General features: G+C 63.5%; 48 protein-coding genes (1 of these 48 cut by a window edge). 29 read left to right on the forward strand and 19 right to left on the reverse strand.

All coding sequences use genetic code 11. The annotated features are described in order from the left end of the window. Positions 1-184 precede the first annotated feature (184 nt). The 3 genes from ACTIIH_RS04180 to ACTIIH_RS04190 form a co-directional block, all read right to left on the reverse strand. Positions 185-760, reverse strand: coding sequence for a hypothetical protein (locus ACTIIH_RS04180; protein WP_441450660.1), 576 nt, complete (start codon positions 758-760; stop codon positions 185-187). Next, a complete protein-coding gene (locus ACTIIH_RS04185; protein WP_441450662.1) occupies positions 757-969 on the reverse strand; it encodes a helix-turn-helix transcriptional regulator in 213 nt (70 codons plus the stop codon). The genes ACTIIH_RS04180 and ACTIIH_RS04185 overlap by 4 nt, the downstream gene beginning before the upstream one ends. 574 nt (positions 970-1,543) lie before the next feature. Next, positions 1,544-2,785 (reverse strand): MFS transporter, encoded by a 1,242-nt coding sequence (locus ACTIIH_RS04190; RefSeq protein WP_441450664.1) that lies wholly within the window; start codon positions 2,783-2,785, stop codon positions 1,544-1,546. 322 nt (positions 2,786-3,107) lie between these two features. Here ACTIIH_RS04190 and ACTIIH_RS04195 point away from each other — a divergent pair, with 322 nt between their 5' ends. Next, positions 3,108-4,151 (forward strand): LCP family protein, encoded by a 1,044-nt coding sequence (locus ACTIIH_RS04195; RefSeq protein WP_101596650.1) that lies wholly within the window; start codon positions 3,108-3,110, stop codon positions 4,149-4,151. A gap of 175 nt (positions 4,152-4,326) precedes the next feature. Here ACTIIH_RS04195 and ACTIIH_RS04200 read toward each other — a convergent pair whose 3' ends face one another. The 4 genes from ACTIIH_RS04200 to ACTIIH_RS04215 form a co-directional block, all read right to left on the reverse strand. Continuing rightward, positions 4,327-4,797, reverse strand: coding sequence for a hypothetical protein (locus ACTIIH_RS04200; protein WP_101596648.1), 471 nt, complete (start codon positions 4,795-4,797; stop codon positions 4,327-4,329). A 616-nt stretch (positions 4,798-5,413) separates the two neighbouring features. Beyond that, the gene (pgm, locus tag ACTIIH_RS04205) at positions 5,414-7,054 is read right to left on the reverse strand and encodes a phosphoglucomutase (alpha-D-glucose-1,6-bisphosphate-dependent) (protein WP_441450667.1); all 1,641 of its coding nucleotides are present in this window, start codon (positions 7,052-7,054) and stop codon (positions 5,414-5,416) included. A gap of 119 nt (positions 7,055-7,173) precedes the next feature. Next, complete coding sequence (locus ACTIIH_RS04210) at positions 7,174-7,470, reverse strand: hypothetical protein (RefSeq protein WP_441450669.1); 297 nt, start codon at positions 7,468-7,470, stop codon at positions 7,174-7,176. 233 nt (positions 7,471-7,703) lie between these two features. Further along, positions 7,704-8,033, reverse strand: coding sequence for a rhodanese-like domain-containing protein (locus ACTIIH_RS04215; RefSeq protein ID WP_441450671.1), 330 nt, complete (start codon positions 8,031-8,033; stop codon positions 7,704-7,706). A 305-nt stretch (positions 8,034-8,338) separates the two neighbouring features. Here ACTIIH_RS04215 and ACTIIH_RS04220 point away from each other — a divergent pair, with 305 nt between their 5' ends. From ACTIIH_RS04220 to ACTIIH_RS04245, 6 genes are all read left to right on the forward strand, one after another. Next, complete coding sequence (locus ACTIIH_RS04220) at positions 8,339-9,310, forward strand: pyridoxamine 5'-phosphate oxidase family protein (RefSeq protein ID WP_441450672.1); 972 nt, start codon at positions 8,339-8,341, stop codon at positions 9,308-9,310. 280 nt (positions 9,311-9,590) lie between these two features. Further along, positions 9,591-10,376 (forward strand): acetoin reductase, encoded by a 786-nt coding sequence (locus ACTIIH_RS04225; RefSeq protein ID WP_101555668.1) that lies wholly within the window; start codon positions 9,591-9,593, stop codon positions 10,374-10,376. A 210-nt stretch (positions 10,377-10,586) separates the two neighbouring features. After that, positions 10,587-11,891 carry an FAD-dependent oxidoreductase gene (locus ACTIIH_RS04230; protein WP_441450674.1) on the forward strand — a complete coding sequence of 435 codons (1,305 nt, stop codon included), beginning with the start codon at positions 10,587-10,589 and terminating at the stop codon, positions 11,889-11,891. 71 nt (positions 11,892-11,962) lie between these two features. Next, positions 11,963-12,820, forward strand: a complete 858-nt coding sequence (locus tag ACTIIH_RS04235; protein WP_101555667.1) for an ABC transporter permease — start codon at positions 11,963-11,965, stop codon at positions 12,818-12,820. Further along, on the forward strand, positions 12,813-13,628 hold the full coding sequence (locus ACTIIH_RS04240) for an ABC transporter ATP-binding protein (RefSeq protein ID WP_101555666.1): 816 nt from the start codon (positions 12,813-12,815) through the stop codon (positions 13,626-13,628). Before ACTIIH_RS04235 ends, ACTIIH_RS04240 begins: the two co-directional genes overlap by 8 nt. Before the next feature lie 50 nt (positions 13,629-13,678). After that, a complete protein-coding gene (locus ACTIIH_RS04245; protein ID WP_101555665.1) occupies positions 13,679-14,023 on the forward strand; it encodes a hypothetical protein in 345 nt (114 codons plus the stop codon). A gap of 81 nt (positions 14,024-14,104) precedes the next feature. On the opposite strand, the gene ACTIIH_RS04250 is transcribed toward ACTIIH_RS04245, so the two are convergent. From ACTIIH_RS04250 to ACTIIH_RS04260, 3 genes are all read right to left on the reverse strand, one after another. Further along, positions 14,105-16,633: an excinuclease ABC subunit UvrA gene (locus ACTIIH_RS04250; protein WP_441450677.1), complete on the reverse strand. Its 2,529-nt coding sequence runs from the start codon at positions 16,631-16,633 to the stop codon at positions 14,105-14,107. 142 nt (positions 16,634-16,775) lie between these two features. Next, positions 16,776-18,518, reverse strand: coding sequence for an RNA-binding domain-containing protein (locus ACTIIH_RS04255; protein WP_101555663.1), 1,743 nt, complete (start codon positions 18,516-18,518; stop codon positions 16,776-16,778). A gap of 88 nt (positions 18,519-18,606) precedes the next feature. Next, positions 18,607-18,732, reverse strand: coding sequence for a hypothetical protein (locus ACTIIH_RS04260; protein ID WP_257904174.1), 126 nt, complete (start codon positions 18,730-18,732; stop codon positions 18,607-18,609). Positions 18,733-18,987: 255 nt separating this feature from the next. On the opposite strand from ACTIIH_RS04260, the gene ACTIIH_RS04265 reads away from it, so the two are divergent. Next, complete coding sequence (locus ACTIIH_RS04265) at positions 18,988-20,259, forward strand: MFS transporter (RefSeq protein ID WP_441450680.1); 1,272 nt, start codon at positions 18,988-18,990, stop codon at positions 20,257-20,259. A 75-nt stretch (positions 20,260-20,334) separates the two neighbouring features. Here ACTIIH_RS04265 and ACTIIH_RS04270 read toward each other — a convergent pair whose 3' ends face one another. Next, positions 20,335-21,243 carry a sulfite exporter TauE/SafE family protein gene (locus tag ACTIIH_RS04270; protein ID WP_101596820.1) on the reverse strand — a complete coding sequence of 303 codons (909 nt, stop codon included), beginning with the start codon at positions 21,241-21,243 and terminating at the stop codon, positions 20,335-20,337. A gap of 395 nt (positions 21,244-21,638) precedes the next feature. On the opposite strand from ACTIIH_RS04270, the gene ACTIIH_RS04275 reads away from it, so the two are divergent. From ACTIIH_RS04275 to ACTIIH_RS04315, 9 genes are all read left to right on the forward strand, one after another. Continuing rightward, positions 21,639-22,514 carry a sirohydrochlorin chelatase gene (locus ACTIIH_RS04275; RefSeq protein ID WP_441450682.1) on the forward strand — a complete coding sequence of 292 codons (876 nt, stop codon included), beginning with the start codon at positions 21,639-21,641 and terminating at the stop codon, positions 22,512-22,514. Positions 22,515-22,642: 128 nt separating this feature from the next. Then, on the forward strand, positions 22,643-24,370 hold the full coding sequence (locus ACTIIH_RS04280) for a nitrite/sulfite reductase (RefSeq protein ID WP_441450684.1): 1,728 nt from the start codon (positions 22,643-22,645) through the stop codon (positions 24,368-24,370). Continuing rightward, positions 24,367-25,167 carry a phosphoadenylyl-sulfate reductase gene (locus ACTIIH_RS04285; protein WP_441450686.1) on the forward strand — a complete coding sequence of 267 codons (801 nt, stop codon included), beginning with the start codon at positions 24,367-24,369 and terminating at the stop codon, positions 25,165-25,167. Before ACTIIH_RS04280 ends, ACTIIH_RS04285 begins: the two co-directional genes overlap by 4 nt. Further along, the gene (cysD, locus tag ACTIIH_RS04290) at positions 25,164-26,129 is read left to right on the forward strand and encodes a sulfate adenylyltransferase subunit CysD (protein ID WP_101596827.1); all 966 of its coding nucleotides are present in this window, start codon (positions 25,164-25,166) and stop codon (positions 26,127-26,129) included. Before ACTIIH_RS04285 ends, cysD begins: the two co-directional genes overlap by 4 nt. Then, positions 26,129-27,508 carry a sulfate adenylyltransferase subunit 1 gene (locus ACTIIH_RS04295; RefSeq protein ID WP_441450687.1) on the forward strand — a complete coding sequence of 460 codons (1,380 nt, stop codon included), beginning with the start codon at positions 26,129-26,131 and terminating at the stop codon, positions 27,506-27,508. Before cysD ends, ACTIIH_RS04295 begins: the two co-directional genes overlap by 1 nt. Beyond that, a complete protein-coding gene (gene cobA / locus ACTIIH_RS04300) occupies positions 27,505-28,317 on the forward strand; it encodes a uroporphyrinogen-III C-methyltransferase (protein ID WP_441450689.1) in 813 nt (270 codons plus the stop codon). The genes ACTIIH_RS04295 and cobA overlap by 4 nt, the downstream gene beginning before the upstream one ends. Further along, positions 28,314-28,640, forward strand: coding sequence for a ferredoxin (fdxA, locus tag ACTIIH_RS04305; RefSeq protein ID WP_025776713.1), 327 nt, complete (start codon positions 28,314-28,316; stop codon positions 28,638-28,640). The genes cobA and fdxA overlap by 4 nt, the downstream gene beginning before the upstream one ends. A 12-nt stretch (positions 28,641-28,652) precedes the next feature. Next, positions 28,653-30,062: an FAD-dependent oxidoreductase gene (locus ACTIIH_RS04310; RefSeq protein ID WP_441450690.1), complete on the forward strand. Its 1,410-nt coding sequence runs from the start codon at positions 28,653-28,655 to the stop codon at positions 30,060-30,062. 433 nt (positions 30,063-30,495) lie between these two features. Then, a complete protein-coding gene (locus tag ACTIIH_RS04315) occupies positions 30,496-31,233 on the forward strand; it encodes an OBAP family protein (RefSeq protein ID WP_441450692.1) in 738 nt (245 codons plus the stop codon). Positions 31,234-31,252: 19 nt separating this feature from the next. Here the strand turns inward: ACTIIH_RS04315 and ACTIIH_RS04320 are convergent, their stop codons facing one another. From ACTIIH_RS04320 to ACTIIH_RS04345, 6 genes are all read right to left on the reverse strand, one after another. Beyond that, on the reverse strand, positions 31,253-32,437 hold the full coding sequence (locus ACTIIH_RS04320; protein WP_441450694.1) for a M20 metallopeptidase family protein: 1,185 nt from the start codon (positions 32,435-32,437) through the stop codon (positions 31,253-31,255). 95 nt (positions 32,438-32,532) lie between these two features. Beyond that, positions 32,533-33,957, reverse strand: a complete 1,425-nt coding sequence (locus ACTIIH_RS04325) for a YfcC family protein (protein ID WP_441450695.1) — start codon at positions 33,955-33,957, stop codon at positions 32,533-32,535. Positions 33,958-34,163: 206 nt separating this feature from the next. After that, on the reverse strand, positions 34,164-36,152 hold the full coding sequence (locus ACTIIH_RS04330; protein ID WP_441450697.1) for an acetoacetate--CoA ligase: 1,989 nt from the start codon (positions 36,150-36,152) through the stop codon (positions 34,164-34,166). A gap of 445 nt (positions 36,153-36,597) precedes the next feature. After that, complete coding sequence (locus ACTIIH_RS04335) at positions 36,598-37,089, reverse strand: hypothetical protein (RefSeq protein WP_441450698.1); 492 nt, start codon at positions 37,087-37,089, stop codon at positions 36,598-36,600. Beyond that, positions 37,086-37,655: a helix-turn-helix domain-containing protein gene (locus ACTIIH_RS04340; protein ID WP_164514360.1), complete on the reverse strand. Its 570-nt coding sequence runs from the start codon at positions 37,653-37,655 to the stop codon at positions 37,086-37,088. The genes ACTIIH_RS04335 and ACTIIH_RS04340 overlap by 4 nt, the downstream gene beginning before the upstream one ends. Continuing rightward, positions 37,606-38,178 (reverse strand): hypothetical protein, encoded by a 573-nt coding sequence (locus tag ACTIIH_RS04345; RefSeq protein WP_441450701.1) that lies wholly within the window; start codon positions 38,176-38,178, stop codon positions 37,606-37,608. Before ACTIIH_RS04345 ends, ACTIIH_RS04340 begins: the two co-directional genes overlap by 50 nt. A 524-nt stretch (positions 38,179-38,702) precedes the next feature. On the opposite strand from ACTIIH_RS04345, the gene ACTIIH_RS04350 reads away from it, so the two are divergent. Then, positions 38,703-39,212, forward strand: coding sequence for an excisionase (locus ACTIIH_RS04350; RefSeq protein ID WP_125187689.1), 510 nt, complete (start codon positions 38,703-38,705; stop codon positions 39,210-39,212). Between the two features lie 311 nt (positions 39,213-39,523). On the opposite strand, the gene wecC is transcribed toward ACTIIH_RS04350, so the two are convergent. Continuing rightward, a complete protein-coding gene (gene wecC, locus ACTIIH_RS04355) occupies positions 39,524-40,783 on the reverse strand; it encodes a UDP-N-acetyl-D-mannosamine dehydrogenase (protein ID WP_441450703.1) in 1,260 nt (419 codons plus the stop codon). 160 nt (positions 40,784-40,943) lie between these two features. On the opposite strand from wecC, the gene wecB reads away from it, so the two are divergent. The 3 genes from wecB (at position 40,944) to ACTIIH_RS04370 (ending at position 45,656) form a co-directional block, all read left to right on the forward strand. Continuing rightward, positions 40,944-42,095, forward strand: a complete 1,152-nt coding sequence (gene wecB, locus ACTIIH_RS04360) for a non-hydrolyzing UDP-N-acetylglucosamine 2-epimerase (RefSeq protein ID WP_441450705.1) — start codon at positions 40,944-40,946, stop codon at positions 42,093-42,095. 112 nt (positions 42,096-42,207) lie between these two features. After that, positions 42,208-44,433, forward strand: a complete 2,226-nt coding sequence (locus tag ACTIIH_RS04365) for a glycosyltransferase family protein (RefSeq protein ID WP_441450707.1) — start codon at positions 42,208-42,210, stop codon at positions 44,431-44,433. Beyond that, entirely contained in the window at positions 44,433-45,656 is a 1,224-nt protein-coding gene (locus tag ACTIIH_RS04370; RefSeq protein WP_441450709.1) for a glycosyltransferase, read from the forward strand. The genes ACTIIH_RS04365 and ACTIIH_RS04370 overlap by 1 nt, the downstream gene beginning before the upstream one ends. Before the next feature lie 27 nt (positions 45,657-45,683). Here the strand turns inward: ACTIIH_RS04370 and ACTIIH_RS04375 are convergent, their stop codons facing one another. Further along, positions 45,684-47,576 (reverse strand): glycosyltransferase family protein, encoded by a 1,893-nt coding sequence (locus ACTIIH_RS04375; RefSeq protein WP_441450711.1) that lies wholly within the window; start codon positions 47,574-47,576, stop codon positions 45,684-45,686. Positions 47,577-47,932: 356 nt separating this feature from the next. On the opposite strand from ACTIIH_RS04375, the gene ACTIIH_RS04380 reads away from it, so the two are divergent. From ACTIIH_RS04380 to ACTIIH_RS04415, 8 genes are all read left to right on the forward strand, one after another. Next, on the forward strand, positions 47,933-49,768 hold the full coding sequence (locus tag ACTIIH_RS04380; protein WP_441450712.1) for a polysaccharide biosynthesis protein: 1,836 nt from the start codon (positions 47,933-47,935) through the stop codon (positions 49,766-49,768). Beyond that, positions 49,768-50,805 (forward strand): MraY family glycosyltransferase, encoded by a 1,038-nt coding sequence (locus tag ACTIIH_RS04385; RefSeq protein WP_441450714.1) that lies wholly within the window; start codon positions 49,768-49,770, stop codon positions 50,803-50,805. Before ACTIIH_RS04380 ends, ACTIIH_RS04385 begins: the two co-directional genes overlap by 1 nt. Beyond that, positions 50,802-52,127 (forward strand): glycosyltransferase family 4 protein, encoded by a 1,326-nt coding sequence (locus ACTIIH_RS04390; protein ID WP_441450716.1) that lies wholly within the window; start codon positions 50,802-50,804, stop codon positions 52,125-52,127. Before ACTIIH_RS04385 ends, ACTIIH_RS04390 begins: the two co-directional genes overlap by 4 nt. After that, complete coding sequence (locus ACTIIH_RS04395) at positions 52,124-53,860, forward strand: glycosyltransferase family 4 protein (protein WP_441450718.1); 1,737 nt, start codon at positions 52,124-52,126, stop codon at positions 53,858-53,860. Before ACTIIH_RS04390 ends, ACTIIH_RS04395 begins: the two co-directional genes overlap by 4 nt. Next, a complete protein-coding gene (locus tag ACTIIH_RS04400; protein WP_441450720.1) occupies positions 53,857-54,753 on the forward strand; it encodes an ABC transporter permease in 897 nt (298 codons plus the stop codon). The genes ACTIIH_RS04395 and ACTIIH_RS04400 overlap by 4 nt, the downstream gene beginning before the upstream one ends. Positions 54,754-54,862: 109 nt before the next feature. Then, a complete protein-coding gene (locus ACTIIH_RS04405) occupies positions 54,863-56,050 on the forward strand; it encodes an ATP-binding cassette domain-containing protein (protein WP_441450722.1) in 1,188 nt (395 codons plus the stop codon). Further along, positions 56,047-56,928, forward strand: a complete 882-nt coding sequence (locus ACTIIH_RS04410) for a DUF6270 domain-containing protein (RefSeq protein ID WP_441450724.1) — start codon at positions 56,047-56,049, stop codon at positions 56,926-56,928. The genes ACTIIH_RS04405 and ACTIIH_RS04410 overlap by 4 nt, the downstream gene beginning before the upstream one ends. Beyond that, a protein-coding gene (locus ACTIIH_RS04415; RefSeq protein WP_441450725.1) for a bifunctional glycosyltransferase/CDP-glycerol:glycerophosphate glycerophosphotransferase crosses the window boundary here: on the forward strand, positions 56,925-57,671 show its 5' end (the start). 2,763 nt of this gene lie beyond the right edge of the window; 747 of the gene's 3,510 nt are visible here — the first part of the coding sequence; the start codon lies at positions 56,925-56,927; the stop codon falls past the right edge of the window. The genes ACTIIH_RS04410 and ACTIIH_RS04415 overlap by 4 nt, the downstream gene beginning before the upstream one ends.

The following is a 57,671-nucleotide window of genomic DNA, read 5'->3' on the forward strand; positions in this document are numbered from 1 at the left end:
CGCACAACGTCTTCAACGCCGGTGTCGGCGAGACGTCTGCGAAGAAGGACTGGGCTTAGATATCTCGGATCCCATCATCTTGGTGGACACTCAGCACTGGGACTGCAATAGCCCCGGTCATGTGGTCGATTTTTCAGACCAAGGATCATTCCGGGGCTTTCGCTCTCCAGTTTAGTGCAATGACTCAGTCCTCGTCCTCAATGTAGGCCGCGGCGGCCGCCTCGGCGCGGGCCTGCTTGATCTTGCGCACCCGGGAGATCGTCATGAGGGTCAGCGCGATGATGAAGCCGAACGCTGCGCCGATCGCGATGGAATAGGTGCTGGGGGGAGCACCTGGCATCGTTTGATTGCCCATTCCGACATCGATGAGCGGATAGCCCTCACTCATGTGGAAGACGATCGCACCGACCCACACGATCGCGAACACCGCTCCGACGATGTTGCCGACGATCAGCCGCCTCGGCGAAACACGGGCCATAGCCATGGAGAAGTCCACATTCTCGCGCTTGCAATACCCCGAGATGACACCGCTGGTCACGATGGATCCGAGGACGATCAACACACTCCACATTCCCGCGCCGAGTACGGCGAAGACGAGCGCAAGCGCGAAGAACACGTAGGTGGAGACCACGGCACCGAACGTATAGGCCCGCAGGATGATGTCCCGTTCGCGTTCATCGCCCATCGAGGGGTCGTCGAAACCGGCGATTCGATCGGCAAAGGCGTTGGGTCGATTCTTTCTGTCACTGACGTTGTTCATGGGGATTCCTCCTGGAGCGAGAAGATCTCTTCGACTGTCGTGTTCAAGGCCCGGGCGATGCGCAGCGCCAGATAGACGCTGGGGGCGTAGTCGCCGCGCTCGGTCGCGATGATCGTCTGCCGCGACACCCCCGTGAGCTGGGCTAACTGTGCCTGCGTGAGCCCGGAAGCCTTGCGAACCTGCTTGAGGTCCGAGGTCTGAACTTCCATACCGTTCCTTGATGTCAACTTCTCTTTACATCTAAAAGTAAAGCATGTTTGACATGCGGGTGTCAATGATCTTTGACATTCCCGAGGTGGCTCGCAGTTTCGTTCGCAGGCGGGACCGATCGCGGGGTGGTGGAGCAGTGCAGTGAGCGAGCTTCGAGGCGGGATGGGTGCCGAGCTTTCTCGCCCCTCGACGCAAACATCAAAACACCCTGTTGCAACGGGATGTTTTCGCGCCAAAGGTGGGGGATGTGCAAGTGACCGTGCGGTATAGGAATAGCGGGAGGGCGTAGCGCTAACGGTGAGGGACGGTGAGGGACGCTGAGGCGGCGGGTGATCTCGACGCTGCCCGGAGCTGGTCTCGGTGCGGCCCGAATTCTGAGGGAGGTTTCTGTAGAAATCCTCGTCGGAAATCTACGTTTATCTACCGGGGAATTCTGCGCGGTAGGGTGCGTGCCGGCGACCAAGCCCACACCACCCGTCGCCCTCACTGCAACCGTCGCGTCGGCCCGCCGCAACAACCACGCCGCCCTCGCCGCAACAACCGCGTCGCCCCACCGCGACAACCGCCGCCGTCTTACGCCTCCACAACCTTCTCGCGCCGGCGGTCCTTCTCCAGCCGCGCCTCGTGGCTCGACCGCGACGGGTTCAAAAGCTTCAGCAGCGACAGCGCGATGATCGCCCCCAGCACGGCGCAGCCGGCGGGCAGGAGCATCGCGGTCTTCGCATCGAAGGCGTCGATGATGTTGCCGGCCACCGCCGATCCGAAGGCGACGCCGAAGCCCAGCGAGGTACCCAGCCAGGCGAACGCCTCGGTGAGCCTGCGCGGGGGAGCGAGCTGCTCGATGACGGAGTTCGCGCCGATGAGGCTCGGTGCGATCGCGGATCCAACGACGATGAGGATGATGCCGTAGGTGACCATCGAATCGGCCAGCAGCATCATGCTTGCCCCTACCGCCAGGCAGGACACGGCGACGCCGAAGCGGTGGTGCACCGGCGAATTCCAGTTCCTCGCCCCATACAGTGCGCCGGAGATGAGCGATCCCAGTGCCAGGCATGACAACAGGACACCGGCCGAGGACTTCACACCGAGCTCGTCGGCGAAGGCGACGGCGATGACGTCGATGGCGCCGAAGTTCACGCCGAGGAAGATGTTGACGACGATGATCGCGAAGATGCCCGGGTTCGAGAACACGTGGCCCTTCGCGTCGGTGGTCCGCTCCACCGGCGGGGGTTCGGTCGACTTCTGGATGTAGAGCAGCAGTGATCCGACGCCGACGGTGATCATCGAGAGGATGATTCCGGCCGGCGGCCATACGGCGGTCGCGAGCACCGTGGCCAGCACCGGCCCGGAGACGAACATCAGCTCATCGGCGACCGATTCCCACGAAAACGCGGTCTGCAGCTTCTTCGGGGTGTCGACGATATGCGACCAGCGCGAACGCACCAGCGAACCGACGGAGCCGACGGTGGCGCCGCCGATGCCGGCGAAGACGAAGACGAATCCCGTCCACCATTCCTCGTACGCGGAGACGATGAGCAGGGCCAACGCGATGAGGTGGGTGATGACGATGGGCACCATGACCTTCGCCTGGCCGAGGCGGTCGACGAGGCGAGCGATCCCGGGGCCGGCAAGTGCCTGGACGATCATGTACACGGCGGAGACGATGCCCGCCATGCCGTATGACCCGGTCACGCCCTGGATGAAGAGGACGATGCCCAGCCCCAGCACCGCGATGGGCATCCGGGCGACGAGACCGGCCAAGGAGAACTTGAGAGCACCGGGAAGCGACAGAATCTCCCGATAGTTATTGAACACCAGGAAAGTCTATCCAGCCCTGACCCGGCCGACCATGCCGAGCCCGCGCAATTGCTGGTGAGTCGCCTCACCTCGGCGCCGGGATCATCCGTGGGTCACGAACGGATATCGGTCCCGGTCATCCCGGTCGGAACCGAATATCACAACGTCTGACAAGGCAGAACACCTCGCCGAGGCGGCCCTGCCCTGCCGTTCGCCCGCGCGCTTACGCGCGGGGTGCGCCGCGCGGCTGAGAATTGGGTCACCTCGGTCGCTATACAATGGGCGGGATTGCCCAGTGACCCCGGCGCCCGGCGCCGACAGCTCAAACCCCGGAGTGCCGATGACGGATAACACCACTTTCGACGATCTCTTCGACCACCAGAATGAGGAACAGCAGCGCCCACGCAAGAAGAAGCGCGTGTGGCGCAAGGTCCTCGTCGCCCTGCTGATCATCGTCATCCTCGGCGTGCTCGGCATCGGACTCTACGTCTGGAGCGTCGGCCGGTCGTTCGACGAGAACGCGAACCAGCTCAGCGATGAGCAGGTCTTCGGCAAGGACAGCGCCGGCGGCAAGGAAGGCGACGGCACGAACATCCTGCTGTTGGGCTCGGATGAGCCGATGGGCAATGTCGACGTCAACGATTCTCGCGGGCTGCGCTCGGACACGATCATGGTCATGCATCTGCCCGAGTCCGGCGGCAACGTCCAGATCATGTCGATCCCGCGGGACACCTACGTCGACATCGAGGGCCACGGCAAGGCGAAGATCAACGCGGCCCTGTCCTACGGCGGTCTGCCGCTGGCCGTGTCGACGGTCTCGGACTTCATCGGCAGCGACCTCGATCACGTGGCGATCATCGATTTCGAGGGATTCAAGGCTCTGACCGACAGCCTCGGCGGGGTGACCGTGAATTCCGAGCAGGCGTTCGAGAAGAACGGCTACACGTTCACCAAGGGCGAGAACGTCCTCAACGGCGATGAGGCGCTGACCTTCGTGCGCGAGCGCAAGCAGTTCCAGGACGGCGACTTCCAGCGTGCGCGCAATCAGCAGGCGTTCATCCGCGGGCTGACGAACGAGATGATCTCGGCCGACACCCTGTCGAACCCGAAGAAGATCCAGGACATGGTCAAGAACTTCGCGCCGTACATGTACGTCGACTCGGGCCTGGACGCGAAGTACATCTCCTCGACCGCGTTCAACATGCGTGATGTCCGCCCCGGTGACATCGAGTTCTTCACCGCACCCGTGGCCGGCGTCGGCACCTCCCCGGACGGTCAGTCGATCGTCAACGTCGACGAGGAGGAGCTGAAGAAGGTCCAGGACGCGTTCAAGAACGACACCGTGGCCGACTACGTGCAGAACGCCCCGGAAGCCCACCTCTAGAACCTCGCCGAGGCGGCCCATCCCCGGCCATCCCTCGCCGAGGTGGCCCACCGCAGCCGCAGACGCCGACGCCCAGCGTCGCTGGGTCACGCACCGAGCCCCGCACCAGGAAATTCCTGGTGCGGGGCTCGATGCATCTGCGGTTCCATGTATCTGCGGCTCGAGGGCCGGAGCTTCAGCCTTCGAAGTTGACCTTGTGCACCGCGTTGGGAGTGCCCCACTCGTCGTCAGGATCGACGACGGCTTCGGTGGGCATCCCAAGCCACATCTTCTCGCCGGTGACGGTGTTCTCGTAGTCGACGTAGGTAGTGCCGGCGGCCCCCTCTGCGCCGACGCGGGTCCAGTGGGTGGCTTCGTCGTCGCTGTGGGCCTTGAGCTTCGCGGCGACCTGGGATGAAGCGAAGGCCTCCACTCGGTCAGTATCGCCTTGTCCCCAGGCTCGGACGAGCTCGTCGGCGTAGGTGACCGGATCGGTCGGATAGTACACGGACTGCGTGCCGACATCGGAGTCAGTGGACTGGCTGGACGAGTCGGCCAGAGACGCGTCGGCGGCCATGGCCGGTCCTGTGGCGAGCCCGAGGCCGACGAGTCCGGCGACGGTGGCGATTCCGATGGCTGCTGTGCGGTTGCGAATGGTGGACGTCATTGTGTCGATCCCTTCTGCTGTTCTGCCGCCTCTGCGAGGTCATTTCGGGGCGGTATGTCATCTGACGCAGAACAGTATTGCGACCGAATATGAGGCCGCGGCAACAGAGACTGAAAGCCGACTTGGAGCCGATTACGGCCGGAACACAGGAACGTTGCAGCTGTGCGGCGGTCGTTGTTACATGAGGAGTGCTCGACCGGTGAAGACAAGAAGTCTTGCAGATTAACCTTGTGGTCAGCGCTCTGTGCGGACGCTGCGGCCGGCGCAGCTCGCAGGCCCGGCGCGGTGGTGGCCGGCGCGGCCATCCGGCTGGTGGCGCGCGTTTGTGCAACAGTTCTGCTTGAGCAGCGATACGCGATCGTGACCCGCGCACTTGCCCGCACACGGAATCCCGCGCGCACGAATCTGCTCTCCCGCATCCGTGCTCGCTCCCGCGCACTTGCCCACACACGGAATCCCGCGCGCACGAATCTGCTCTCCCGCATCCGCGTGTTCGAAGTGTGGGCGCAGCGAATCAGATCCCTACGCCCACACTTCGAGCCCGCGGAAGCAGGTGTTGAGAGGCGACGCTGCGGGACTCGCCGCCTGAGCGGACTTCCGCAGCAACGCGCGGTCCTTACTCCAGCACCCCGTCGACGAGAGTTCGGGCGTCGTGCTGGACCTGGCGCAGGTGGTCCTCGTCGCGCAGGGACTCGGCGTAGATCTTGTAGACATCTTCCGTGCCCGACGGCCGGACGGCGAACCATGCGTTGTCCGTGGTGACCTTGAGTCCGCCGATCGGGGCGTTGTTGCCCGGCGCCGAGGTGAGCACCGCCTTCACGGGTTCACCGCCGACGGTCTTCGTGCCCACCTGAGAGGCATCGAGTGACCCCAGTCGTTCCTTCTGTGTGCGTGTCGCCGGGGCATCCTGGCGGGCGTAGGAGCTGGTGCCGTGGTTCGCGGCCAGTCCTGCGTAGCGCTGTGAGGGAGTCTGCCCGGTCTTCGCAGTCATCTCGGCCGCAAGGAGGGCGAGGATGATGCCGTCCTTGTCCGTCGACCACACCTTGCCGTCCCGACGCAGGAACGATGCGCCGGCCGATTCTTCACCTCCGAAGGCCAGGGTCGAGTCGAGCAGGCCGGGGACGAACCATTTGAAGCCGACGGGCACTTCGAACAGCGTGCGGTCGTGGGAGGCGACGATGCGGTCGACGATCGACGAGGTGACCAGCGTCTTGCCGATCGCGGCCCCACGCGGCCAGTCGGTGCGGGAGTCGAGCAGGTAGTCGATGGCCGCGGCCAGATAGTGGTTGGGGTTCATCAGGCCGGCGTCGGGGGTGACGATGCCGTGACGGTCGGCGTCGGCATCATTGCCCGTGGCGATGTCGTAGTCGGCGCGGGAGGCGATGAGACCGGCCATCGCATAGGGGGAGGAGCAGTCCATGCGGATGTTCTCGTCCCAGTCCAGGGTCATGAATGACCAAGTGGGGTCGACGTCCGGGTGGACGACGGTGAGATTGAGATCGTAGTCCTCGGCGATCGCGGCCCAGAAGTCGACGCTCGCACCGCCGAGCGGGTCCGCGCCGATGTTCAGCCCCGACGAGCGGATGACGTCGAGGTCGATGACCGACTCGAGGTCGTCGACATAGTTCGAGACGTAGTCGAAGTTCTCGGTGTTCTCCAGGTGGAAGGCCCGCTGGAAGGGGGTGCGCGGGATCTTCTCCCACCCCTCGGCGAGGTAGGCGTTCGCGCGTTCGGCGATCCAGGTCGTCGTCTCGGTGCCGGCGGGTCCGCCGTGCGGTGGATTGTATTTGATGCCGCCGTCGGCAGGGGGGTTGTGGCTGGGAGTGACGATGATGCCGTCGGCCTGCGCGTCCTCGCGGGACTTGCCGGCGTTGAAGCCGAGGATCGCGTGGGAGACGGCAGGGGTCGGGGTGAAGCCGTCACGTTCGTCGATGAGCGCAGGAACCTCGGCGGCGGCGAGCACCTCGAGGACGGTGAGGAATGCGGGCTCACTCAGTGCGTGAGTGTCACGGCCGAGGAAGATCGGTCCGCGAATTCCTTTGTCTCGGCGGAAGTCGACGATGGCCGCGGTGATGGCCGCGATGTGCGCCTCGTTGAAGGAACGGTTGAAGCTCGAACCGCGGTGGCCTGAGGTCCCGAAGCTCACTGCTTGCGAAGGCACCGAAGGGTCCGGAACCAAGTCGTGATACGAATCGAGAAGGGCAGGGACGTCGACGAGATCCTTGTCCTGGGCCAACTGGCCGGCGCGTGTTGTCATTCTTCTACCTTGCCAAATCCGGGCCACCTGTCACAGTTGTGTCCACGGAGTTCTTGCATCGTGGACTCTGCAGGCATGACGGATCGGAATTCCATGACCGAGCCCGCGCTGCCGCAGACTCAGTCCGGCGGCTCCACGGAGTCGTCGTCCTCTTCCTTCGTGTCTCCACCGCTGATATCCCGGTCCTTGTCGGGGGAGGAGGCCCCTTCGGCTTTGGCCTGGGCTTCCTCAGGGTCCCGATCGATCGGAACATCGTGCTCGGCGGCGATGCGCTCGAGCCTGTCTTCAGGAGTCTGGGAACTGCCTTCGGCATCCGTATCGGGGCCGACTCCGACGGTTGAGCTCTCGATCTCCTGCTCGTCTTCGGTCTGCTCTTCTGCTGCGTTCTCCGGCAGGTTCTTCTTCTCGTCACTCATGACTTCTGCTCCCTTCGGAGTTGAACACGCTCACGCCGTTCGACGGAGGGTTGAGGATCACAAGAGGTGCGGGAGTGATCCGTGGTCTCGACGGTAGACCTATCGTGGAAACGGGGCAAGGGGACTCGGTCTTGCGGCTCCTCCGGTCGACCTCGCGACGATGGGAGCGACTCTCGCGGATGGTGGGATCAATCCGCTGACTGCTGGCTGGCCGACTGCAGGTGGCTTTCTGCTCACTTCACCCAGGGCTCTTCGCCGGTCTCGGAGACGATCGGCTTGCCGTTGTCGAGGTTCCATGACCCCATGCCGCCGTCGACATTGAAGGCATCGAAGCCATTCTGGTTGAGCCAGGCGACCGCGCGGTTCGAGCGTCCGCCCGTGCGGCAGACGACGTACATGTCGTCGTCGAGAGGAAGGTCGTCGAGGCGGCCCGGCAGTTCACCCAGCGGCACGTGGATCGCGCCTTCGATGTGCCCAGCTTCCCACTCGTCGTCCTCGCGGACGTCGATGATGGCGGCCCCTTCGGGGATGTCGTTGACAGTGACGGTCGCTTCTTCATCCATGACTTCAGTGTAGGCACGCAGACCCAGTGCTCGCACCTGCCCGAGAGGTCCGCAGCCGCACGCGACGCCGCACCTGCCCGAGGCCTCCGAAGCCGCGCCGCCTCGCGACCACGCTCGCGCCTGTGCCCGACCCCATGCACACTGGCCGAACGGTTCCGGACCCCATGTCTCGGACCCGATTCCAAGGGGGCTGTTGCCGATCGGAGAGCCGTGTAAGAATGACCGTGCAGTCGCTGTCGCGCTCGCCGAATCCGGTCCGCGAGGGCCTCTGCAGCGCCAGGAACCGTCTGCGAAGGGAAACGGTCATGAACAACAGAGACAAGAGTGACGAGTCGCCGGCCGAGGAGAAGGCCCGTGACGTCGCAGCAAAACTGGACGAGACCGCAGAACCGCTGGCCGGGACTTCGGACATGGAATCTCACGCCGAAGTCGGATACACCGAGCAGAACGTTGAGGAACGCGCCCAAAAGGCCGCGGACGAAGAAGGTGTGACACTGCATCGCAATCCCGACGGCTCGCACACGGCGATCGACGAATCGAAGGCCGCCGAGGTGACTCCGAGCTCAGGAACCGAGAACTCCGGAGCCACTGACGCTTCCCTCGCCCCGGGCATGGGCGCCTCGGTCGGCACCACGTCCGAGCCGGGCGATATCTACAGTGCGCCAGGGATGGGCAACGCGGTCGGCAGCACGACGGAAGGCGGCGTCGCGAGCACGGAAACAGCAGTCTCCGCCACTGACGACACGGAAGCCGGCCAAGTCTCGGACGCCGGCGACGGGCAGAAGCCCGCAGGCGAGGCGGCGACGGATGAGCTCGATCAGGCCGATGTCGTCAAGATCCTGCGCGGGGGTGATTCCGTCATGCTCTCGACCACGCTCGCCGACGGCAAGATCCTCGCCCACCCGATGGCACCTCAGGAGGTCACCGACGACGCCGACGTCTGGTTCTTCCTCGCCCTCGACGGCGACCAGGCGAAGGCGCTGAGAGCGAACCCCGAAGTCAATATCAACCTCGCCGAGGCGGGCAACTGGCTGTCGGTGGCCGGACGCGTCGAGTTCGTCGACGACGAGGCCAAGGTCGATGATCTGTGGTCGGATTCTGCCACGGCGTGGTTCGATGACCGCCGGGACCCGAATCTCGGGCTCGTCAAGGTCATCACGCACTCCGCCCAGCACTGGGGTCTGCCCGGCGGAAAGGCATCGGGCCTGTTCCGCATGGTCAAGTCGAAGATCGCCGGCGACCGTCCCGCCGGCGGCACTAAGACCACGGAACTCTGAGCCTGAGGCCGCCCAGGACGACGAGGCGCCCGGGGAGATCCCGTTTCTCCCCGGGCGCCATGTCGTCGGCCCGGGCGTCCCATCCGCCTGCATCTTCGCCTGAAACCACGGCTCGGCCACGCCCGGGCTCGGCCTCGTCGTCCGCCTGTTTGCAGCGATGCACCTCTGCTGTGCAGACCCGCTCCTGTGCTGTCTCGCATCTCACTTGCCGACACGGGTTCAACCGCGTGAAACGGCGTTACTATTGAGCTGTCAACGATTAGGGAGGAAGTGACAGACCATGGCTGACAACAAAGCAGCCCTCGTCACAGGAGCCGGCCAGGGAATCGGTCGTGCCATTGCGCTCAAACTGGCAGCAGATGGATTCGACGTCGCAGTTGCCGACCTCGGGTTCCAAGAGGAGAAGGCTCGCGCGGTGGTCAAGGAGATCGAGGATCTCGGTCGCAGAGCAATCTGGGTCGCGGCCGATGTCTCCAAGCGCGATGAAGTGTTCGCCGCAGTCGACGCCACGGCCGAACAGCTCGGCAGCTTCGACGTCATCGCCAACAACGCCGGCATCGTGCAGGTTGAGCCGGTCGACAAGATCACGACAGAGAACCTCGAGAAGATCTTCAGCATCAACGTCTACTCCGTGATCTACGGCATCCAGGCCGCCTCGGCGAAGTTCGAGGAGCTGGGCAAGGACAAGGGCAAGATCATCTCCGCTGGTTCGATCGCCGGCATCAAGGGCTTCCCGATTCTCGGCGCCTACTCGGCGACAAAGTTCGCCGTGCGCGGCATCACCCAGGTGGCCGCCCAGGAACTGGCTCCACGCAACATCACCGTCAACTCCTGGGCACCCGGCATCGTCGGCACCGGCATGTGGGACACCATCGACGAGGAGATGGGCAAGCTCAACGGCAAAGCCAAGGGCGAGAACCTCAAGGACAATGTCGAAGGCATAGCCCTGGGGCGTATCGAGACCCCGGAAGACGTTGCCGGAGTCGTGTCCTTCTTCGCCTCCGACAACGCCGACTACGTCACCGGTCAGACCCTGCTGGTCGACGGCGGCATGCTCTACAACTGACCGCTCGCGCGGGCCAACTGGTTGCGCTCGCCACACGGTGACCGTGCCGACCATCGGCAATGGGAGCGACGCGGTGAGGTGCCCGGGGAGATCACAATTCTCCCCGGGCACCACCCAACCGTCCGCGACCGCGCGCCCCGTCACCATCCTCCGATCGCCCAACCATCCCTCGGTCAGCGAATGCCCGACCCGAGCACTAGCATGGGAGACATGAGCAAGCGGATCGTCATCATCGGTGCGGGTCTGGCCGGCACCACAGCGGCCAGGGAGCTGAACGAGCGCGGTCAGGCGGTCACCGTCATCGACCCGCAGGCAGGGGACACCTGCGAACGGCCGCCGCTGTCGAAGCACCTCTTCGACAATTCCCGCCACCACCTGCCCTACCACCTCGAGTCGACCGAGCACATCACCTTCGTCCGCGACTGGGCGGAGGAGATCACCCTCGCCGAGGCGGCCGCCGAGTCCCGCTACACCGCAGAGACCCAGCTCCACCCCCAACGGCTGACCGACGACCACGCGACCGTGGGCACCGTCCACCTGGCCTCGGGGGAGTCGATCGACTTCACCCACTGCATCCTCGCCACGGGAATGGAAGCCAACCGGCCGCGGATCCCGGAATACCCGGATGCGCTGCCGGTCTACGACTTCGGCGACGCCGAATGGATCCTCGCTCGGGTCGAAGAGGCCACACAGCCGCTCAACGTCGGAGTCCTCGGCTCCGGCTATCTCGGAATGGAGGTCGCCACCTCGGCGGTCGCGGCCGGGCACCGGGCCACGGTCTATCTGCGCGGAGGCGAACCGCTGCGCAAACAGCTGTCCGCGCCGGTCAGGCAGGCGCTGTTCGAAGCGCACAAGGCCGCAGGCGTCGAATTCGTCACCCACACGTCGAGCCCGGACGACATCGACGCAAATATTCACGATCTGTTCATCACCAGTGTCGGAGCCCGGCCCCGCCTCATTCCCATCGACGGCGATCGCCCCGCCGAGGCATGGGAGGTGAATGAGAGCTTGGCAACATCCCATCCCGGCATCTTCGCCGCCGGAGACTGCGCGATCGTCACCGCCGGACCCTACGCTCTCGACCATCCGTGGGCCTGCGAACCGGTGGCCGAAAGCCATGGGAAGTTCCTCGCCGAATACCTCACCACCATCGCCGACGAACCCTCAGGCACCAGCGAGGACGCTCCCGCCGACAACCCGGCTGACGCGGCGGCGAAGATCTGGTCGGAGGTGCCCTGGCACTGGAGTTTCCAGGGCCCTCATAAGGTGTTCACGGCGGGCCTGACCAGCCCCGATGCCACCGACACGATCATCAGACACGACCCGAGCGGAGCCAAATTCCAGGTCTTCCACTTCGACGGCACCGCACCGGAGTCGAAGCTCATCGGCGTCGAGACATTCAACTGGCCGCCCATGCAGGCCGCCGCCCGGCGAGTACTCGGCGGTAACCACATCCCCACTCGGGCCCAGCTGGAGGACCCGGAATTCGACTTCAAGGCTCACAGCCGACTGTGAGTCTGCGCTAGTCTCATCCCGTAGACTCTTTCTGTTCTATCCCCAGTCGCCGACGAGAGAATTTTCTGTTCATGGATATGGCCAGGCTTGCTGCCGAGCACGGGCTCGAGAGAGTGGGTGGGCGGCCGTCTCTGCCCCAGTACGTCAAACAGCTTCTCAGCCGAAGCGACTTCACGTACACGCTTGCGAAGTATCGGATGCAGTCCGAGAACGAGCGCAACCGCCTCGGCATGGCCTGGGTGTTGCTGCGTCCGTCGTTCTCGGCGCTGATCTACGGCACGGTCTTCGGCTTCATCATGCGGGGCGCCACCGCCCGGCCCGACGATTTCGCCCCCTTCGTCATCATCGGCGTCTTCGTCCTCGAGTTCTTCAACAGCTCGATGAATGGCGGTGCGAAGTCGATCATCTCGAACGCGTCGCTCGTGCAATCTCTGCCGTTCCCGCGCATAGTTCTGCCGATTGCCAAGGTGTTCCAGAACCTGCTCGACTTCATTCCCACGCTCATCTTCATGGCGCTCATCGTCATCATCTTCGGTGCCAGGCCTGATTGGGACTGGTTCCTCTTCATCCCGCTGGTGTTCCTGTTCTGGGTCTTCAACCAGGGTGTGGCGTTCATCTTCGCCCGCGCAACGGTCCACTTCCGGGACCTGTCGCAGGTCACCCCGTTCATCTCCCGCATGATCTTCTACACCTCAGGTGTCTTCTTCGACCTCAAGGTCATGGTCGAGAAGATCAACCCGGCCCTGCAGCCCTTCGCCGATTGGCAGCCGATCAACAACGTGCTCTCGATCGCCCGCGGCATCCTCATGAAGGACGGCGTCGTCCCCTACGACTACTTCTGGCACCTGGCCATCTGGGCCTTCGGCATTTTCATCTTCGGCTTCATCTTCTTCTGGCAGGCCGAGGAAAGGTACGGTCGCGATGAGTGAGAACACCGAGCACGATTCCGGAAACGTCGCCGAGGCCACTCAGTCCAACGACCCCGTCGTCATCTGCGACAACGTTCACGTCCGCTACAAGACCTTGGCCACCGGCAAGAAGCTCAAGCTCGGCGGCGGCGGAGGCATGCTCAAACGTCAGCGCGGCCTCCGGGAGGTCCACGCGCTGAAGGGCGTGAGCTTCGTGGCCCACCGCAACGAGTCCATCGGCATCATCGGCAGCAACGGTTCCGGTAAGTCGACGCTCATGCGCTCGATCACCGGGCTGACCCCGACCTCCGAGGGAGCGATCTTTGCGAAGTCACGGCCGAACCTCCTCGGCGTCGGTGCCGCTCTGATCCCGGACCTCTCCGGTGCCCGCAACATCATTCTCGGGTCCCTGGCCCTGGGGCTCACCCGTCCCGAGATCGACGAGAAGTTCGATGACATCGTCGCGTTCACCGGTCTCGAGGATTTCATCGACCTGCCGATGCGCACGTACTCCTCGGGCATGTCCCAGCGGCTGAAGTTCGCCATTGCGACCTCGGTCCAGCACGAGATCCTCATCGTCGACGAGGCCCTCAACGTCGGCGACAAGAAGTTCCGGGACCGTTCCGAAGGCCGCATCCGCTCCATCCGCGAGAACGCCGGCACCGTCTTCCTCGTTTCGCATTCGATGCGCTCGATCAAGGACACCTGCAATCGTGCCCTGTGGATCGAGAAGGGCGAACTGCGTGCCGACGGCCCGGCCCTCGAGGTCATCAGGGAATATCAGGCCTTCAACAAGGTGGCGAAGGAAGCGGAGCAGGAGCCGAGCTGAGGCACCGCACCCCCTAGCCGCGCCCCGTCTCGCTCGGTACATTCGGGGACATGGACAACAGTTCACGCGAACCGATCGAGTCGCGGCGCATCAGTGATCAGCCTTCGCTGCGCAGTTCGTCGGGCACCATCTGGATCGTGGCCGGTGGGATCTTCCTCGTCGTCATCGTCGGCGTTCTCGCAGTGATCATCTTCTCCGGCGGTCCGGCGGTACCCACAGCGATCACCACGCTCGTCATCGCCGTGGTGTTCTACCTCGTCCTGCTCATCGCCCGGTTCACCGTTCGGCCGGGCAGAGCGCGTCTGTGGGTCATGGCCGCAGCGATGATCGGCATGGCGGTTGCCTCGCTCGTCGGGCTCGTCCTGTGCGTGGGCGCTGCCGCCGGCGGAGCCTGACCGGGATTCTCCCCGCGACGTGGACGCGGGGCCGAACCCGACGTCGGAGGGTTCCCTCAGCGGTGGCCTGGTGGCGATGCTCTATTCGGCGGAGTCAGGTTGCAGGTGGGCTCTGAGGTACTCACCGGTCACGCTGTGTGCGGCGTCCGCGACCTGCCCCGGGGTTCCGGTCGCCACGATCCGACCGCCGTCGTGACCGCCGCCGGGGCCGAGGTCGATGATCCAGTCGGCGTTGGCGATCATGTCGAGGTCGTGTTCGATGACGAGGACCGTTCCACCCTGATTGAGCAGCTGCTGGAAGACGCGCACGAGCACACGCACATCCTCGGGGTGCAGGCCCACCGTCGGTTCGTCGAAGACGAAGAGGGTGTGCTGCTGCGACTTCCCGAGTTCGGTGGCGAGCTTGAGCCGCTGCGCCTCACCGCCGGACAGTGCCGGGGTCGCCTCGTGGAGGGTGAGGTATCCGAGCCCCACATCCTGCAGCGCCCGCAGCCGGGCGTGGACCTTGCGCATCTCGGCAAGGTGGGGCAGCGCCTCGGCGACGGTCATCGCCAACAGATCCGGCAGCGACAGCGGCTGACCATCGGCATCCGAGGCACGGCAGTACTCGTCTGCGTCCGGACTGTACCGACGGCCTTCGCAGTCGGGGCAGGGGATGTCGACGTCGGGAAGGAACTGCACGTCGAGGGTGATCTCGCCGGTGCCTTCGCATTTCGGGCAACGCAGCGATCCCGTGTTGTATGAAAAGTCCCCGGCCTTGAGTCCGGCAGCCTTGGCTGAATCGAGGCGGGCGTACGCGCGACGGAGGTCGTCGAGGACTCCGGAATAGGTAGCTACGGTGGAGCGGACGTTGATGCCGATCGGGGTGGCGTCGACGACGTTGACGCGGTCGATCCCGTCGGCGTCGATCTCACGCACATGCCCGGGCCGCGAACGCTCATCGGCGACTTTGAGCGCGGGGACGAGGCTGTCGAGGACGAGGGTGGTCTTGCCCGATCCGGACACTCCCGTGACGACGGTCAGCCGCTGCCGTGGGATCTCCGCGTCGAGGGCATGGACCGTGTGGATCGGTGCGGTGCGCAATCGGATCCGCCCGTGATCGAAGGTCGCCGAGGCGGCCGCGGACTCGCGTACGAGCGTTTCGGCACAGCCGGTGAGGTAGGGGCCGATGCGGGAATCGGGATGATTGTCCAGGTCGGCGACGGTGCCGGTGGCCACGACCGTGCCGCCGTCGCGTCCGGACCCGGGGCCGATCTCGATGAGGTGGTCGGCGGCGCGGAGGACCAGCGGGTCGTGGTCGACCATGACGACGGAGTTGCCCTCGTCGAGGAGGTCGGTGATGACGCCCTGAAGGCCGGTGATGTTCGAGGGGTGGAGACCGATCGAGGGTTCGTCGAGGACGTAGAGGACTCCAGTCGTCTCATTGCGCACTGCGCGGGCAAGCTGCACGCGTTGGCGTTCACCGGTCGACAGGGACGAACCGGGCCGGTCGAGGGCGAGGTAGCCGAGTCCGAGATCGAGCAATCGGCGGGCCATGCCGAGCAGAGTGTCCACCAACGAGCTGGCCATGGATTGCATCGATGAGGGAAGGCCGGCAGGTACGTCCGCGGCCCAGTCGACGAGTTCGTCGAGGGTCTTGGCGGTCGCCTCGGCGAAGCCGATGTCACCGATGCGCGGTGCACGGGCGGCGGGGGAGAGGCGGGTGCCCTCGCAGTCGGGGCAGATCTGCTCGGAGAGGAACCGGCTGACCCTGGCGAAGCGCTTCTCGTTGTCCGCACGTTTGAGTTCTTCGGTCACCGTCAGGCGGGCGTTGCGGAAGGTGAAGTCGAGGTCGTGCAGTCCCTTCTTCGAGGTGACCGTAATGTGCTTCTTCTCTTCGGGGCCCGCAAGGACGATGTCGCGTTCCCAGCTCTCGAGGTCGCGCCAGGCCACGTCGGTGCGGACGCCGAATTCGCGGGCGATCTGCGGTTGGACGTTGAAGCCGAACATCTGCCAGGGGATGACGGTGCCGTCGTCGATCGACCGGTCGGGGTCGCGGATGAGGGAGGCATCGTCGACTTCTCTGATGGTGCCGATGCCCTCGCAGCGGGGGCAGGCTCCACCGGAATTGAAGGCAAGCTCCTCGGCGCCGGGGGCCTGGACCGTCTCACCGCATTCGGGGCAGTCGAAGGGCTCCTCGGCGGCGACGTTGAGGGTCGGCTTCTGTCGGTGTCCGTTGGGACAGAGGTGGGAGGCCAGTCGGGAGAACATCAGGCGGATGACGTTGAGCAGCTCGGTCGACGTGCCGAAGGTCGAGCGCACGCCGGGGACTCCGGGGCGTTGCCGCAGGGCGAGGGCGGCGGGGATATGGCGGACGGTGTCGACATCGGCACGGGCGGCTTGAGCCATGCGCCGGCGGGTGTACGTCGACAGTGCTTCGATGTAGCGCCGCGACCCTTCGGCATAGAGCACTCCCATGGCCAGTGAAGACTTGCCCGACCCGGAGACGCCGGCGATGGCGACGAGGGTGTTCAGAGGCACGTCGATGTCGATGCCCTGCAGGTTGTGCACGCGGGCACCGCGGACCTCGACCGCCGTGGCTGGGGCTGAGTTCCGGGCTTCGGTCGACATATCGTGATCGTAACAACCGGGGATGACACGGAGAATGTCAGAGCCAGGGTTCCGGCGCGGCTGTAATTACCGTCGGTACATGGTGAAGACCCGTCCGGCGGGAGAAGGCGTATGAAGTCGGACAGCGAAGAAGGCTGATTCGTCAGCTTGCACGATAGTTCGTTGTGCGGTGGCCTTGACCGCCTTCCATCAGAATCAGCGAATGCGCAAGCAGATCCTTGATCGCGTACCGAGTCTGCCGCGTCGTCAGACCAGTACTTTCGGCAATCGCGGCAACAGTGGACGAACCAGACGAGATTGCGTCGAACACAGCGGGAGCATTCTTTGTCAGTCTTGAATCCGAGTCAGATTCCGACGCGACAGGGCTGGTCTGCGAATTCGAGTCAGGTTGGCGGACACGTTGTTCTTCGCGCGGCCCCAATTGACGGGCGTCACTGTCGAATTCAGTTTCCAACAGATGCCAGCGAACCAGCTGACTCAGCTGCTCTCTGGCCTCTTCAGAAGTCAACGGGGAGAACTCGCTTCGAAGCGCCTCAATATCCCGCGGTTGTTCATCTCGGGCTTTCAGCATTACTTGCTTCTGCAGATGCGTAAGCTCTCGGCCGTCGGCAGCGTCCTTCAGCCACGCAGTATCCTCATTGGAGAACGCGGAACCGCGCCAAAGCTTGGCGACGAACTGAACGCCGTTGTCGGAAAGGCGCGGGCGGCGAAGGTCAGACTCCATTGTGGACCGTAGGATCTCCTTCACTCCTCCGCCTTCTCCCTCAATGATGTTCTCGCCGTCCGATGTTCGAAGGTCCTTCGCAATTCGGTAGAGACGCTGATTCACAGCAACCTGAGCAGGGGAGCTGCTGGTGATCTGTGACAGAGTGAGACCGCGTAGGCCTCCCGGGCTGATGATGGTTAGGGCTTTTTCACTGATGCGGATTTGAACGGATTTTCCGTATCCGACGGTATCCGGGCCCAGATCGCGGTGCACAAGCGCGTTTGCAATGGCCTCCCGAATAGCTCTTGACGGCATTTCCAGCACATTGCGAAGGTGACCGTTCGCCATGTACTCCTGCCTTGAAGTTAGGTTGGCAACGGTCCACTCCATCAGTTCTTCCAGCAGAATCGGCAACGGGCCATCGAAATGCCGGAGGTTCTGTGTCCGAGCGTTTCCGCCGTCGCGAGGAAGTTGGACCGCAGCGGTTACTTGCAGAGCGGGCAACCGACCCTGTGGGTAGATGCCTAGGGCATAGAGACCTGCAACAGTCAATTCATTTGAATGTGTCACGATTGCCAGTTGTTTGAGGACCGAAAGATCATCCTGGTCGCGCAACCGCTTGGTGTTCCGTGCTCGGTTGAGAAACGCAGTGGTCAAATCATCGTCAAGATCGTCTGGTGAAGTTCCTGGAACCGACTCAGCATCGTATTGAATTCGTTCGACATCATTCAGCCGGGTGACCTCCAACATGTGGATGTCGGTTGGGCTCATCACGTAATCGCCGTCGGCCTGACGGAGATAAGCTTCTCCTTTGTATCTTGCAGGTTTGTCTTGTGCGGGAAGGCTGGCGACTCGAACCATGACAACCGCGATGCCGTCATAGTGGATGGTTTCGGTCGTCAGTTGTGGAGGAGGACTGACAGTTGAGCGTGTCACACTGACAATTCCTGCTTCAATTGTTGCTGGATCTGAAACGCCGCTTATGGAGAAGTCGCTTGCTTCATCGACGCCGAGTATGAGCAATCCGCCGGAGGGCATATTGGCAAAAGCCGAAATCGTGGCCCCAATGTCGCGAGGAAGTTCTTTCGCAGAGCGTTTGACCTCGATGTCGGTTGTATCTCCACGCTGGACACGCAGATCATCGAGAACTGCGTTGAGGTAGTTCTTCGTCAGCTCCATGAACGAAACTTACACTCAATATTTGTCATTTTGCAAGTGTGAAGTGTCACTGTTGTCAGTGTCGTCACTTTGGCTGTAGGTATCGCTGTCAGTCATGAGTCTCCACCAGGGTATTCAGAGGGACGTCGACGTCGATGTTTTGCAGGTTGTGCACGCGGGCGCCGCGCACCTCGACCGCTGTGGCAGGGGCAGGATTGCGGGCTTCGGTCAACATATCGTGATCGTAACAACCAGCACTGACGTGCCGGACGCTTGCTGAGACAGTATTTGCGACCGGGTATGACCGGACTACAATCGTCACGCTGACGACAACAGGGCCACGCTCGTCAGATCGGAGACACCGAACAGAACGACAGCCAGCAACACCGGCCCCGGATGGCGAGCAACGGTGCCTGCATCCTGTCAGCCCACGAACCACCACCGGCTCCGCCAACTGCGGCACCCGGGCACCTACAAGAAAAGGCACACGATGACTGAGACACCCGTCGAGTCCCGCGAAGACAAGTCGCGGGCCCGCAAGGCCGTAGTTGCGGCCGGACTGGGCAACGCCCTCGAGTGGTATGACATCATCCTGTTCGGGTTCATGGCCACCTCGATCACCGCGGTCTTCTACCCCGGCGAGGGCCTGTCCGCGCAGCTGATGACCTGGGCGACCTTCGCCATCACTTTCGTCGTCCGCCCGCTCGGCGCCATCCTCATCGGCCGCTACTCGGACAAGCACGGCCGCAAGTCCGCCCTGTCGCTGACGATCGGTCTGATGACCCTCGGCGTGTTCATCATCGTCGTCCTGCCCGGCGAAGCGACCATCGGCATCTGGGGCGCGATCGGCCTGATCATCGCTCGCATCATCCAGGGCATCTCCGCCGGCGGCGAATTCGGATCCGCCACAGCCTTCCTCACTGAGAACGCCAAACGCGGCAAGGCCTACTACGCCTCCTTCCAGACCGCGACTCAGGGCATCTCAATGTTCCTGGCCGCCGGTATCTCGTGGATTCTCAGCTCGACCCTGAGCGAAGAGGCCCTGCACTCCTGGGGCTGGCGCGTGGCCTTCGCCCTCGGCCTGCTCATCGGACCCGTCGGCTGGTACATCCGCTCGAGGATGGACGATACGCCCGAGTTCAAGGCCGCAGAGAAGACCGACAACCCGCTGCGTGTCCTCCTCAGTGAGAACTTCGGTCGCCTGTTCTCCGCGTTCCTCATCATCGCGATGGCCACGATCTCGGTCTACCTCATCACCTTCCTGCCGCAGTTCGCCGTCACCAACCTCGGCCTCGACGCCTGGGCATCGTTCCCCGGCGCCGTCGTCGCCGGTGTCATCACCCTCACCGGTGCCCCGTTCGCCGGCCGCCTGGCCGACCGCGTGGGTCCGACGACCGTGATGATCCCGACGACCATCGTCGGCATCATCGTCGCGTGGCCGATGTTCATCCTCCTGACCGCGAACCCGTCGATCAGCGTCCTCACCCTGTGCGAGGCGATCGTCGGCCTGTTCATGGTCTTCTACTTCGGCCCGATGCCGGCCCTGCTGTCCGAACTGTTCCCCGTCAAGGTGCGCAGCTCCGGCATGACCATCGCCTACAGCTTCGGCGTCGCAATCTTCGGCGGCTTCGCCCCGCTCATCCTCACCGCCCTGCTCGGTGCCACGGGTCTGCTGACCGTGCCCGGCTTCTACTACGCCGCATTGTCGCTGCTCTCGCTCATCGGCGTGATCATGGCCCGGAAGCTCTACAGTCAGCGCTGACTGTACAACAAATCCGAACAGACCCGACCCCGCCATTGTGCGGAGTCGGGTCTGTTCGCGTGTTTCTGCCGAGCTTCACCCGCCGACCGGCACCTCGGCACCGGCCTGCTCGGCCTTCCGAGCCTTCGCAGCCACCCGCTCCAGGCGGACGACGTGAGCCAGCAGTGCGAACCACACGAGAGCCAAGCCGGCGAGCGTCAGCCACACAGCAGACGCATCCAAACCAAAGGTGAGCAAGATGGTGCGGATATTCGTGAGGATGATGATTCCGCCCGCGGCGACCGCAAGCACCTTGGCCGGCAGCAGCTTCACCAGCCACGCGGCAAAGGGGGCTGCGATGACGCCGCCGATGAGCAGTGCCGCCACGATCTGCCACTCGATGCCCTGCGATCCCAACGCGATGAGGAACCCGAGCGAACCGCCGACGGCGACGACGAACTCACTCGTATCGATCGACCCGATGACCTTCCGCGGCTCCAAACGGCCTGATGAGAGCAGCGTGGTCGTCCCGACCGGACCCCAGCCGCCACCGCCGATGGCATCGAGCGCTCCACCGACGAAACCGACCGGCACGAGCATCCCCGCACTCGGCCGTGACTTGAACTCCGGGCGCTTCCCACCCAAAGCGAGGAACCGCCAGATCACGTACACCCCGAGCGCGAGCAGGATCCCCGAGACCCACGGGGTCGCAGCCTCCCCGTTGAGACTGGCGAGGAACGTCGACCCGAGGACCGCGCCGATGAAGCCGGGCCCGGCGAGAATGCCCACCGTCCGCCAGTCGACGTTGCCGAACCGGTGATGGGAGATCCCCGACACCAGACTTGTGCCCAGTTCGGAGAAATGCACCGCCGCCGAGGCAGCCGCCGGTGCCGTCCCCGCCGCGAGCAGCAACGTGGTTGAGGTGACCCCATAGGCCATGCCCAGGGAGCCGTCGATGAGCTGCGCAATGAGGCCGACGACCCCGAGGATGATGAGCTGACGCATGTGCTTGCCTTTCGTGGATGACGCGAAGGAGGTGGAGGCGCAGACGGTGAGGACGACGTCGACTCAGCGGACGTGTCGGACGCGCAGAAGCGCGTTGACATCACACACTAGCGAAACTGTTGAGCAGATTGGGAAATCCACGGCAATCCTACGAACTCGGTCGCCGTGTGTCGAAAGATGACGCCAGATGGCGAAATTTCGCCGATGAACAGCCCGTATGCGGCGCCGATGCGGATGGGTTACGCTATGCGAATGTATTCAATCCGAACGATCACTGATCGCCCTGATTGCTTAGTCGTTGAGCAATCAGTCTGCCTAGTGACCTTGACAGCCCCGGGGCAGGTGCGGGAACGGGTTCAGAGGCTTACGCAGAGAATCGCTGAGGAAGGAGCGCTATGACGGGGCTGCCGTCCGTGGGCCTGATCTCCCACGGGACCTCATCGCCGACCGGCCAGGTCCTCATCGAGGTACTCGCCGCGGAGGTCGCCACGGACCTGCGTATTCGGGGCATTGCCGACGAAGTCATGCTCGGCCATGTGGACGTCCAGAAACCCGACGTCGACGAGGTCATCGCCCGATTGCCCGCCGACCGTCCGGTGATTCTCGTGCCGCTTCTGCTTTCGCCGGGGTATCACGTCCATGTCGACCTCGCCGAGGCGGCCGGCCGTGCCGCTGAATCGGGCCGTGACGTTCGACGAACCCCCACGCTCGGGCCCGACCCGAGGCTCGCAGAGATCCTCTCCGATCGACTTCCGCCCTTGAAGGGCAGCGACGACGTCATCCTCGCCGCTGCCGGTTCGAGCGACGAACGGGCGAACGAGTCCTGCCGCGAGATGGGCTGGCTGCTGGCTGCAGAGCTTGAGCGTCCGGTCGAGGTCGGTTTCCTCGCCGGCGGGGGAGTGGCCCTGAAGGACCTCGTCGCGGAGAGTCGGAGTCGCGGCGCCCGACCCGTGCTCGCGAACTACCTGCTGGCCCCCGGTTTCTTCGACGACCTCGCCCGAAAGCAAGTCGAGGGCGGCACTGAATCGACCGGGGTCCTCGCTCCGCCGCTTCTCACCGGAGGCGGCACCACGTCCGCCGTTCCGCCGAAGCTCGTTGACATCGTCCGCGACCGAGCCCGCGAGGGAATCCACGGCCAAGTTCGTGACGGTGTTCTCGCGGCCGGCCGCAACAGTGGCCCTGGTGGCGCCCATGTCGAAGGCGGCTGTCCTGCCTACGTCCAACCTCACACCCAACCCCACAACTTCACCCCGCAGAAGCTCAACGTCTGACCGCGCACACGGCAGGCCGTGACGCCAGATGTCACTCCGTGACACAAACCATTCGGTGAGTTGTTGAGCAATTCGGCATTCATGTAGCGTGATTCATCACTGGTTCCCCTCAGCGTTTGGAGACAGCAATGTCCACTCAGGTGGAAGAGAACAAGGAAACAGCAGGTAAACGAGCCGCAAAGCGGCCTGCCCGCCCGAAGAAGTCCAATGGGCAGTGGAAGATCGACGGCCATGAACCGTTGAACAAAAACGAGATCGACAAGGCCGAAGACAACGGCCTCAACGTTCGCGCCCGGATCGAAACCATCTATGCCAAGCAGGGATTCTCTTCGATCGCCTCCGACGACCTGCACGGCCGCTTCCGCTGGTGGGGCCTGTACACCCAGCGCAAACCCGGAATCGACGGCGGCCGCACAGCGAAACTCGAACCGCACGAGCTCGAAGACGAATACTTCATGCTCCGCATCCGCATCGACGGCGGCAAGCTCACCACCGAGCAGCTGCGGGTCATCGCGGACATCTCCAACGAGTTCGCCCGCGGCACCGCGGACCTCACCGACCGCCAGAACATCCAACTCCACTGGGTCGAGATCGAGTCCATGCCCGAGATCTGGCGCCGCCTCGAAGCCGTCGGACTCCAGACCACCGAAGCCTGCGGCGACGTCCCCCGCGTCATCCTCGGCTCACCCGTGGCCGGCATCGCCGCCGACGAACTCATCGACCCGACCCCGGCGATCGAAGAGATCTCCCGCCGCTACATCGGCGACCAGTCACTGTCGAACCTGCCGCGCAAATACAAGACCGCGATCACCGGCCACCCCAGCCAGGACGTCGTCCACGAGATCAACGACTGCTCCTTCGTCGCCGTCGACCACCCCGAACACGGCGTCGGCTACGACCTGTGGGTCGGCGGCGCCCTGTCCGTCGTCCCCCGCTTCGCCGAACGCCTCGGCACCTGGGTCGCCCCCGACCAGGTCGTCGACACCTGGCTCGGTGTCACCCAGATCTTCCGCGACTACGGCTACCGCCGCCTGCGCAACAAAGCCCGACTGAAGTTCCTGCTCGCCGACTGGGGCCCGGAGAAGTTCCGCGAGGTCCTCGAAACCGAATACCTCGGCTACAAGCTCGCCGACGGCCCGGCACCGGCCAAACCGATCACCGCAGGCGACCACGTCGGCGTGCACAAACAGGCCGACGGCCGCTACTACATCGGCGTCACCCTCATCGCCGGCCGCGCCTCGGGCACCCTGCTCGGCCAGCTCGTCGACCTCGCCGAGAAGTACGGATCCACCCGCCTGCGCACCACCCCGCACCAGAAGGTCCTGCTGCTCGACATCGACGAAGCCGATGTCGATGACGTCGTCGCCGGACTCGACGCCCTCGGCCTGTCCAGCCGCAAGGACCTCTTCCGCCGCTCGACCATCGCCTGCACCGGCATCGAATTCTGCAAACTCGCCATCGTCGAGACCAAGCAGACCGCCGCCGACGCCGTCGAGAAACTGGAAGCACGGCTGGCCGACATCGAGGAGCTGCCGCACCCGATCAGCTTCCACCTCAACGGCTGCCCGAACTCCTGCGCCCGCATTCAGACCGCCGACATCGGACTCAAAGGCCAGATCGTCACCACCGACAAAGGCGAACAGGTCCCCGGATTCCAGGTCCACGTCGGCGGAGGCCTGGCCTCGAAAGACCGCGACGAAGCCGGCCTCGGCCGTACCGTCCGCGGACTCAAGGTCACCGCCGAGAACCTCACCGAATACGTCGAAACCCTCGTCCGCCGCTTCCTCGCCGGACGCGGGGTGACCGAAACATTCTCCGAATGGGCCAACCGCGTCGACGAAGAGGAGCTGAAATGAGCACCACGAACCCGGCCCCGACCGCATCCCCCAACCCGGCAGCAACAACTCAGACACCGACGCGGCCCCGCCCCGAACCGCGTCCCGTCGAAGAGCTCAAAGCCCTCGCCGAGGCGGGAGCCCGTGAACTCGCCGGTGACCCGGCGGGCGGTGTTCCCGAGGCCAACCCCGCCGACGTTATCCGCTGGGTCTCCCGGAACTTCGACACCGCGGCCTGCGCCGTGGCCTGCTCGATGGCCGACGCCGCCCTGCCGCACTACGTCGCCCAGTACCAGCCCGGCGTCGACGTCCTCTTCCTCGACACCGGCTACCACTTCCGCGAGACCTACGACACCCGCAACGAGGTGGCCCGCCGTGTCGACGTCCACATCGTCGACGTCCTCCCGGAGCAGACCGTGGAAGAGCAGGACGCCGAATTCGGCAAGGACCTCTTCGCCCGCGACCCCGGCCTGTGCTGCGCCCGCCGCAAGGTCGCACCACTGAAGAAATCGCTGAAGGGCTACGAACTCTGGTTCACCGGCGTCCGCCGCGACGAGGCCCCGACCCGGACGAACACGCCGCTGATCACCTTCGATGAGAAGAACGGCCTCGTCAAGGTCAACCCCCTGGCCGCATGGTCGTTCGACGACCTCCTCGACTATTCGCGCGCCTTCGACGTCCCGGTCAACCCGCTGCTGTCGCAGGGATACCCGTCGATCGGCTGCCAGCCCTGCACTCGCCCCGTCGCCGAAGGGGAAGACCCCCGCGCCGGCCGTTGGGCCGGATCGACCAAAACAGAATGCGGACTCCACACATGAGCATCGACACCCAGTACAACCACGACACCCACACCACCACCGAGGCGGCACCCACCCACAACCCGGGCGCAAGCCTGTCCACCCTCGACGTCCTCGAATCCGAAGCGATCCACATCATCCGTGAGGTCGCCGCCGAGTTCGAACGCCCCGTGCTGCTGTTCTCCGGCGGCAAGGACTCCGTGACGGTCCTCCACCTCGCCGCGAAGGCGTTCTGGCCGGCGAAGATCCCGTTCGGACTCCTCCACGTCGACACCGGACACAACTTCGACGAGATCATCCGCTTCCGCGACGAGACCGCAGAGAAGTACGGCCTCGACCTCACGGTGGCGAAGGTCCAGGACTACATCGACGACGGTCGCCTGCGCGAACGCCCCGACGGCACCCGGAACACCCTGCAGACCCAGCCGCTGCTCGATGCCATCACCGGCGGGAAGTTCGACGCCGTCTTCGGCGGCGCCCGCCGCGACGAGGACAAGGCCCGCGCGAAGGAGCGGATTCTGTCCCTGCGCGACGAATTCGGCGGTTGGAACCCCAGCAGCCAGCGCCCCGAACTGTGGAACCTCTTCAATGGCCGCCACCTGCCCGGCGAACACGTCCGCGTGTTCCCGATCTCGAACTTCACCGAACTCGACGTGTGGAGCTACATCGCCCGCGAAGGCATCGAACTGCCCGAGCTCTACTTCGCCCACGAACGCGAAGTCTTCCAACGCGACGGCATGTGGTGGGCCACCGGCGAATTCTCCACCCCACGCGACGGCGAGACCGTCACGACCAAGAAGGTCCGCTACCGCACCGTCGGAGACATGAGCTGCACCGGAGCCGTCGAATCGAGCGCCGATGACCTCGAGTCCATCCTCGCCGAGGTGGCCGCCACCACTGTGACCGAGCGCGGAGCCACTCGCGCCGACGACCGGATCTCGGCCGCGGCGATGGAAGACCGCAAGAAGGACGGGTACTTCTGATGACGACGACAACCACCACCGAAACAACCGCCACCGAGGCGACGCCGACGTTGGACACGACGACGAAGACTCTGTTGCGCTTCGCCACTGCCGGATCCGTCGACGACGGCAAATCGACACTCGTCGGCCGACTCCTCCACGATGCGAAGGCGATCCTCGCCGACCAGCTCGCCGCCGTGACCGCGACGAGTCGGGAGCGCGGATTCCTCGGCGGAGAGTTCGACTTCGCTCTGCTCACCGACGGTCTGCGGGCCGAACGCGAACAGGGCATCACCATCGACGTCGCCTACCGGTACTTCGCCACCGACCGTCGCTCGTTCATCCTCGCCGACTGCCCCGGACACGTGCAGTACACGCGCAACATGGTCACAGGCGCCTCAACCGCCGATGCCGTCGTCGTTCTCATCGACGCCCGCACCGGTGCCACCGAGCAGACCCGCCGGCACCTCACCGTCGTCTCCCGACTGGGCATCCGCCACGTCATCATCGCCGTCAACAAGATCGACCTCGTCGACTTCGACCAGGCGAGGATCGAGACGGTCGAGAACGACATCAAGACCCTCGCCGCCGAGATCGGACTCGAGACCCCGCACCTCATCCCGATCTCTGCACTGGCCGGGGACAATGTCGCCACCACCTCGGACAACACCCCCTGGTATCAGGGGCCGGCGCTGCTCGAGCTGCTCGAGACTCTGCCGAGTGCGGACGAAGACACCGCCGACCTCGAGGCCTTCCGCCTCGACGTGCAGACCGTGCTCCGTCCGCAAGGGGGACTGGCACCGGGACTCGACCCCGAGGAATTCCGGGACTACCGGGCCGTGGCCGGACAGATCACGGCCGGGCGGGTCAGCCTCGGCGATGAAATCGAGATCCACCCCGCCGGGCTCCGCACGACCGTGACCGGCATCGATACCGCCACCGGTCCCCTCGAGACCGCGAGTGCGCCGCTGTCGGTGGCGCTGCGGTTGGCCGATGACGTCGATACCGCTCGTGGCAGCGTCATCGCCGCGGCCGGCACCCTGCCCACCCCGCGCCGCGAACTGCGCGCCGAGGTGTTCCCGTTCACCGCCGAGGGCCTGCGCACAGGGGATCGGGTGCTCATCAAGACGGGGACGACGACCGTGAAAGGCATCGTCACCATCGAGGCCAAACGCAACCTCGAGACCTCCGGGCTGGAGGCCGCCGAGGTGCTCGCCGGCAACGACATCGGCCTGGCCCGGGTGAAGCTGTCCGCCGAGCTGCCGGTCCCGGACTTCCGCGACCACGGCACGGTCGGAGCCTTCGTCGTCATCGACCCGCAGACAGGCAACACCCTCGCCGCGGGAATCCACACCCCCGAGGCGGCCCACTCCGCCGAATCCATCGAGGACCAGCCATGACACTCTTCCTCCCACAGCAGCCCGGCACCGTGCTGCTCGTCGGTGCCGGACCGGGCGATCTCGGACTGCTCACCGTCACCGGTCTGCGAGCATTGGAACGTGCCGATGTCATCGTGGCCGACCGCCTCGGTGCCAGATCGGTCATCGATCAGCTCGAAACCGAACGCGGCGCACCCCTGGAAGCGGAGATCATCGACGTCGGCAAGCTGCCGGGGCACCATCCGGTGCCGCAGAGCGGGATCAACGACATCCTCATCACGCAGGCGAAGCTGGGCCACCGGGTCGTCCGTCTCAAGGGCGGGGACCCGTTCGTCCTCGGACGTGGGGGAGAGGAGGTCATCGCCTGCCGGGCCGCCGGAGTCGATGTCCGCGTCGTTCCCGGGGTGACCAGCGCGAACTCCGTTCCCGCAGTCGCCGGAATCCCGCTCACCCACCGAGGTGTCGCCACCTCGTACACGGTCGTGACCGGTCATGACCAGCTGTCCGAGATCGGCGGGGGACGCGATCACACCGTCGTCGTGCTCATGGGAGTGGGCACGCTCATCAACTCGGCGATGGTGCTCGCCCGCTCCGGGCGCGGTGACGACTGCCCGGTGGTGATCGTCGAAGACGGATTCGGTGAGAACCAGCGGGTGACCATCGGAACCCTGGGCGACATCGCCTTCCGCGCGGCTCGCCGAGGCGTCCGGTCACCGGCCGTGATCGTCGCCGGTGATGTCGTGACCCTGAGCCCCTACGCCGATGGTGCGTTCACCCAGGCGACCGAGCCTGCCGCAGCGCACGCATCCGAACTCGTGAGGAACCCATGACCTACATCATCGCCCAACCGTGCGTGGACCTGAAGGACCGAGCCTGCATCGAGGAATGCCCGGTCGACTGCATCTACGAAGGCACCCGTTCCCTCTACATCCATCCCGACGAATGTGTCGACTGCGGGGCGTGCGAACCCGTGTGCCCCGTCGAGGCGATCTTCTACGAAGACGATGTGCCTGATGAGTGGGAGGCCTACTACAAGGCGAACGTCGAATTCTTCGACGACATCGGCTCCCCGGGCGGAGCGGCCGCCCACGGGGTCGTCGACAAAGACCATCCCTTCATCGCCGCACTGCCGCCGCAGAACACCGACGACTGATCAAGGAAACCCATGCCTACTATTCCCTTCAGAGTGGCCATCATCGGCGCCGGTCCCGCCGGCATCTATGCCGCTGACCTGCTGACCAAGGCCGAACATGACCTGGAACTGAGCATCGACCTGTTCGATCGCCTGCCCTCACCCTTCGGGCTCGTCCGCTATGGGGTCGCCCCCGACCATCCGCGGATCAAGGGCATCATCAATGCGCTCATCAAGGTCCTCGACCGCGGTGACATCCGCCTGTTCGGCAACGTCGAATACGGGGCCGATATCAACCTCGGCGAGCTCACCGACCGCTACGATGCGGTGATCTTCTCCACCGGCTGCTTCGTCGACGCACAGCTGTCGCTGCCCGGGATCGATCTGCCCGGTTCATATGGGGCAGCCGACTTCGTCAACTGGTACGACTCCCACCCCGATGTGGCCCAGACCTGGCCGCTGGACGCGGAGAAGGTCGCCGTGCTCGGCAACGGCAATGTCGCGCTCGACGTGGCCCGGGTGCTCGCGAAGCAGGCCGATGACCTGCACACGACGGAGATCCCCGATCACGTCTATGAGGGCCTGAAGTCCTCGAAGGTCACCGACGTCCACGTGTTCGGCCGCCGGGGTCCCGCGCAGGCGAAGTTCACGCCTCTCGAGCTGCGTGAACTCGGTCAGGTCGACGACGTCGACATCATCGTCTATCCCGAGGACTACGAGTTCGATCAGGGTTCGCTCGAGGCCATCGAGTCGAGCAACCAGGTCAAGCAGGTGGCGAAGACGCTCACGGACTTTGCGATGCGGGAGGAGACCGGGGCGAAGCGGCGACTGCACCTGCACTTCCTCCACGCACCGGTGGCCATCCTCGGCGAGGATCGAGTGACCGGGCTGCGCACGGAACGTCAGGAGCTCGACGGCGCCGGTGGCGTCAACGGCACCGGGGACTTCCACGACTGGGACATCGACGCCGTGTACCGGGCCGTCGGCTATGCGGGTACGCAGCTGCCGCAGTTGCCCTTCGACGAGGCCAAGAAGGTCATCCCCAATCACGAAGGGCGCGTCGTCGACGCCGAGGAGCAGGGCCAGGCCGCCGAGGCGGACGTCATTCCCGGCGTGTACACGACCGGATGGATCAAGCGCGGACCCGTCGGGCTCATCGGGCATACGAAGGGTGATGCGCTCGAGACGATCGGGCACATCCTCGACGACCAGGCCGCCGGAGCGCTCACCGAACCCGTGTACCCGGAGGAGTCCTCGATCGTCGAGCTGCTCGAGTCGAAGGGCGTCGAGTTCACGGACTGGGAGGGCTATCACCGGCTCGAGGCTGCGGAGAAGGCCCTCGGTGAGACCGAGGGCCGGGAACGCGTGAAGATCGCGACCCGAGAGGCCATGCTCGCCGAGGCGCGCGCCCACCTGACCGCGGATGCGAACGCTGGGAGCTGATCAGACGGAGGTTCTCATCTGAAGGCCTGTTCCCACATCGTGCGGAGCAGGTCTTCGGCTTTGTCTGGATAGTCCAGACAGACATAGTCAATCCCGGGCTCAAGATGAAATCCAGTCGTGGCTCGGTGGCTTGCGCCAGTTGAGAGCGGAAGGATTATACTCCGGGGAATGATTCGAGGAGGTCGATGATGAGGAAGAAGAAGAAGCAGTTCCGGACACCGTGGAGCATCCTGACGATCGGAACACGCGGGAAGACAAGGAAAAGACGGAAGCCGGGGAAGCTGTCACTGACCAGGCGGAGGACGAGCAGTTCGAAGAGTGTTCCACGACGGGGTCGTTTGACGAACTGGCTCCCGCGATAGTCCGCAGCCGTTCTGCAGGGGGTTCAAACGCGTCATCATCCGCTTTACGATGAATTATGAAACTGACACATTTGAAGAGCTTCACTACCGGACTGACTCTCGGCATCGGCGGCGTCGCAGCGGCTCTTGCCGGGCGCAGGGCCGTCAGCAATCTCAAGACCAGCAAGGGCCATCCTTGGAAGCACCGCGTGTTGGACCTGGGCTCCGCGTTCCTCCAGCGAAAATATCCGCTGGAGGCGATGAGCACTTACCTCGACGGCCTGCACATGTATGCGGACGAGACCGGACGCCAAGTCCATGCCGCTCACTTCTGCATCCACTTGGAACACGACCTGCACCAGTGCGTCATCTTCGATCGCAACGCCTATGACGCCCGTCTGATCGGCATCGAGTACATCATCAGTGAAGACCGGTTCCGCTCCCTGCCCGAAGAGGAGAAGAAGCTCTGGCACAGCCATCATTATGAGATCAAGTCCGGAATCCTCACCGCCCCTGGCGTTCCGGAGATCGCCGAACACGCCTACTTCGAGGACCTGGTGAAGACCTACGGCAAGACGTTCCACACCTGGCAGTACGACGTTCACGACTTCCCCTACGGTGCGCCCCAGCTGATGATGGGCTTCACCGAGGATGGGCAAGTCCGCGACGAGCTGGTCCAAGAGCGCGACCGCGAAGTCGGGGTCTCGACGCAGCGCAACCGCGAACGCCGCGAAGACATCCCGATGCCGGAGGTGGCACCGGGCGCGAACTCGTGGGAGACAGGGACCACGGTGCAGCCGACCCTGCAGGAAACACCCGTCAAACGGTAGAAAGCCAAACGGCAGACGATCACCTCGCCAATCGAGCAAAAGCGAGGTGGGCGAGCGCTGCGGCCGAGTCTCCGAGCCAGGTGTCATCGAATTTCACGCGTGGCGAATGGTTGTCCTCGGACTCTGGGTCGACACCCTCGGGAGTCGTGGCGAGGTAGACGTACGCGCCGGGCACCTCATTGAGGACGAAGGAGAAGTCCTCCGAACCCATCTCCGGATTCGGCATCTCCTCGTAGCGATCCGGGCCATAGACCGAAGTGAGCTGCTGCGCGGTCCAGGCGGCTTCCTCGGTGTCGTTGGTGGTGACAGGGAATCCGGGCTCGAAGGTGATCTCGGCACGACACCCATGGGCTGAGGCGATGCCGTCGGCGATCCTGGTGATCTCGGTCCGCAGCTGCTCGACCCGCTCCGGAGACAGGTAGCGGATGCAGGCCCCCAGGCTCGCGGTGTCGGGGATGACATTGTTGGCATCCGATCCACGCAGCTGTGTGACGGGCATGACGACTGGGTCGAAGACATCGAATCGACGTGACGTCATGGTGTTGAGAGCCACCGCCAGTTCGGTGAGGGGGGCTACCGGGTCGCGGGCGAACTGGGGCTGGGAGCTGTGTCCGCCTGCGCCGCGCATGGTGATCTCCAAACTGATGAATCCGGCCATGAGCGGGCCCGGGCGGGTGGTGAAGACCCCGCCCGTGCCGGGCTTGACGTGAATGGCATAGGCGGCGACGGGACGCTCTCCGGCCGCTTCGAGCATGCCTTCGTCAATCATGTTCTTCGCTCCGCCATCGCCTTCTTCGTTGGGCTGGAACATGAAGATCACAGAACCGGGCAGCTCATCGCGATGGGCGGCGAGCAGCCGGACGGCACCGATGAGGCCACTGGTGTGCAGGTCGTGACCGCAGGCATGCATGGCCCCGTTCGTCGACGCGAATGGGTAATCTGTTTCCTCGTTGACCGGCAGGGCATCCATGTCGCCGCGCAGCAGCACCGTCGGCCCTGGCTTCCCTCCGCGCAGCACGGCCACGACCGAGCTCTGCGCCACGCCCTTCGTGATCTCCAGGTCGAGGCCGTCGATGGCGTCGAGGACGACCTGCTGGGTCCGCGGAAGGTCGGTGCCCACCTCGGGATTGGCGTGGAGATCTCTGCGGATGGTCTGCAGTTCGGAGAGGATCTCGGCGGCGTCGGCACGAAAGTCGGGAATCATCGGGCATACTCGCTTTCTTCGTGTGTTTGGCATCGTAGGTCGTCGAAGTTCGGGTTTTCGGGTTCCTGCTGCTGCAGTGAACATCCGCTGTTCGTTCAGGCAGTCCAGATGAACACATGAACGATGAAGACGTAGATCCCACCCAGAACGTAGAAGATGATCATCAGCGGCCAGAGGAAGCGGACCCATTTGAACCAGGAGACACCGGCAATCGCAAGACCGGCCATCATCGCACCGTTCGTCGGGGTGAAACCGTTGGAGATGCCGTCACCGAACTGATACGCCAGCACCGCGGTCTGTCGACTCACCCCGACGAGGTCGGCCAGCGGAGCCATGATCGGCATGGTCAGTGCGGCTTGGCCGCTGCCCGAGGTGACGATGTAGTTGATGGCGCTCTGTGCGCCCACCATGCCGACTGCCGCCCAGTTGCTCGAGAGCTGCCCGACCGCCGTGGACAGCCCATAGATGATCGTGTCGATGACGTGGGCATCTTCGAGCAGAATGATTCCGCTGTAGGCCAGGCCCACCGACAACGCAGCAACGAGCAGATCCTGGCAGCCCTTGGTGAACGAATCGGCGACGTCGTTGTAGTTCATCTTCGCGATGGTGGCGACGACCAGTGCCATGATGACGAACAGCGCCGACATCTCTGTGATGAACCAGTCGAAGGCGATGATCCCGATCGGCACGGCGACGATTGTGGCGACGAACACCCAGAGGACGGCGACGTCCCGCTTCGTCAGCGGATCGTCCGTCGAGGTGGACGAGCCATAAGCTTCGTCGTCGGGTCCGATGCCGATGAGGCTCCGACTGGGGTCCTTAAGGATCTTGGCTCCATACCGCATGAAGTAGATGACTGCGGCGAGGTAGAGGATGACGAAGAGTCCGATCCGGACGGCCATCCCGGAGAAGATCGGCACACCCGCGATCTGTTGGGCGATTCCGATATTGAACGGGTTGGTGAAGGAGCCGGCCCATCCGACCGCGGTTCCGACCAGAGGAAGGGCTGCGATGAGGATGCGGTCGAACCCGATCTTCAACAGGATCGGCAGGATGATGAGGAGGTAGGGAATGGCCTCTTCGCTCATGCCGAACGTCGCTCCCGATAGGGAGAAGAAACCCAGCAGAATCGGGATGATCCAGAGTTCCTTGCCGGCGAACTTGGTGAGCACCCCATGCAGCAGTCGATCGATTGCGCCGGTCGCGTTGAGTACACCGAGCGCTCCTCCGATGATGAGGAGGAAGAAGATGATGTCGGCGCCCTCGGTCATCCCCGACAGAATCGACGTGAACAGATCGAAGGGATTCGCCGGAGCTGAGTCCACTGCATGGTATGTGCCGCTGATGACCAGGTCTCGGCCCGAATCATCGACTCGGGTGTCGTACTGCCCTGAGGGGATGAAGTAGGTCGCGATTCCCAGAACAACGACGATTCCGAAGAGGATGACGAAGGTGTGTGGAACCCGTTTCGCAGCGGGTGTCTTCGCCGGCTTCGCAGCGGGTTCGGTTTTCGAATTCACTTTGCTCCTCAGTCTCCTTCGGCGTCTGGATCGTAACGTCACAACGACATCGTCCGGGAGCGAATCACTGTGTGTACGTCTCTGCCGCGTTGGTGCAGGCATCCGCGATGCTGTGGCGAGTGTGCGCTTCGTCACAATGCTGGCAGGCCAGCTGTCCATTCGCTACAGGACTGCGAAGATAGTGTCCGAAGTATCGGACACCCTCCTCATGCAGGCTTACCGGGGCCCTCCCCAAACCGAGCAAAGTACGCCAACGCCTCGAACGAATCCACAGCATCCGGATTCGCGACCTTGGCCAGATCGTGCCCCTGGATCAGCCTCTTCACCGGCACCTCGAGCTTCTTGCCCGTCTTCGTGTGCGGGATCGCCGGCACCGCAATGACGTCATCGGGCACGTGCCGCGGTGACGCCTTGGACCGCAGTTCCGCCGCGATCCGCTCCCCCAACCCTGAATCCAACGAAACCCCCGATGCCAGAACCACGAACAACGGCATCCAGTACCCGCCGTCGGGCTGCTCGGCACCGATGACCAGGGACTCGGCCACCTCGGGGATGCCGTCGACGACGTCGTAGATGTCGGCGCTGCCCAGGCGCACGCCCTGCCGATTGAGGGTGGCGTCCGAGCGGCCGGAGATGATGACGCTGCCGTGGTCGGTGATGGTGATCCAGTCGCCGTGGCGCCAGACTCCGGGGAACATCGAGAAGTACGTGTCGCGGTAGCGCTCACCGTCGGGATCGTTCCAGAACTTCACCGGCATCGACGGCATCGGGGCGGTGATGACCATTTCCCCGACCTCGCCAACCAAAGGCTGGCCGGAGTCGTCCCAGGACTCCAACGCCACACCGAGCACCGGCTGTGAGAGTTCCCCGGCCCAGATCGGCACGTTCGGGGCGGAACCGGCGAAGCCGCTGACGACGTCCGTGCCGCCGCTCGTCGAGGCCAGCTGCACGCGCTCGCCGACGGCATCGCGCACCCACGGGAAGCAGTGGGCGGGCACCGGGGCTCCGGTGGCACCGATCGTCCGCAGCGCGGAGAGGTCGAACTCCTTGCCGGGTTCGATCCCGGCTTTCATCCCGGCCAGGAAGATCCCGGGACTGACCCCGAGCACATTGGCCTTCGTGTCCGCGGCGATCTCCCATAGCCGGCCCGGCCCCGGGTAGAGGGGACTGCCGTCGAAGCACACCGTGGTCGCACCGCCCACCAGAGCGGAGGCGACGAGGTTCCACATCATCCAGTTCGTATTCGTGTACCAGAAAAACCGGGCACCGGGGCGAATGTCGAGGTGGAGACCCAGCAGACGCAGATGATCGATGACGACCCCGCCGTGGCTGTGCACGATCCCCTTGGGAATCCCCGTCGTGCCCGAAGAGTACAGCACCCACAGCGGGGTATCGAAATCGACGCGCGCGAACTCGGGTTCGACATCCCCGGATGCGATATCGTCCCAGGCAGTGAGGTTCGTGATCTGACCGTGTTCATCGATGAATTCCTCGCCGAGGTTGCCCACCCCGACCACGGCCCGCAGGCTCGGCATCCGGTTGGCCAGATCCGCGACCTGGTCGCGGCGGTCAAAAGCTTGACCGTTCCACAGGTAGCCGTCGGCGGCGAAGAGGACTTTCGGTTCGAGCTGGCCGAGTTTCGCGGCGGCTCCTTCGGCTGCATAATCCTGGGCACATGCGGACCAGATGGCACCGATCGAGGCGGAGGCGAGGAACGCAATGAGAGTGTGGTGGGTGTTCGGCAGGTAGCCGACGACGCGGTCACCTTCACCCACGCCGAGGCTGCGCAGCCAGGCAGCGACAGATCCGACCTGGCGGCGTAGTTCGCGCCAGGTGGTCTCCGAACGATTGCCGGCTTCGGTGATGGTGATGATCGCCGGTTCGTCGGCGAGGTTCTCGTCGAGGGCGGCACGTAGGGCGTGTTCGGCGTAGTTGAGGCGGGTGCCGGGGAACCAGGTGGCGCCGGGCATGGAACGGTCGGCGAGGACTTCGGTGTAGGGCTCGTCGGCGATGACGTCGAAGAAGTCCCAGATCGCACCCCAGAATCCGTCGAGGTCACCCACCGACCAGCGCCACAGATCGTCATAGCTGACCATGTTCTGGCCGGTGCGCTGGTTCGCGAAGTCGGTGAAGTCGAGGATCTGCGGGCGCGGAGTTTGGTCATGGTTCGGACGCCAGATCGGTTCAACGGTCAATTCTTCTCCTCAGCTCGGATAACTCCACCTTATGCCCGCCGGTATGGCTGTTTTGAGGAGGCTCGTCCGCGTTGATGATTTGGTTCAGCGTGAGGGTGACCGTGGATGGAGGTGCTGACCATTGAGTTTCGAAACTATTGTGGAATCATTCGAGGGAACATTAGGGTTGCAAGGAGGTCGGGAGATTCGACACCATGCATGACGTCCAAACTCATGTCAGCACCTCGAACAGCTGTTCGCGATTGCTGTAATGGCAGGCTGGTCTAGGGGAGCTAAATTTCGCGAGCCGACGAATGTGTATCCGTTTGTGCTCTACGTTGGCGTCTGGTGCGCAACCCGATACCGGCGTAGTCAAGCGGCGGCCAGAGCCTCGTCCTCGTAAGAGGCCCAGGTTCCTGCTTGACTAAGCAAAGAACCAGAGAAACGACTGGGCCACAGTTGCTAGCTACTTGTCCTCGTGCTCTCCGTCTTCCGGTTCGGTGATGGAGGAGCGGTACTCCTCATACGTCAGGGGCAGGTCAGGCTCGGGATAGCCAGCGAGGCGAACACCTTCGAGCACGGACATCACCAGGTGCGGATATATACGGCTGAGAACGGACCGCTGAATGGTACCAACGTCGTCTTCCGTGAGATCCTTGACCGACGACGTCACGCCAGCTCTGAACTTGGTGGCGGAGCGTACAACCAGAAGCTCCTGATCACTGTCCTGATTGCCGGAGGTATCAACGAAGATCTCTATCTTGGCTTGAGCGCGGACAGCAGCGTACCAATCGTCCTCCATCGCCGTATGAATGCCATTAGTGACCTTGAACGTGAGGTTTAGGCTGGCATCGTCCTCTACTCTCTCAAATGGGAGCTTGATCTCCCATGAAGCGCCGAGATGTGTCAGGGAACTGACACTGTAATCGGCGACTTCGCTAATCTCGTTCGCGCTCATGACTGGTCCTCATATTCGGCGGAGATTTCAAAAGTCTTGCTGAGGTATTGCCGTTGATTAGTCTTCGGCGTCTTGTGTCGATAGACGACCCTGTGAAGGCGAATTTCGGCGCCGTACTCTTCTGAGTCGGCGTGGTCCCAGAGTGCTGCCTGATCGACTGTGTCGACGTCTGAACTTTTCACTGAGAGCCCGGCGACCGGGCGGTTAATTCCCGGCCCGGCTGGATAGAGAGACAAGCCGAGGTGGGTGCCGAGTGCTCGCACATAGCGAGCCAAAGTGCTCAATCGAAGGTCGTCTTCGCCATGAATGATTTGTGTAACGCGCGCTGGCGACACTCCAAGGATCGTCGCGATCTGCGCTTGGTCAACGCTCGCGCGCTCGAGTGCCTGTCTGAGCAACATGTGTGCGTCATCGATAGCAGCTGCGGCCTCGAATTCAGGTGCGAGGCTTGCGTCCTCAAGTAGCTCGTCGACGACCGACTTTCTACGCCGTTCGACAGCCGGATGATCGGAGAACTCATGCTGAAGGTGAGCATCTCGTCTTGTACTGCGCGTCGGGCGCGTCATGGCTGAGGTCTCCTTCTCTGATTCGCTTGCACTGTCGGATATCGTGTTCTTCCGTCTTCTCACCGCGCTTGAAGAACGAGTGTCCGAGGCGGATGTCCTCGTCGAAGTTCGGCACCCACCAGAATTCTGTTTGTGCAAAATCTTCTGGCGCGTCATCACGATCTTTGTATTTTTCTTTCGGGCAGTAGCCACCTTGTCCGTCGGTATCGAAGAACGAGACCCGCTTCGATGCCGACTTAAACTCCCAGATACCGTCGCGCAGCGCGTTGATGTGCAACTTGCTCTGCGGCTCCCCATGATTGCTGAAATGGTTGATTCGGCTCAAGAGGATGACATGGGCATTCACTTGCCTTTCGTCGGGCCAACCGTCCTCCGCTTGGTGATCTGGATCGGCCTTGAGTAGGCCTTTCTTCAGGCCCTCCAGGAAGTTACTTGCCGGGCATCGCTGTCCATCCCGCGAAAGCGCGGCAGTGATGGTGTAGCACCTGCCAGAGCAAATCAATGGCCGATCGAGTTTAGTCATTTCTTAACTCCTACACTCTAGCATGGAAGAAGTGTTGCTCCGCGTTCGATGAATTAGGGCTATCTTAGCCGCGTCTGAGCTCCCTATAGGGCTCCCGGACAGTAGTGATGAGGTTTCTTGGCGCCACACGCGTTTGCACCGAAAGTGGCGCAACCCTGCAAAGTCCCCTTTGAACATTTTGTCAGTAACAGTGCTGAGGGTGACACTGTCGTGTCGGCATGCCCGAGCCATGGTGCGAAGTTCGCGCCAGTTCTTGGCAGGCTGGAAGCAGGCCTGGCGACGGGTGTAGTGGCCTCTCCCGAGCCGTTTACCGTTGCCACACAGGCAAGGAAGCGCCGCCCAGACGCGCTCAATGCTCGGATCGATCCGCACCGCCGCCGCTGTCGAGAGAGAGCAGTGGAGCGCCTAATTTGGTATAGACGATTCTGATGGAGGTAGTACCGGCGGCCGGGTAGGTGCCCTTCATTGGCGGTGTCTAGATATCGCCGGGTTGTGAGAGTGGCTGATTCGCCGGGGAGAGAGCGATGGTTGATCGAACTGGAGCGACATTGTCTGCGGAGCGCAGATCGGAGTCCGACAAGCTGGCCGCAGTCGCGGACTTCTTCGCTCACAAGCAGCGTCGCGAGGACGGTGCCACTATTATTTGTCGAACGCTGACGGAGGCGACCGAGTCGAATCACGGAGGAACTGCTCGGCATCTCAAGCGTGCTGCAGAAGTGCTTCGTTCAGGTCAGTCGGTGGGTGTGTACCGCAGGGATCAGGCGATTACCAGCCGACAGGCCGCTGATCTGCTCAGGCTGAATCGGCCAACGTTCGTCAAGCTCATCGACGCGGGCGCTCTCGAAGCAAGCGTTCCCGGTCCAATCCGCAGGCAGTTGCGGCTGGCTGACGTTGTGGCCTACCGGGACCAGTTTTATGCTGATTGCTCAGACTTCATTTTCCACAGTTCATCCGAATACCGAGCGTTCGACGAGGACGACGGTTTGGATGCGTTGACAGAAGTTCAAGAAGAACGCCGGCGGTCACTGAACTGAGAAGTCGGCAACGTGTATGAAGCCGTGTTGGACACCTGCGTACTCGTTCCAGGTCTGCAAAGGGACTCTCTGTGGACGAACATGTTCTGCGCGTGGGATTCATGAGCGGAGCGGATGTGATCGTCACCGACGACCAAAGGGCTGGCTTGAACGGATCAGGCAGTGAGTGCGGTGATGAGCATCTATCGTCGGCGGCGAAAACCGCCGCTTGAAAGCTCCGCTGAGTTGCTCGCTGCCTTGTGTCGATCAACAGGGGTCGCCGAAATCTATTCAACCCTCATCGACGATGTGAGCTCGTAAGACTACCAGCTTTACCCCCACACACCACGCGTATCGTGGACGATCTTCTGCGTGAGCAGGGTCCGGTCGATCCGGGTGAACTCGTTGTGGTCGACCAGCAGCAGCACGATGTCGGCAGCACGAATGGCCTCGTTGACCTCGGTGAGAGTGACATTCGAGCGATCCGCGAGCTCTGCAGGCAGGCGGTCGATGTTCGGTTCGACGGCCATGATGTTGGCCTGAGGAAGCTCGTCGGCGAGCTGGCCGACGATCTGCCGAGCAGGGCTCTCACGCAGGTCATCGATGTTCGGCTTGAACGCCAGTCCGAGGGCCGCGATCTGCACATCCTGGATACGACGTGCCTGGGGGAGGAGCTTGTCGAGCACATAGCCGGGCTTCGCATCGTTGACCTCGCGGGCGGTGCGGATCAGGGATGACTGGTCCGGCGCAGTGGCGACGATGAACCACGGATCCACGGCGATGCAGTGTCCGCCGACACCCGGGCCGGGCTGCAGGATGTTCACCCGCGGGTGGTGGTTGGCGAGCTTGATGAGCTCCCACACGTTGATGTCGAGCCCGTCGGAGATCACCGACAGTTCATTGGCAAAGGCGATATTGACATCGCGGTACGCGTTCTCGGTCAGCTTCGCCATCTCCGCGGTGCGAGCATCGGTCATGAGGAATTCGCCCTCACAGAACAGCTCATAGAGGTCACGTGCCCGTTCGCCGGCATTGCCGTTGAGCGTGCCGACGATGCGGTCGTTCGTGCGCAGCTCGATCATGATCCGACCGGGCAGCACACGCTCGGGGCAGTGCGCGAAATAGATCGTCTGCGCACTGCCGGACTTGAGCGAGAGATCCGGTCGAGCCGCCAGGATCGTCTCGGCGAGGAATTCCGTGGCCCCGGGAGGCGAGGTCGACTCGAGAATGATGAGCTCATTGCCCTCGAGCAGCGGGGCGATCTGCTTGCCCGCGGTTTCGATGAATGACAGATCCGGCTCGTGACCGTCCTTGAACGGTGTGGGCACCGCGACGATGTAGTTGTCCGCATGCGGAGTCTCGGTCGTCGCCCGCAGATATCCCTGAGACACGACACCGGCCACCGTGGTCGCCATATCCGGTTCGACGAACGGGACCTTGCCTTCGTTGATCGTCGCCACAGCATCGGCGTTGATGTCGACACCGACCACATCCGCACCAGAACTCGCCAATACCGCGGCGGTCGGAAGACCGATATAGCCAAGACCGATGACGGCGACCGATGGGCGAGTGCTGTTGGGAAAGGCGTTCATTTATTAGCTCCAGGCTGTTCTGTGGGACAAATAGAATAGTAGTGAACTCATTCATTATCGAAAAATGATTAAAGTGAACTTCTGGTGACTCGTTCATCGACCAGCTACGACGTGGTGCTATGGTTTCGCTGTTTGCGGGCACCCGGAAGAAGGAGATGGCATGAGCGCCGATCAGAGCGTTGCCGAAGCGAAGGTCATGGTCATCTACGGCACCCGCCCCGAGGCGATCAAGGTCGCCCCGGTGATCAAGGCCCTCGAAGCCCATCCCCGGCTCACCCCAGTCGTCGTCGTCACCGCCCAGCATCGTGAAATGCTCGACCAGGTCAATGAGGTCTTCGACATCATCCCCGACGTCGACCTCGACCTCATGTCCCACGACCAGACGCTCAACAGCATCGCCGGCAGCGTCATCACGAGAGTAGACGCCGTCCTCGACGAACACCGCCCCGATGCCGTCGTCGTCCAAGGCGATACGACGACCGTGATGGCCGCAGCGATCGCGGCATTCAACCGGGAGATCCCCGTCGCCCACCTCGAAGCGGGGCTGCGCAGCGGAGACATCAACTCTCCCTTCCCCGAGGAGGCCAACCGTAAGATCGTCTCCCAGATCGCCCGCATCCACCTCGCCCCGACGATGGTCTCCCGAAAGAACCTCCTCGCCGACGGTGTCCCCGACGAGACCATCCACGTCATCGGCAACACCGTCATCGACGCCCTGCACTGGGCAGTCGCCACCCCCGTCGAATACTCCGTCCCCGAGTTGCAGAAGCTTGAGAACGACGACAGGAGAATCCTCCTGGTCACCGCTCACCGTCGGGAGAACCTCGGCGAGAACATGGTCAGCATCGGTCGGGCTATGCGGACCCTGGCGCAGAGATATCCCGACCTTCTCATCGTGTGGCCGGCCCATAAGAACCCCAAGGTGCGCGCGGCGATCGCTCCGCAAATCGATGACCTCGACAATGTCATCTCGATCGAGCCGGTCGGCTACGGCGAATTCTCCCACCTCATCGCGAAGGCCGACATCGTCCTCACCGATTCCGGAGGAATCCAGGAAGAGGCACCGAGCCTCGGCAAACCTGTACTCGTGCTCCGCGAGAACACCGAACGGCCCGAAGCCATCGACGCCGGAACCGTGAAGCTCATCGGCACTGATACGGACAGTATCATCGCCGAGGTGGCCGAACTCCTCGACGATGACGCCGCCTACCGAACCATGGCCAACGCGGTCAACCCCTACGGTGACGGGCACTCCGCGACCCGCAGCACCGACATCATCGACGAACTCCTGACACTCACCCAGCAGGACTGAGGCCCAGACACCGCTGAGAGGTAAACAGGGACCGAAAAGCGTCAACCTCCGTCCACCGCTGTGTCCCGTTCCGTTCCCGAACAGTTCATTTGCAGACCTCACCATGATGGTCATGTCATCAGTCAGACCCCGGCGGATCAGCCGTTTGCTTGTGTTGACCGTCGCGGTCGTCATCGTCACCGCATTAGCAGGACTGCTCGTGAGCGCCCTGTCCACGGAACCGCTCTATGCCTTCACCGGACTGCTCACGGCAGCACTGCTCATTGTCCTCGTGCTCGCGGTCGAGAGAACGGCGATCATCGCCCGCAATGCCGCCGCCAAGACGGAACGTCAAGCACAGGCCGCCGTCCGCGACCTCGCCGAGGCGGTCACATCGGTAGAGCGCCGGACAAAAAGAATGGAGCGGGTGCTCAACGACACCGCGGGGTCGGTCGGCCGCAGCTCACCGATCGTCCGTAGGATCGATGCCTCCGTCCTCGCTCTGGCAACCGGCGGAGCTCCGGGAGGAAACACGCGCACGGGAAGCGCCGCCACCTCGGCGACAGCGTCCGGCACGGAAGTGCCCGGACTCCAAGCGCAGGCGATCAGCTTTCCCGACGCACCGGAAACGAAGGGCACCCCGACCTTCGCCGGACTGACCGTGCTCATGATCGCCGATGAATTCACACTTCGGGCCTTTGCGCACGAATGGACCGTGGTCACGGCTACCCCAGACAACTGGCGAGAGGTCATCGAGGTCGAGAAGCCAGACCTCGTGTTCACGGAAAGCGCGTGGGAGGGAAACGGCGGCACTTGGAAATACCACCTCGTCGGGGTGACGGCACCGCGACCGGCGATCGTTGAGCTCACCACCTACTGCCGTGACAACGGCATCCCCACAGTGTTCTGGAACAAAGAAGATCCGCCGCACTTCGAAGACTTCCTCGATACCGCCCGACTCTACGATCACGTCTTCACCACCGATGGCGAGAAGATCCCGGACTATGTCGACCGCCTCGGTCACGACCGGGTCCACCTGCTCCCCTTCGCCGCCCAACCGGCGATCCACAACCCGGGCCGCATCCGCGGCGTCGAACGCGACCGCGCCGTCGTCTTCGGCGGCATGTACTTCAGAGACAAATACCCAGAACGCCGCGACCAGCTCAACATCCTGCTGCCGGCGGCGAAGAAGGTCGGGCTCGACATCTTCTCCCGCAACACCGACGATCCGCGGTACCGATTCCCCGACAGATTCGCCGATTCCGCGCGACCGGGAATCCCATACCCACAGATGCTCTCGGCCTATCACGGCTTCAAGGTCGTCATCAACGTCAACTCGGTGACGACGTCGGACACGATGTGCGCTCGCCGCGTCTTCGAAGCCACCGCGTGCGGCGCCGCAGTTGTGACCACGCCGACCCCAGCGATCACCCGCTTCTTCGACGACGACCTGCTCACCCTCGTCAACGGCGAGGCGAACGCCTTCGACCGGATGCGCACCCTCGTCGCCTCCGACGAACTGCGGGAACGCCGCGTCCATCTGGCTCAGCGCCGGATCTGGGAGAACGTCACCTACACCCACCGTGCCCTCGACGTCATGGCCGCATTGGGGATCGAAGCACAGGCTCCTTCGGCGCACTGTTCGATCGTCGTGTGCACCAACCGACCGGACAACCTTCCACTGATCATCGGCAACTGCCTGCGCCAGAACATCGCCGGAGCAATCGACGACCTCGAACTCATCATCGTCTCCCACGGCTTCTCGATCGACTCGGCGCTATTGGAATCGCTCATCGACGAGCACCGCGCAGAGGCCTCGGACACAGCAGACGCCGTATCCGTGACCACGCTTGCGGCTGAAGCCGAGGCCACCCTCGGCGAGATCCTCAACCGCGGATTCGACGCTGCCCGAGGCGACTTCCTGTTCCGCATGGACGACGACGACTTCTACGGAGCCAACTACGTCCGCGACCAGCTCAACGCGATCCGCTTCAGCGGAGCAGACCTCGTCGGCAAGGCAGAGACATACATGTACTTCGAAGACGAGGACGCCACCTACCTCACCTTCCCCGGGAAGGCTCACCGCGACACCGACTTCGTCCGCGGAGCCACCTTCGCAGGCCCCCGTGAAACGTTTGCCACCTACCGGTTCAAGGAACAGCGCACCGGCGAGGACTCGGACTTCATTACCCGACTCAGGCAAGGCGGAGGTCGAATCTACAGCTCAGACCGCTTCAACTACGTCGTCAACCGGCAAGCCGACAAGACCCGCCACACCTGGGCCGCCGCCGACACGAACCTCATGGGCACCGGAGTGCTCAAACACATCGGCAACGACCCCCGACAGATCGAACTCTGATGCCCAATCAAACCGACACCTACCTCATCGGCGTCACCCGATTCTCTCTGCTGCTGCCGAACTCCTCACAGTGGAAGCTCTCGGCCCAGGCAGAGTCGCAGCGCTCCTACGCCGAGGCGCTCTATGACCCGGCCCGCTTGGACTCCCGACTGCGGATCTTCTCCGAACTCTCCCTGCCACAGTTGGCCGCTGGCTACTCGGGGCGGAACTATCGCCACATCGTCCAGCACTCATCATCCCTGCCGGACAAGTACAGGACAGCCCTGGCCGAGCTGGCCGAACGATATGACTTCCTCACCGTTCTGTGCAGCGATGACCCCCGCACCCACGCCGATTCCGTGGCCGATAATTTCCGGGACATGATCGCCGAGGCGGATCGACCGCACGCTCGACTCGCCTGGTTCCGCCTCGACGATGACGACATTGTCTCCGACCGGTATTTCGATCGGGTCTCCGGCTATGTCGAGACCGATCCGCCCGGTCGGGTAGTCAGCCTCGGGCTGGGGTACTCGATGATCTACTCCGACGATAAGCTGTGGGACCTGCGGTCGGACTACCGGCCGAAGAATTCGATCGGCCAGCTCTATCTGTGCGCCTTCGACACGGACGGTCATTCGCTCATCGAGGCTCCGCGTCAGAACCATGCGATCATCGACCAGTTCGCGCCGACGATTCTCGACTCGCGTCATCCTTCGTTCATCACGGTCGTCCATCCGCTGCAGGACGGGCGTGCCCACCTTGAAATCAGTTCGGCCCTGGCCGCAGTGGAGAAAGAACAGGGGACCAAAGACTTCAAGGCACTCGACGAACTCGAGGCAGAATTCTCTCACGTCCTTCACTCGGGCGTCATCGCAGAAGGCACTCGCGATCTCCTCACCGCCTTGCCCGAATTGAGCACCGAACCAGTTCGAATCCCGGCTTCCGCTCACGGACCTCTGGCGATCAACACCGAGGTGACGGCCGCCGCCGCACAGACAGAAGGCCGGGTGATCATCGCCTTGAAGTTCGCCCCGGGCACACGCCCCGAGGTCACTGGGCGGTGGGTCGAGATCGATGCGAACACCCTCGCCGTCGGATTCGTCGTCACCACACCCGCGATGAGCTTTCGGGCCCTCCTTCTCGGCATCGCGGACACCTGCACCCTGACAGAGGTCTCTGTCTGGGTTTCACGCAGCTTCGACGGCGACATCCGCCTGGACTCACTGAGCATCACCGAAGTCTGACCGGCGACTCCTCAGTACGGGCATCCCTCAGAAGCAGTAGTGCCCCGGCGCATAACCGAACGCGTGGACGTCCCCATTCGCCAGCAGCAGATAGTCATCGACACTCCACGTGTGCGCATGGTCACCGCGGACTTGAACGAAGTTGAACCGGTCGGCCGAATAGATCCGAGCCCCCGAGGCGATGAGGCGCTGCTGCAGCTCGGTGTCCTCACCGAGGGTGCGCTCGGCGAACGGATTGTCCAGTAGCGTCGATCGCCGCGTCATCAACGTCGGACCCATGACGAGGTCGGTGAACCGATGCTCCCGTTCGGGGAACCGGCAGATGACGAGATCGCGTGCACGGATATGCAGGTAGTGAGCCTGCTTGCCGACGAGATCCGCATCCGAATAGCGCAGCGCGGCCAGCTGATCGCCGAGGTAGTGCGCCCCATAGACGTCATCGTCGTCCATCTTCGCAATGACCTCTCCGGACGCGGTCTCGACTCCCCGGTTGAGGCAGACACCCAAGGGCAGGTCGGAGTCCACCCGAACGATCTGCATATGTTCGATGCCTGCGCTCGCCGCCCGGGCCCGCAGATCCGTGGGCACTTCGAAACCGTGCGCAACGAGCACGAGTTCTTTGTCCGTATGCAGCTGAGCGGCATGCGTGGCCAACACCTCGCCGAGGTGGTCCGGCCGATTCGTCGACACGACCGCCGACACCGAGCTCGGGAACGGCTGCGCATAATCGAGTCCCAAGGAATCCATCACCGTCATCGCCCGGTGAGTGTACGTGTGCTCGGCCCAGATGCGCCGCTGCGCCAGATGCACGCTGCGATCCCTCAGCTCGGGACTGCGCACATAGGCACGCAGCGTCCACTCGGCCTCTTCCGTCGTCTCCGGCTGCGGCACCTCGTCGGTGGGGAAGAACTCCCGGGTGGCCGCACTGGGCGTGGTGACGACGGGAGTGCCGGCGGCCGCGATCTCGAAGATCCTCCTGGCGCACATGCTGGGGGAGTCGGTCACGGAGTTGACGTTGAGGAACACCTTGTAGTGCTTATAAGCGGTGAGCAGGTTCCGGTAGGGCAGCGATCCCACGACTCTATCGGCCAACGTCCCGGGGAACTGGTACCGCTCGTCATTGCCGAGGAAGCGGGAGAAGATCTCCAGTCCGTGTTGCATCCGCCCCGAGACAGCCTCGGCGGCACCGAGCAGGAGATCCATCTGTGCCCGACGCTCCGGGTACTTGTGCGCGAAGTACATGCCGGCGAAGGCGATGTCACGAGCAGCGACGTTGCGCGATGGTCGGGACGGATTGTGGATTGCCGGTTGGGCCGCGAATGGCAGAGCCGCGACACGGTCATGACCGAGCCTCGACTGATACTCAGGCACCAGCCGGATATCGCTGGTGAACACGACATCGCAGAGTCCGGCTAACGGCAGGAAGTCTTCGAAGTGTGGGGGATCCTCTTTGTTCCAGAAGACCGTCGGAATGCCTCGACGTTGGCACTCGGTGAGGAGGTCGGTGACCTCAGTGCTCGGGCCGGACGGGCCCGTGAGCTTGAACTTCCACTGCCCGGCATTGCCGTTCCATGCCGATTCGGCAAAGACGAAGTCGAGGCCGTCGAGCTCCGTCGCCCACCCGGTGGGCGACAAAGGTCGGGTCGACCATTCGAAACCGAAGCTTTCGGCCGAGAACTCATCGAGGATGACACCGACCTGCAGTTGGTCGAAGACGGGAGTGCGTTGCGACAGCGGCAGAGGCGGGAACAGCTCGGCGAGGACTTCGGCTGACAGGCTGCCGGTGGCCACCGAGGCCGAGGTCTCCGCAGCGCCTTGAGCGACGGTCCGGCGGCGACGCCATTTCGTCACCTGTGAGACACCGCCCTTGCGCAGATGCCACAGAGCGGTTCTCAGAGTGCGAAGCGGTGTTCGGGGCACGGTGTCGAGTCCTCCAAGCGGCGGCGGGAACGGTGCGATACAGCGGGCGACAGCCCACTTGAACGGTGCAAGAGTCCTTGTCAGCGGCGCGATTCGTGCCGAGTGAGTGAGAGCGTCGAGACGTGTCGAATGCAACCAATTCTTAATGTGCGCAGCGTTCATTCTGAATGAAACCTGTTAATCCCAATAGTACAATCGGGACGTTGTAGAAGACTCCATGCAGGTCGAAGTGGTGCTGATCACCAGCACGGCAGACCAGCAGGAGCGGCCATATGAAAGCGGACGAAAAGAGGACAGTGGGAAGCAATTCTGGGCCCATTCCCTCACGGACCCCAATGAGACGACACGGCAGAGCCATGGCACTGTCACTCATCGATGGTCTCGTCTTCGCCTTCCTCGTCATGGCGATGACGCTCGTGCGCTACGACTTCGACGCGCACCGCGTCAATGTTCCCGGCATGTTAATGTGTGCAGTCATCGGCTTCATTGTCTTCCTCATCGGAGGGCCGCTGGCGATCTACCGCGGTCGTTACCGGCGCGGGTCGACCGACCAGTTCGCTGCCATCGTGGGCACGGTGGCCGTGGGTGTCGGGCTCATGTGGGTGGCCGAATTCGCGTTCGCCAAACGGCTGCTCATTCCCACCAGCGTCCCCATCGCCGCGGGCGCACTGATGGTCGTGGCCAAGAGCCTTGAAAACTGGGTGCGCCGCAATATGCGACAGCGCAGCCTCACTTCCTCGGGATCTTCCCGGCCGACGCTCGTCGTCGGCGCCGGAGACCAGGGGATGCTGGCGCTGGACATGATCGCGCAGGATATGCGGAACGAATTCGTCGCCGTGGGCATCCTCGATGATGATCCGGCCAAGCGGCACCTGCGCTATAACGGCACTCGCGTGCTCGGACCGATCAGCGATATCGCCACGCAGGTCGATCGCACGGGTGCGGGCGTCGTCATCATCGCCATTGCGGATCTGGAGCCGGAAGAGCTCTCACGCATCGCCTCGAATCTCGAATCGCGGCCGGTCGAGATCAAGATCATGCCGCGCCTCTCGGACTCCGACTACACTCGGCCCGAACCCGACTCACATGACGTTGCGGACCTGCGGCACCGCGGTTTCCGCGATGTCAGCCTCGAAGATCTCATCGGTCGGAAGCCGATCTCGACGAACATCGACGACATCGCCTCGGCGATCATGGGCAAGGTCGTCATCGTCACCGGTGCCGGCGGATCCATCGGCTCGCAGCTGTGCCGTCAGGTCTCCCGTTTCGATCCGGCCCGGCTCGTCATGACCGACCGGGACGAATCCGGACTCCACGCCACCGAACTCGGCCTTGAGGGATCTGCGCTGCTGACCAGCGATGACCTCGTCCTCGGTGACCTCCGCGACCCGGCCTTCATCGATGCCCTTGTTGCCGAGGTGAAGCCGGACATCATCTTCCATGCGGCCGCGCTCAAACACCTGACGTTCCTTGAACGCTTCCCGGAGCAGGCCGTGCGCACCAATGTCGGTGCCAGCCTCGACCTCCTCGACGCAGCGGTGGCCAACGATGTCGAATCCTTCGTTCACATCTCTACGGACAAGGCGGCTGGAGCGACCTCCGTGCTCGGGCGTACGAAGTTCTCGATCGAACGCGCCATCGCCGCTGTGGCACAGGAGACCGGGCGCCGGTACATGTCCGTGCGCTTCGGGAACGTGCTCGGTTCCCGCGGTTCCGTGCTCGAGACCTTTGTCGCTCAGGTGGCGGCGGGTGATCCGGTGACCGTGACCGATCCTGAGGTCACCCGCTACTTCATGTCTGCTGATGAGGCCTGTGAGCTCGTGCTGCAGGCCGCGGCTATCGGCCGTCCGGGGGAGACGCTCGTCCTCGACATGGGCGAGCCGATCAGGATCGACGATCTCGCCAAACGTGTCATCGCGCTGTCGGGTCGAACCGATGCGCAGATCGTCTACACGGGCCTGCGTCCGGGAGAGAAGCTCGCCGAGGAGCTCCTGTCACCCGGTGAGGTCGACGACCGGCCCAATCACCCGCTCATCACTCAGGTGCCGATCACTCCGATCGACCTCACCGCGCTCAAGGACCTTGTCGCCGAATCTCGTGATCCGCACGTCTTCACCAACAGGGCGGCCCTCGAAGCTCGGCTGACGGATCTGCTCGATTCTGAACCTTTGGACACCGGAGCCGGCCACTGATGGATCTGCAGTCGCTGGTGATCCTTGTCGTGGCCGCGGTGGTCACGGCGGTCAGCGCTCTCATCGTCTTCCCCCTGCTGCGCCGTGCGGGCATCGTCGATGTCCCTTCGCACCGGTCTTCCCACACACTCGCGACGGTGCGCGGCGGAGGAATCGCCATCGGCTGCGGCATCACCGTGGCCACTGTGCTCGCCATGATGTGGAGCATGGACGAACACGGAGTCTTCGGTATCGGCCGGATCGTCCTGCCCATCGGATTTCTCGTGCTCACCTGGTGCTATTCGGCGATCGGGATGAGCGATGACCTTGACTCGCTGCGCCCGGCCGGCCGCCTCATCGGGCAGATCGTCCTGGCACTGCTCTTCAGCGCGATCATCGCGATGTTCTCCACTCAGGGGATCGCCCACGCCCTGGCCTTCGCCGTCATCGGGGTCGCCACCGTCAACGCCGTGAACTTCGTCGACGGACTCGACGGCTACGTCACCGAATGGACGATCGTCACTGCCGGCTGGTACGCCTTCGTCGGCTCGTGGATCGGTGAGAAGGACCTCGCCCTCCTCGCCTTGGCCTTGGCCGGAGCAGCCGTCGGCTTCCTGCCCTTCAACCTCGGCAAAGCCAAGGCCTTCCTCGGTGACACCGGCAGCTACGGGATCGGAGCGGCCGTGTTCGTCCTCGCCGTATGGCTGTTCGTCCAAGGGGTGCCGATCGTCGTCATCGTCGCCCCGCTGATCTTCGTGTTCTTCGACGTCGGGCTCACCCTCGTCCTGCGGCTCTTCCGCGGTGAGAACATCTTCCTGCCCCACCGCGAACACATCTACCAGCGCATCCAACAGGCCGGTTGGCCGCACGGCTCCGTCTCCCTGTTTCATGCCGCGCTGAGCGTCCTGGCCTGCATCCTCTCCGTGCCGACACTGGTCAGCGGCAACACGGACACGACGTATCCCGCCCATGTGTTCTGGGTCTTCCTGCTCGCGCTCTACGCCCTCGTACCGCTGTGGCTGCGCCGCCGCAATTCCGCACAGGTGGTGCACGCATGAGGATCGTCCTGCTCAGTCACTACTACTACCCCGAAGTCGGTGCCCCGCAGCGTCGGTGGCGAATCCTCAACGATCACCTGCGTGCGTCCGGACATGACGTCATCACCGTCGCCCCGCATCCGCACTATCCGTATCCGAACCGGGACAGGTTCTTCGGATCCCGGGTCGGTCGCGGGCGGAAGCGAGTCGATGTGCGCCTCGGCGGCACGTGGGACACCGGAGTCGACGGAGAGCGGATCCTGCGCGTACCCTACCTGCACAGCGGATCCTCGATGGCCCGGCAGCTGCTCGACCAGACGGTCTCGGCCTCCGGCGCCATGTCCGCCGTCGTCGACCGGCTGCGTGGGAAGATGAAACCCGATGTCATCGTCTCCACGACCCCAGCCTTGCCGTTTCTGCTCGCCGGGGACGCCCTGTCACGGCTGCTGCGTGTCCCGCATGTCGCAGAGGTCAGGGACGCCTGGCCGGATCTCATTTCGGAGATGAATCTGGTTACAGGTGCGCTCGGCCGGTATCTGCCGAATGCGCTCACCGAAACGCTCGAACACCGGTTCCTGCCGGATCTGCTCACCCGTGCCCAGCGCAGAGCCGCGGTCGTCGTCGTCACCACCGACGGCTTCAAGCACCGTCTGGAACAGCGCGGAGTGACCGCCGAGGTGGTTCGCAGCGGCGTCTCACCGGCAGAGCTCGAGGGGGCATCCGGGCTGACGGCCACCGGAGCGATCCCGGTGATCGCCCCGGCCGAAGAGCCGAGCAAGCACAGCGGACTCAACCTCCTCTACGTCGGCACCGTCGGCCGATCCCAAGACCTGTCGACCTCCATCCGCGCCCTGGCCCGCACCGAAGGAGTGCACCTGCGCATCGTCGGCGGTGGCGTCGACGCGGAGGCGCTCAAGGACGATGCCGAGATCAACGAAGTTCCCGTCGAGTTCTACCCCCAGCATGCCGGCGCGGAGCTCGCTGCTCATTGGGAGTGGGCGGACGCCGGACTTGTCAGCCTCAGCCCGCTCGACTCCTACGAATGCACGGTGCCGTCGAAGCTCTACTCGCTCATGGCCCGCCGGATTCCCGTCCTCGGCGTCGTCGCTGGTGAAGCCGCTGAGATCATCACCGGGACGGCCGCCGGCGAGGTCGCGAGCCCCGGAGATGTCGATGCCGTGGCCGCAGCCATGACGGTGATGCGCGATCGCATCGAATCCGGAGACGCCTTCGGCCAGAACGCCCCCAGCGGCATGGAACCGAGAGAATGGGTGATCCGCCACGCTTCGGCGGCGGCGATGGGATTTGGATACGATCGCATCCTTAAACAGGTGATCTCATGAACCTCACCTTCCTCGCCCGCCAGATCACGAACGTCGTCGCAACTACCGCGGCCCACATCACCGATGACCGCGTCTTCTTCGGCATGCAGCTCGCCCGTCGCCTGCCGGGACCGGTCTCGAGGCTTGTCGGCCGAGCACTCGGCCGACTGCCCGGCGACGCCACCAGGGCCTCATCCGCCTGGCTGCTCGGTCAGGAGGCGATCGCAGAAAACCTCGTCGTCGGTTCGCAATCGCCCACCCGACTGCTCGGGGAGATTGCTCTCAACCTCGGTCTGGTCGACGAGGCCGAAACCATCGCCGAGGCGGTTCCTCACGCCACTGCATTGTCCTCGCGCATCCGGTGGACCAAAGGGGACATCGACGGAGCCATTGCCGTTCTGCCCGCGGGAGCACGCCGAACCCGACTCATCGAAGAGCGACGGAGCCTGCAGCCAGGTTGGTGGCCGGAGACGGACAGCCACATCACAGCCCGCCCGGTGCGAGGCACAAAGCCTGGTTCGCCGCCCGTGGCCCTTCATGTACTGACGAACTCTCTGCCACACACCCGCTCGGGATACGCCTACCGCTCGCATGCCATCCTCACCACTCTCAAGGACGCCGGTCACGAGGTTGCTGCAGCGACCAGGCCCTCCTACCCGGTGACGATCGGGCGGGTGAGTTCAGGACCGGTCGAGACCGTCGACGGCGTCGACTATCTCCGGCAGATTCCCCTCCGCCCGCTGTCGACTCCGACGGCCCGCCTCGACGACCAGGCGCGCTGGCTCGCCACTCAGGCGCAGAACCGCGGCGCGCAGATCCTTCACACGACCACGCACTATGTCAACGGGCTGGCCACCGGTGCTGCCGCACGAGCGGTCGGATTGCCGTGGGTCTACGAAGTCCGTGGTGTCCTCGAAGAGACCTGGGTCGCTGCCGGAAGCAGCCCAGCAGAACGTGGGGCTCGTCGGGCCAGTCAGCGCTTCCAACTCATGCGGGCCAAGGAAATTGAGGTGGCCTCGGCCGCTGACGCGGTTATTACGCTCGGCGAGACGATGCGGGACCACCTCATTGCCGGGGGAGTCCCGGAGAATTCGATCACTCTCATCCCGAACTCTGTGTCCGAAGCTGTCGTCGACGCTGACGTTGCTCGTACTCCCGCCGAGGTGCGGGCCGGTCTGGGCCTGCCCGAATCGGGAACGTGGGTGGGGACCGCTGCCTCGATCGTCGGTTACGAAGGACTCGACGACCTCGTTGATGCCGTCATCCTCGCCCGAAGTCACGGAATCGACCTCAGACTGCTCATCGCCGGTGACGGTATTGCCTTGCCCGCTCTGCGTGAGCGTGCGCGAGAGCTGGGCGAACACGCGGTCTTTACCGGACGTGTCTCCCAGGCGCAGGCGATCGAGCACCAGCTCGCGCTCGACGCTATCGTTGTCCCTCGGAAGGACGAGCCAGTGTGCCGTCTCGTCACCCCGATCAAGCCCATCGAAGCCATGGGGTTGGCCCGACCGGTCGTCGTCTCCGACCTGCCTGCTCTGCGGGAACTCGTGCCGGAGACGGCAGGAGTGCGCGTGAGTCCAGGTCATCCGAGAGAATTGGCCGATACGCTGTCGGGGCTCGCCAGCGACGAAGGCGTAAGAAGGAGATTCGGACAGAATGGACGTGAACATGTTCTCGCGACACGGAGGTGGAAGGACATCGGTCGCCGCTATGGTCAGGTCTATTCCCAGCTCACAGGAGTGGGCGCGCGGTGAGTGAGAAGAAGACAGCTGAGGCGACTAACCCGCTCGGCCTGAGCACGATCCCTTCGGTCTCGAGCGAAGGCCTCGTCCCCGTTGGCCGACGCACCAGCCTGCGCAGCTACCTCGCGGCACTGTGGAGTCGCCGGCACTTCATCCTGGCCGAATCACGTGCGAAGGTCAGCGGATCGACCCGGCAGAATTTGCTCGGCTATGGGTGGCTCTTCATCAACCCGCTTCTATCCGTGTTGGCCTTCTGGTTCATCTTCGGCTTCATCCTGGGCACTCAGAAGAGCGTCGACAACTTCATCGGATACCTCGTCATCGGTGTCTTCTTCTTCCAATACACCAGCCGGTCGGTAACCGGCGGCACCGGATCGATTCGTGCCGGTGCGTCGATGATCAAGGGTTTCCAGTTCCCGCGAGCGGCACTTCCGATCTCGACCGTTGTGCGCAACTTCCTCGACTTCATTCCCAGCGTCGCCGTCATGATTGTGCTCCTAGTGGTGATCCCTCCGGCCGAAGTGCTGACGTGGAGAGTCGTACTAGTAATTCCCGTCATCGGTCTGCAAACGATCTTCAACGTCGGCATCGCGTGCATGCTCGCACGGATCGGCCACAAGATCCCCGACATCGTCAACCTCATGTCGATCATCAGCCGCTTCTGGCTCTACGGATCCGGGGTATTCTTCGTCATCGACGACAAGCTGAGCGATCATCCCGAGTTGCTCGCCGTCATGCGGACCAATCCGATGTACTCCTATTTGGAACTTACACGGAATTCTCTGCTGTACGGCGTCGACTCTCCGTGGTGGATGTGGGCATCAGCGATCGCGTGGGCGTTTGGAATTCTCATCATCGGGTTCCTCTACTTCTGGCGAGGAGAGGAGAACTATGGCCGACTATGAACTCCAGGCCCCTAACGTGGTCGCGGAAAACGTTCAGGTCCGATACACAGTCAACACGAATGACCCTGGGCAGAGATCGAAAGGACTACGCCGCATCGCCAATGCCGCGATGGGTAGGCAGAGCCAGACCACGGTCCGCGCACTGCGTGGAGTGAACTTCGTTGCGCGAGAAGGAGAGATGGTCGGCATCGTCGGCGCCAACGGCTCGGGCAAATCGACGTTCCTCCGCAATGTCGCCGGTGTCGAACAGCCCGATCGCGGTCGAATCCTCGTCCGCTATCAGCCGCTGCTCCTCGGCGTCAGCGCTGCTCTGCAACCCGCTCTGTCGGGAAGTGAGAACGTGCGCCTCGGCTGTCTCGCCATGGGGCTGTCCCCGGACGAGGCTGCAGAAGCCTTTGACCGTGTTGTCGAACTCTCCGCTCTGGGCGCTGCGATCCACCGGCCGATGGGGACGTACTCTTCGGGAATGGGCGCTCGACTGAGGTTCGCCATCGCCCTGGCCGCGCGACCGAAGATCCTGCTCATCGACGAGGCGCTGTCGACCGGTGACGCGACCTTTGCCGAACGCAGCGAACGAGCCATGGACGAACTCCTCGCTGAAGCTGGGACGGTGTTGCTGGTCAATCACGCAGCCAAGGTGATCCAGGAACTCTGTACCCGCGCGGTATGGATGCACCGCGGGGAGATCCTCATGAATGGTCCTGCCGAGGCCGTGGCAGAGAAGTACCGCTGGTGGGCCTGGAACGTCGCTAAGGGCAAAGAGGACATCGCTGACAAACTCCTCCACGACGTCGTGAGCAATGCGGTCAAGGAGGAGATCAACATCCTTGAACCGGAACTCATCAAGGATCCGATCCCTCGACATGCGGCTCGACCGGTGAAGAAGACCAAGGCTTCTGCGAGACACGTCAAACGACGGGTGGAGGTCGATGAGGTCGAGGAAACTCCGGCACCGCTCTTGGCTGCGGCTGAGTCCCAAGTATGGCCCGAGACTATTGAGTCTGCACCTCCGAAGGCGAAGTTCCCGGCGCTTCCGAAGCCCGCGTCTCAGGCTGTCAGCGCGCCTCCTCTCCACGATGGACCACCTCCGCTGCGGTTGAGTCCGAGCAAGAGACGAGTAGTCCTCCGTGCAGCGAATCCCGACGACCGCGCGTCTTCGATCGCTGCCGCCGATGACTTCACCGGCCGTCGTCTGGCGTCCCGTGCACGAAAGATCGCCGACGAGCGATACCAAGAGCGCGAGCGACTTCGCCAAGCGGAGAACACCGCTTCAGTTCATCAGGACACACCACAATGAAAGCAGCGATATTCGGTTCCTGCGTCAGCCGAGATACTGCGGAATTCATGCCAGAAGTCGAGGTCGTCGCCTATGTCGCACGGCACTCGGTCACCAGCCTGCAGTCACCCCACGGTACCGGCGGCATCGACATCGGCGGCCTGACCTCGGCATTCCAAAAGCGCATGGTGACCAGCGATCTCAAAGGAACTGGCGCACGGCGAATCGTCGAAAAGGCAAACGATCTCGATTTCGTGCTCATTGATCTCGTCGATGAGCGACGGGGATTCTGGCGCTTCCCCGACGGCACCACCATGACGAACTCACTCGAGATCGAATCATGTGGTGCTGCGCGTGAGGCTCGACGCGTCGGTGCGCGACTCGTCGAATTCGGTACCGACGAGCACTTCTCCGCCTGGAAGGCCGGATTCGAGCAACTCATGGCCGAACTCAAAGAAGTCAGCCTGTGGGAACGCACCATTCTGCTCGACATAGAATGGGCCGGCGCTGTCGACGGGGCCCCTCATCCCCAGAACGACGGCCTAGCGAAGCTGGGTCGCAGTTGGCGACGGCTGCAGCGTGGAGCGCGCGAGGCCGGCCGTGGTCTCTCAAACGGTCGCGGAGTCGGCGAAGCATGGCAGAGCCTCCGCGCTGTGAAACCGACAGAGGCGGAGGAATATGCCGATCGCGCTCTGTCCGCGAATGTCGACTACATCCGGTATCGTAGAGATGCACAATCACTGACAGAGTCGTCCGTGGTAAGAGCAAGCAATGACGTTCGAATCGCACGGGACCACAAGTGGGGACCGCAACCCTTCCACTACCGCAATGCCGACTACGAATCGATCGTCAGAAGTATTCGCGAGAAGGTGACGATGAACGGCAGTGAGACCCCGTGAGTGGACAGCGGTGGCGCAAGGCGCTGTGGCATCTGCGCAACGGCGGGGTCGAAGGCTTCAAGGACTTCCGGCGTCGAGCGAAGTCCGAGATCGGCTCAGCCCGGGACGTCGCCGAAACGGCGCGCGAAGACGCACATGTCACCTTGAGTGTTGTCATCCCCGCGTACAACGCGAGCGATCAGATCGAAGCGTGCTTACGCAGCGTCCTCAACCAGAAAGCTGTCTCTCTCGAAGTCATCGTTGTCGACGATGGGTCGACGGATGACACTGTCGAAAAGATTCGCACCTGCACGAGCGGTGACGCACGTGTCTCGATTCTCGAAGGGGAAAACGAAGGACCCGCTCGCGCTCGTAATAGGGGAGTCGACGTAGCCCGGGGGAAGTATTTAGCCTTCGCAGATGCCGACGACGAAGTTCTGCCAGGTGCTTATTCGTCGATGATCGATTCGCTCGAACGGACAGGCTCTGACATTGCCACGGGTTCTTATGTCCGAATAGGCAAGAGCGGGCGAACTCGCCCAAAGCTCACCGCACGCGTGCACTCGAGGCAACGCCTTGCTGTCCGTTTAGGAGACATGCCTGAGCTGCTGGAAGAACCGGTCCTGTGGAACAAGGTCTATCGTCGCGACTTCTGGAACAGACACGTCGGCGAGATGTGGGGGTTCCGAAACTACGAAGACCAAGAGCCGGTCTATCGCGCCTTGGTCGGAGCATCGGCCGTCGACGTGCTCACTGACGACGTC

The sequence above is a fragment of the Brevibacterium sp. genome, assembly GCF_052105255.1.
Lineage (GTDB): Bacteria > Actinomycetota > Actinomycetes > Actinomycetales > Brevibacteriaceae > Brevibacterium > Brevibacterium linens_B.

What these genes read in the sequence shown, in the direction of transcription:
- ACTIIH_RS04180 (WP_441450660.1), bottom strand. Translation starts at nt 760, where the DNA reads ATGAACAACGTCAGTGACAGAAAGAATCGACCCAACGCCTTTGCCGAT.
- ACTIIH_RS04185 (WP_441450662.1), bottom strand. Translation starts at nt 969, where the DNA reads ATGGAAGTTCAGACCTCGGACCTCAAGCAGGTTCGCAAGGCTTCCGGG.
- ACTIIH_RS04195 (WP_101596650.1), top strand. Translation starts at nt 3,108, where the DNA reads ATGACGGATAACACCACTTTCGACGATCTCTTCGACCACCAGAATGAG.
- ACTIIH_RS04200 (WP_101596648.1), bottom strand. Translation starts at nt 4,797, where the DNA reads ATGACGTCCACCATTCGCAACCGCACAGCAGCCATCGGAATCGCCACC.
- pgm (WP_441450667.1), bottom strand. Translation starts at nt 7,054, where the DNA reads ATGACAACACGCGCCGGCCAGTTGGCCCAGGACAAGGATCTCGTCGAC.
- ACTIIH_RS04210 (WP_441450669.1), bottom strand. Translation starts at nt 7,470, where the DNA reads ATGAGTGACGAGAAGAAGAACCTGCCGGAGAACGCAGCAGAAGAGCAG.
- ACTIIH_RS04215 (WP_441450671.1), bottom strand. Translation starts at nt 8,033, where the DNA reads ATGGATGAAGAAGCGACCGTCACTGTCAACGACATCCCCGAAGGGGCC.
- ACTIIH_RS04220 (WP_441450672.1), top strand. Translation starts at nt 8,339, where the DNA reads ATGAACAACAGAGACAAGAGTGACGAGTCGCCGGCCGAGGAGAAGGCC.
- ACTIIH_RS04225 (WP_101555668.1), top strand. Translation starts at nt 9,591, where the DNA reads ATGGCTGACAACAAAGCAGCCCTCGTCACAGGAGCCGGCCAGGGAATC.
- ACTIIH_RS04230 (WP_441450674.1), top strand. Translation starts at nt 10,587, where the DNA reads ATGAGCAAGCGGATCGTCATCATCGGTGCGGGTCTGGCCGGCACCACA.
- ACTIIH_RS04235 (WP_101555667.1), top strand. Translation starts at nt 11,963, where the DNA reads ATGGATATGGCCAGGCTTGCTGCCGAGCACGGGCTCGAGAGAGTGGGT.
- ACTIIH_RS04240 (WP_101555666.1), top strand. Translation starts at nt 12,813, where the DNA reads ATGAGTGAGAACACCGAGCACGATTCCGGAAACGTCGCCGAGGCCACT.
- ACTIIH_RS04245 (WP_101555665.1), top strand. Translation starts at nt 13,679, where the DNA reads ATGGACAACAGTTCACGCGAACCGATCGAGTCGCGGCGCATCAGTGAT.
- ACTIIH_RS04250 (WP_441450677.1), bottom strand. Translation starts at nt 16,633, where the DNA reads ATGTCGACCGAAGCCCGGAACTCAGCCCCAGCCACGGCGGTCGAGGTC.
- ACTIIH_RS04255 (WP_101555663.1), bottom strand. Translation starts at nt 18,518, where the DNA reads ATGGAGCTGACGAAGAACTACCTCAACGCAGTTCTCGATGATCTGCGT.
- ACTIIH_RS04260 (WP_257904174.1), bottom strand. Translation starts at nt 18,732, where the DNA reads ATGTTGACCGAAGCCCGCAATCCTGCCCCTGCCACAGCGGTCGAGGTG.
- ACTIIH_RS04265 (WP_441450680.1), top strand. Translation starts at nt 18,988, where the DNA reads ATGACTGAGACACCCGTCGAGTCCCGCGAAGACAAGTCGCGGGCCCGC.
- ACTIIH_RS04270 (WP_101596820.1), bottom strand. Translation starts at nt 21,243, where the DNA reads ATGCGTCAGCTCATCATCCTCGGGGTCGTCGGCCTCATTGCGCAGCTC.
- ACTIIH_RS04275 (WP_441450682.1), top strand. Translation starts at nt 21,639, where the DNA reads ATGACGGGGCTGCCGTCCGTGGGCCTGATCTCCCACGGGACCTCATCG.
- ACTIIH_RS04280 (WP_441450684.1), top strand. Translation starts at nt 22,643, where the DNA reads ATGTCCACTCAGGTGGAAGAGAACAAGGAAACAGCAGGTAAACGAGCC.
- ACTIIH_RS04285 (WP_441450686.1), top strand. Translation starts at nt 24,367, where the DNA reads ATGAGCACCACGAACCCGGCCCCGACCGCATCCCCCAACCCGGCAGCA.
- cysD (WP_101596827.1), top strand. Translation starts at nt 25,164, where the DNA reads ATGAGCATCGACACCCAGTACAACCACGACACCCACACCACCACCGAG.
- ACTIIH_RS04295 (WP_441450687.1), top strand. Translation starts at nt 26,129, where the DNA reads ATGACGACGACAACCACCACCGAAACAACCGCCACCGAGGCGACGCCG.
- cobA (WP_441450689.1), top strand. Translation starts at nt 27,505, where the DNA reads ATGACACTCTTCCTCCCACAGCAGCCCGGCACCGTGCTGCTCGTCGGT.
- fdxA (WP_025776713.1), top strand. Translation starts at nt 28,314, where the DNA reads ATGACCTACATCATCGCCCAACCGTGCGTGGACCTGAAGGACCGAGCC.
- ACTIIH_RS04310 (WP_441450690.1), top strand. Translation starts at nt 28,653, where the DNA reads ATGCCTACTATTCCCTTCAGAGTGGCCATCATCGGCGCCGGTCCCGCC.
- ACTIIH_RS04320 (WP_441450694.1), bottom strand. Translation starts at nt 32,437, where the DNA reads ATGATTCCCGACTTTCGTGCCGACGCCGCCGAGATCCTCTCCGAACTG.
- ACTIIH_RS04335 (WP_441450698.1), bottom strand. Translation starts at nt 37,089, where the DNA reads ATGAGCGCGAACGAGATTAGCGAAGTCGCCGATTACAGTGTCAGTTCC.
- ACTIIH_RS04340 (WP_164514360.1), bottom strand. Translation starts at nt 37,655, where the DNA reads ATGACGCGCCCGACGCGCAGTACAAGACGAGATGCTCACCTTCAGCAT.
- ACTIIH_RS04345 (WP_441450701.1), bottom strand. Translation starts at nt 38,178, where the DNA reads ATGACTAAACTCGATCGGCCATTGATTTGCTCTGGCAGGTGCTACACC.
- ACTIIH_RS04350 (WP_125187689.1), top strand. Translation starts at nt 38,703, where the DNA reads ATGGTTGATCGAACTGGAGCGACATTGTCTGCGGAGCGCAGATCGGAG.
- wecC (WP_441450703.1), bottom strand. Translation starts at nt 40,783, where the DNA reads ATGAACGCCTTTCCCAACAGCACTCGCCCATCGGTCGCCGTCATCGGT.
- wecB (WP_441450705.1), top strand. Translation starts at nt 40,944, where the DNA reads ATGAGCGCCGATCAGAGCGTTGCCGAAGCGAAGGTCATGGTCATCTAC.
- ACTIIH_RS04365 (WP_441450707.1), top strand. Translation starts at nt 42,208, where the DNA reads ATGTCATCAGTCAGACCCCGGCGGATCAGCCGTTTGCTTGTGTTGACC.
- ACTIIH_RS04370 (WP_441450709.1), top strand. Translation starts at nt 44,433, where the DNA reads ATGCCCAATCAAACCGACACCTACCTCATCGGCGTCACCCGATTCTCT.
- ACTIIH_RS04380 (WP_441450712.1), top strand. Translation starts at nt 47,933, where the DNA reads ATGGCACTGTCACTCATCGATGGTCTCGTCTTCGCCTTCCTCGTCATG.
- ACTIIH_RS04385 (WP_441450714.1), top strand. Translation starts at nt 49,768, where the DNA reads ATGGATCTGCAGTCGCTGGTGATCCTTGTCGTGGCCGCGGTGGTCACG.
- ACTIIH_RS04390 (WP_441450716.1), top strand. Translation starts at nt 50,802, where the DNA reads ATGAGGATCGTCCTGCTCAGTCACTACTACTACCCCGAAGTCGGTGCC.
- ACTIIH_RS04395 (WP_441450718.1), top strand. Translation starts at nt 52,124, where the DNA reads ATGAACCTCACCTTCCTCGCCCGCCAGATCACGAACGTCGTCGCAACT.
- ACTIIH_RS04405 (WP_441450722.1), top strand. Translation starts at nt 54,863, where the DNA reads ATGGGTAGGCAGAGCCAGACCACGGTCCGCGCACTGCGTGGAGTGAAC.
- ACTIIH_RS04410 (WP_441450724.1), top strand. Translation starts at nt 56,047, where the DNA reads ATGAAAGCAGCGATATTCGGTTCCTGCGTCAGCCGAGATACTGCGGAA.